This is a genomic window from Mesorhizobium onobrychidis (assembly GCF_024707545.1).
Taxonomy (GTDB): domain Bacteria; phylum Pseudomonadota; class Alphaproteobacteria; order Rhizobiales; family Rhizobiaceae; genus Mesorhizobium; species Mesorhizobium onobrychidis.
On record NZ_CP062229.1, the window covers coordinates 6,095,387 to 6,150,969 of the forward strand.

At 62.3% G+C, this 55,583-nt stretch carries 59 protein-coding genes (1 of these 59 cut by a window edge); 21 read left to right on the plus strand and 38 right to left on the minus strand.

Features of this window, described 5'->3' with window-relative positions:
- The 4 genes from IHQ72_RS30180 to moaB all read left to right on the plus strand — a co-directional run.
- Positions 1-742 carry the 3' portion of a S49 family peptidase gene (locus IHQ72_RS30180; protein WP_258119204.1) on the plus strand. It extends 125 nt beyond the left edge of the window, so 742 of the gene's 867 nt are visible here — the last part of the coding sequence; its start codon lies beyond the left edge, outside the window; the stop codon is at positions 740-742.
- An 82-nt stretch (positions 743-824) separates the two neighbouring features.
- Positions 825-1,010, plus strand: coding sequence for a hypothetical protein (locus tag IHQ72_RS30185; RefSeq protein ID WP_258119205.1), 186 nt, complete (start codon positions 825-827; stop codon positions 1,008-1,010).
- 25 nt (positions 1,011-1,035) lie between these two features.
- Positions 1,036-1,938, plus strand: a complete 903-nt coding sequence (locus IHQ72_RS30190) for a 4-(cytidine 5'-diphospho)-2-C-methyl-D-erythritol kinase (RefSeq protein WP_258119207.1) — start codon at positions 1,036-1,038, stop codon at positions 1,936-1,938.
- Entirely contained in the window at positions 1,925-2,482 is a 558-nt protein-coding gene (moaB, locus tag IHQ72_RS30195; protein ID WP_258119209.1) for a molybdenum cofactor biosynthesis protein B, read from the plus strand. Before IHQ72_RS30190 ends, moaB begins: the two co-directional genes overlap by 14 nt.
- 28 nt (positions 2,483-2,510) lie before the next feature.
- On the opposite strand, the gene IHQ72_RS30200 is transcribed toward moaB, so the two are convergent.
- From IHQ72_RS30200 to IHQ72_RS30210, 3 genes are all read right to left on the minus strand, one after another.
- Positions 2,511-3,485 carry a phytanoyl-CoA dioxygenase family protein gene (locus IHQ72_RS30200; protein ID WP_258119211.1) on the minus strand — a complete coding sequence of 325 codons (975 nt, stop codon included), beginning with the start codon at positions 3,483-3,485 and terminating at the stop codon, positions 2,511-2,513.
- Positions 3,486-3,733: 248 nt separating this feature from the next.
- Complete coding sequence (locus tag IHQ72_RS30205) at positions 3,734-4,561, minus strand: MBL fold metallo-hydrolase (RefSeq protein WP_258119212.1); 828 nt, start codon at positions 4,559-4,561, stop codon at positions 3,734-3,736.
- A gap of 193 nt (positions 4,562-4,754) precedes the next feature.
- On the minus strand, positions 4,755-5,690 hold the full coding sequence (locus IHQ72_RS30210; protein WP_258119213.1) for a cyclase family protein: 936 nt from the start codon (positions 5,688-5,690) through the stop codon (positions 4,755-4,757).
- A 291-nt stretch (positions 5,691-5,981) separates the two neighbouring features.
- Between IHQ72_RS30210 and IHQ72_RS30215 the strand changes: the two genes are divergently transcribed.
- Together IHQ72_RS30215 and IHQ72_RS30220 are read left to right on the plus strand one after the other, a co-directional pair.
- Positions 5,982-6,224, plus strand: coding sequence for a type II toxin-antitoxin system Phd/YefM family antitoxin (locus tag IHQ72_RS30215; RefSeq protein WP_258119214.1), 243 nt, complete (start codon positions 5,982-5,984; stop codon positions 6,222-6,224).
- Positions 6,225-6,326: 102 nt separating this feature from the next.
- Positions 6,327-6,503, plus strand: coding sequence for a PIN domain-containing protein (locus IHQ72_RS30220; protein ID WP_258119215.1), 177 nt, complete (start codon positions 6,327-6,329; stop codon positions 6,501-6,503).
- Between the two features lie 86 nt (positions 6,504-6,589).
- Here the strand turns inward: IHQ72_RS30220 and IHQ72_RS30225 are convergent, their stop codons facing one another.
- Together IHQ72_RS30225 and IHQ72_RS30230 are read right to left on the minus strand one after the other, a co-directional pair.
- Complete coding sequence (locus IHQ72_RS30225; RefSeq protein WP_258116586.1) at positions 6,590-7,669, minus strand: IS630 family transposase; 1,080 nt, start codon at positions 7,667-7,669, stop codon at positions 6,590-6,592.
- 184 nt (positions 7,670-7,853) lie between these two features.
- Entirely contained in the window at positions 7,854-8,360 is a 507-nt protein-coding gene (locus IHQ72_RS30230; protein WP_095491071.1) for a glycosyltransferase, read from the minus strand.
- Positions 8,361-8,511: 151 nt separating this feature from the next.
- On the opposite strand from IHQ72_RS30230, the gene IHQ72_RS30235 reads away from it, so the two are divergent.
- Positions 8,512-9,666: a PA0069 family radical SAM protein gene (locus IHQ72_RS30235; protein WP_258119216.1), complete on the plus strand. Its 1,155-nt coding sequence runs from the start codon at positions 8,512-8,514 to the stop codon at positions 9,664-9,666.
- Between the two features lie 156 nt (positions 9,667-9,822).
- On the plus strand, positions 9,823-10,518 hold the full coding sequence (rnhB, locus tag IHQ72_RS30240) for a ribonuclease HII (protein WP_258119217.1): 696 nt from the start codon (positions 9,823-9,825) through the stop codon (positions 10,516-10,518).
- Between the two features lie 262 nt (positions 10,519-10,780).
- Here the strand turns inward: rnhB and IHQ72_RS30245 are convergent, their stop codons facing one another.
- The 7 genes from IHQ72_RS30245 to IHQ72_RS30275 all read right to left on the minus strand — a co-directional run bounded on the left by IHQ72_RS30245 (position 10,781) and on the right by IHQ72_RS30275 (position 15,491).
- Positions 10,781-11,272 carry a F0F1 ATP synthase subunit B gene (locus tag IHQ72_RS30245; RefSeq protein ID WP_258119218.1) on the minus strand — a complete coding sequence of 164 codons (492 nt, stop codon included), beginning with the start codon at positions 11,270-11,272 and terminating at the stop codon, positions 10,781-10,783.
- Positions 11,273-11,282: 10 nt separating this feature from the next.
- Entirely contained in the window at positions 11,283-11,882 is a 600-nt protein-coding gene (locus IHQ72_RS30250; RefSeq protein ID WP_258119219.1) for a F0F1 ATP synthase subunit B, read from the minus strand.
- A 75-nt stretch (positions 11,883-11,957) separates the two neighbouring features.
- On the minus strand, positions 11,958-12,182 hold the full coding sequence (locus IHQ72_RS30255; protein WP_023799397.1) for a F0F1 ATP synthase subunit C: 225 nt from the start codon (positions 12,180-12,182) through the stop codon (positions 11,958-11,960).
- Between the two features lie 78 nt (positions 12,183-12,260).
- Positions 12,261-13,019, minus strand: coding sequence for a F0F1 ATP synthase subunit A (locus IHQ72_RS30260; protein ID WP_095491923.1), 759 nt, complete (start codon positions 13,017-13,019; stop codon positions 12,261-12,263).
- A 71-nt stretch (positions 13,020-13,090) separates the two neighbouring features.
- Positions 13,091-13,489 (minus strand): AtpZ/AtpI family protein, encoded by a 399-nt coding sequence (locus IHQ72_RS30265; protein ID WP_258119241.1) that lies wholly within the window; start codon positions 13,487-13,489, stop codon positions 13,091-13,093.
- Positions 13,490-13,731: 242 nt separating this feature from the next.
- A complete protein-coding gene (locus tag IHQ72_RS30270; RefSeq protein WP_258119242.1) occupies positions 13,732-14,916 on the minus strand; it encodes a cell wall hydrolase in 1,185 nt (394 codons plus the stop codon).
- A 119-nt stretch (positions 14,917-15,035) separates the two neighbouring features.
- Positions 15,036-15,491, minus strand: coding sequence for an MFS transporter (locus IHQ72_RS30275; RefSeq protein WP_258119246.1), 456 nt, complete (start codon positions 15,489-15,491; stop codon positions 15,036-15,038).
- Positions 15,492-15,752: 261 nt separating this feature from the next.
- Between IHQ72_RS30275 and IHQ72_RS36955 the strand changes: the two genes are divergently transcribed.
- From IHQ72_RS36955 to IHQ72_RS30290, 3 genes are all read left to right on the plus strand, one after another.
- Positions 15,753-17,384 carry a LuxR C-terminal-related transcriptional regulator gene (locus IHQ72_RS36955; RefSeq protein WP_309508711.1) on the plus strand — a complete coding sequence of 544 codons (1,632 nt, stop codon included), beginning with the start codon at positions 15,753-15,755 and terminating at the stop codon, positions 17,382-17,384.
- 137 nt (positions 17,385-17,521) lie between these two features.
- Positions 17,522-18,463 carry an alpha/beta fold hydrolase gene (locus tag IHQ72_RS30285; protein ID WP_258119247.1) on the plus strand — a complete coding sequence of 314 codons (942 nt, stop codon included), beginning with the start codon at positions 17,522-17,524 and terminating at the stop codon, positions 18,461-18,463.
- Entirely contained in the window at positions 18,460-19,911 is a 1,452-nt protein-coding gene (locus tag IHQ72_RS30290; protein ID WP_258119248.1) for an FAD-binding oxidoreductase, read from the plus strand. Before IHQ72_RS30285 ends, IHQ72_RS30290 begins: the two co-directional genes overlap by 4 nt.
- Positions 19,912-20,398: 487 nt before the next feature.
- On the opposite strand, the gene IHQ72_RS30295 is transcribed toward IHQ72_RS30290, so the two are convergent.
- From IHQ72_RS30295 to IHQ72_RS30320, 6 genes are all read right to left on the minus strand, one after another.
- A complete protein-coding gene (locus IHQ72_RS30295; protein ID WP_258119250.1) occupies positions 20,399-21,289 on the minus strand; it encodes an SDR family NAD(P)-dependent oxidoreductase in 891 nt (296 codons plus the stop codon).
- Positions 21,286-22,065, minus strand: a complete 780-nt coding sequence (locus IHQ72_RS30300) for a 2-oxo acid dehydrogenase subunit E2 (protein WP_258119252.1) — start codon at positions 22,063-22,065, stop codon at positions 21,286-21,288. The genes IHQ72_RS30295 and IHQ72_RS30300 overlap by 4 nt, the downstream gene beginning before the upstream one ends.
- 10 nt (positions 22,066-22,075) lie before the next feature.
- Positions 22,076-22,663 carry a protein-S-isoprenylcysteine O-methyltransferase gene (locus tag IHQ72_RS30305; protein WP_258123981.1) on the minus strand — a complete coding sequence of 196 codons (588 nt, stop codon included), beginning with the start codon at positions 22,661-22,663 and terminating at the stop codon, positions 22,076-22,078.
- Between the two features lie 159 nt (positions 22,664-22,822).
- A complete protein-coding gene (locus IHQ72_RS30310; protein ID WP_258119254.1) occupies positions 22,823-23,422 on the minus strand; it encodes a hypothetical protein in 600 nt (199 codons plus the stop codon).
- Positions 23,423-23,566: 144 nt separating this feature from the next.
- Positions 23,567-23,707, minus strand: coding sequence for an ABC transporter (locus IHQ72_RS30315; protein ID WP_082982116.1), 141 nt, complete (start codon positions 23,705-23,707; stop codon positions 23,567-23,569).
- A 199-nt stretch (positions 23,708-23,906) separates the two neighbouring features.
- Entirely contained in the window at positions 23,907-24,503 is a 597-nt protein-coding gene (locus IHQ72_RS30320; protein ID WP_258119257.1) for a L,D-transpeptidase, read from the minus strand.
- Positions 24,504-24,691: 188 nt separating this feature from the next.
- Between IHQ72_RS30320 and IHQ72_RS30325 the strand changes: the two genes are divergently transcribed.
- Positions 24,692-25,447, plus strand: coding sequence for an SDR family NAD(P)-dependent oxidoreductase (locus IHQ72_RS30325; protein ID WP_258119258.1), 756 nt, complete (start codon positions 24,692-24,694; stop codon positions 25,445-25,447).
- A gap of 251 nt (positions 25,448-25,698) precedes the next feature.
- Here IHQ72_RS30325 and der read toward each other — a convergent pair whose 3' ends face one another.
- Complete coding sequence (der, locus tag IHQ72_RS30330) at positions 25,699-27,132, minus strand: ribosome biogenesis GTPase Der (RefSeq protein WP_258119259.1); 1,434 nt, start codon at positions 27,130-27,132, stop codon at positions 25,699-25,701.
- Between the two features lie 65 nt (positions 27,133-27,197).
- Entirely contained in the window at positions 27,198-27,863 is a 666-nt protein-coding gene (locus tag IHQ72_RS30335) for a tetratricopeptide repeat protein (protein WP_258119260.1), read from the minus strand.
- A gap of 300 nt (positions 27,864-28,163) precedes the next feature.
- On the opposite strand from IHQ72_RS30335, the gene IHQ72_RS30340 reads away from it, so the two are divergent.
- A complete protein-coding gene (locus IHQ72_RS30340; protein ID WP_258119261.1) occupies positions 28,164-29,165 on the plus strand; it encodes a polysaccharide deacetylase family protein in 1,002 nt (333 codons plus the stop codon).
- A gap of 27 nt (positions 29,166-29,192) precedes the next feature.
- Here IHQ72_RS30340 and sbmA read toward each other — a convergent pair whose 3' ends face one another.
- The 3 genes from sbmA to IHQ72_RS30355 all read right to left on the minus strand — a co-directional run bounded on the left by sbmA (position 29,193) and on the right by IHQ72_RS30355 (position 32,086).
- A complete protein-coding gene (gene sbmA / locus IHQ72_RS30345; protein ID WP_258119262.1) occupies positions 29,193-30,470 on the minus strand; it encodes a peptide antibiotic transporter SbmA in 1,278 nt (425 codons plus the stop codon).
- Between the two features lie 122 nt (positions 30,471-30,592).
- Entirely contained in the window at positions 30,593-31,753 is a 1,161-nt protein-coding gene (locus IHQ72_RS30350; protein WP_258119263.1) for a YbfB/YjiJ family MFS transporter, read from the minus strand.
- Between the two features lie 120 nt (positions 31,754-31,873).
- Positions 31,874-32,086, minus strand: coding sequence for a hypothetical protein (locus tag IHQ72_RS30355; RefSeq protein ID WP_258119264.1), 213 nt, complete (start codon positions 32,084-32,086; stop codon positions 31,874-31,876).
- 97 nt (positions 32,087-32,183) lie between these two features.
- On the opposite strand from IHQ72_RS30355, the gene IHQ72_RS30360 reads away from it, so the two are divergent.
- The 3 genes from IHQ72_RS30360 (at position 32,184) to IHQ72_RS30370 (ending at position 34,840) form a co-directional block, all read left to right on the plus strand.
- Positions 32,184-33,098 (plus strand): LysR substrate-binding domain-containing protein, encoded by a 915-nt coding sequence (locus IHQ72_RS30360; protein ID WP_258119265.1) that lies wholly within the window; start codon positions 32,184-32,186, stop codon positions 33,096-33,098.
- Positions 33,099-33,182: 84 nt separating this feature from the next.
- Positions 33,183-34,439, plus strand: a complete 1,257-nt coding sequence (locus tag IHQ72_RS30365; protein WP_258119266.1) for an aminopeptidase — start codon at positions 33,183-33,185, stop codon at positions 34,437-34,439.
- Between the two features lie 44 nt (positions 34,440-34,483).
- Positions 34,484-34,840: a DUF488 domain-containing protein gene (locus tag IHQ72_RS30370; RefSeq protein WP_258119267.1), complete on the plus strand. Its 357-nt coding sequence runs from the start codon at positions 34,484-34,486 to the stop codon at positions 34,838-34,840.
- Positions 34,841-34,890: 50 nt separating this feature from the next.
- On the opposite strand, the gene IHQ72_RS30375 is transcribed toward IHQ72_RS30370, so the two are convergent.
- The 12 genes from IHQ72_RS30375 to IHQ72_RS30430 all read right to left on the minus strand — a co-directional run bounded on the left by IHQ72_RS30375 (position 34,891) and on the right by IHQ72_RS30430 (position 48,057).
- On the minus strand, positions 34,891-35,430 hold the full coding sequence (locus IHQ72_RS30375) for an NADH-quinone oxidoreductase subunit B family protein (protein WP_258119268.1): 540 nt from the start codon (positions 35,428-35,430) through the stop codon (positions 34,891-34,893).
- Between the two features lie 11 nt (positions 35,431-35,441).
- The gene (locus IHQ72_RS30380) at positions 35,442-37,010 is read right to left on the minus strand and encodes a hydrogenase large subunit (RefSeq protein ID WP_258123982.1); all 1,569 of its coding nucleotides are present in this window, start codon (positions 37,008-37,010) and stop codon (positions 35,442-35,444) included.
- Positions 37,011-37,030: 20 nt separating this feature from the next.
- Positions 37,031-38,479, minus strand: coding sequence for a hydrogenase 4 subunit F (locus tag IHQ72_RS30385; protein ID WP_258119269.1), 1,449 nt, complete (start codon positions 38,477-38,479; stop codon positions 37,031-37,033).
- Positions 38,476-39,138, minus strand: a complete 663-nt coding sequence (locus IHQ72_RS30390; RefSeq protein WP_258119271.1) for a hydrogenase-4 component E — start codon at positions 39,136-39,138, stop codon at positions 38,476-38,478. Before IHQ72_RS30390 ends, IHQ72_RS30385 begins: the two co-directional genes overlap by 4 nt.
- Positions 39,138-40,094, minus strand: a complete 957-nt coding sequence (locus tag IHQ72_RS30395) for a respiratory chain complex I subunit 1 family protein (RefSeq protein ID WP_258119272.1) — start codon at positions 40,092-40,094, stop codon at positions 39,138-39,140. Before IHQ72_RS30395 ends, IHQ72_RS30390 begins: the two co-directional genes overlap by 1 nt.
- Entirely contained in the window at positions 40,085-42,103 is a 2,019-nt protein-coding gene (hyfB, locus tag IHQ72_RS30400) for a hydrogenase 4 subunit B (protein WP_258119273.1), read from the minus strand. The genes IHQ72_RS30395 and hyfB overlap by 10 nt, the downstream gene beginning before the upstream one ends.
- Positions 42,100-42,411: a helix-turn-helix domain-containing protein gene (locus tag IHQ72_RS30405; RefSeq protein WP_258119274.1), complete on the minus strand. Its 312-nt coding sequence runs from the start codon at positions 42,409-42,411 to the stop codon at positions 42,100-42,102. The genes hyfB and IHQ72_RS30405 overlap by 4 nt, the downstream gene beginning before the upstream one ends.
- A gap of 430 nt (positions 42,412-42,841) precedes the next feature.
- Positions 42,842-43,909 carry an ABC transporter ATP-binding protein gene (locus IHQ72_RS30410; RefSeq protein ID WP_309508712.1) on the minus strand — a complete coding sequence of 356 codons (1,068 nt, stop codon included), beginning with the start codon at positions 43,907-43,909 and terminating at the stop codon, positions 42,842-42,844.
- Between the two features lie 31 nt (positions 43,910-43,940).
- A complete protein-coding gene (locus IHQ72_RS30415; protein WP_258119275.1) occupies positions 43,941-44,666 on the minus strand; it encodes an SDR family oxidoreductase in 726 nt (241 codons plus the stop codon).
- A gap of 64 nt (positions 44,667-44,730) precedes the next feature.
- Positions 44,731-46,236 (minus strand): ABC transporter substrate-binding protein, encoded by a 1,506-nt coding sequence (locus tag IHQ72_RS30420; protein ID WP_029355472.1) that lies wholly within the window; start codon positions 46,234-46,236, stop codon positions 44,731-44,733.
- Between the two features lie 59 nt (positions 46,237-46,295).
- Positions 46,296-47,168 (minus strand): carbohydrate ABC transporter permease, encoded by an 873-nt coding sequence (locus IHQ72_RS30425; RefSeq protein ID WP_258119279.1) that lies wholly within the window; start codon positions 47,166-47,168, stop codon positions 46,296-46,298.
- Position 47,169: 1 nt separating this feature from the next.
- Positions 47,170-48,057, minus strand: a complete 888-nt coding sequence (locus IHQ72_RS30430; protein ID WP_029355468.1) for a carbohydrate ABC transporter permease — start codon at positions 48,055-48,057, stop codon at positions 47,170-47,172.
- A gap of 155 nt (positions 48,058-48,212) precedes the next feature.
- On the opposite strand from IHQ72_RS30430, the gene IHQ72_RS30435 reads away from it, so the two are divergent.
- Positions 48,213-49,133 carry a sugar-binding transcriptional regulator gene (locus IHQ72_RS30435; protein WP_258119280.1) on the plus strand — a complete coding sequence of 307 codons (921 nt, stop codon included), beginning with the start codon at positions 48,213-48,215 and terminating at the stop codon, positions 49,131-49,133.
- 184 nt (positions 49,134-49,317) lie between these two features.
- Here IHQ72_RS30435 and IHQ72_RS30440 read toward each other — a convergent pair whose 3' ends face one another.
- Positions 49,318-50,127 carry an HAD-IIB family hydrolase gene (locus IHQ72_RS30440; protein ID WP_258119282.1) on the minus strand — a complete coding sequence of 270 codons (810 nt, stop codon included), beginning with the start codon at positions 50,125-50,127 and terminating at the stop codon, positions 49,318-49,320.
- Between the two features lie 4 nt (positions 50,128-50,131).
- Positions 50,132-51,460 (minus strand): sn-glycerol-1-phosphate dehydrogenase, encoded by a 1,329-nt coding sequence (locus IHQ72_RS30445; RefSeq protein ID WP_258119284.1) that lies wholly within the window; start codon positions 51,458-51,460, stop codon positions 50,132-50,134.
- A gap of 139 nt (positions 51,461-51,599) precedes the next feature.
- Between IHQ72_RS30445 and IHQ72_RS30450 the strand changes: the two genes are divergently transcribed.
- Both IHQ72_RS30450 and IHQ72_RS30455 read left to right on the plus strand, forming a co-directional pair.
- On the plus strand, positions 51,600-52,583 hold the full coding sequence (locus tag IHQ72_RS30450) for a sugar-binding transcriptional regulator (RefSeq protein ID WP_258119285.1): 984 nt from the start codon (positions 51,600-51,602) through the stop codon (positions 52,581-52,583).
- Between the two features lie 39 nt (positions 52,584-52,622).
- Positions 52,623-54,119 carry a xylulokinase gene (locus IHQ72_RS30455; protein WP_258119286.1) on the plus strand — a complete coding sequence of 499 codons (1,497 nt, stop codon included), beginning with the start codon at positions 52,623-52,625 and terminating at the stop codon, positions 54,117-54,119.
- A gap of 41 nt (positions 54,120-54,160) precedes the next feature.
- Here IHQ72_RS30455 and IHQ72_RS30460 read toward each other — a convergent pair whose 3' ends face one another.
- Complete coding sequence (locus tag IHQ72_RS30460; RefSeq protein ID WP_258119287.1) at positions 54,161-54,517, minus strand: ArsC family reductase; 357 nt, start codon at positions 54,515-54,517, stop codon at positions 54,161-54,163.
- Positions 54,518-54,683: 166 nt separating this feature from the next.
- On the opposite strand from IHQ72_RS30460, the gene IHQ72_RS30465 reads away from it, so the two are divergent.
- Positions 54,684-55,043, plus strand: coding sequence for an ArsR/SmtB family transcription factor (locus IHQ72_RS30465; RefSeq protein WP_258119289.1), 360 nt, complete (start codon positions 54,684-54,686; stop codon positions 55,041-55,043).
- Entirely contained in the window at positions 55,040-55,525 is a 486-nt protein-coding gene (locus tag IHQ72_RS30470) for an SRPBCC family protein (protein WP_258119290.1), read from the plus strand. The genes IHQ72_RS30465 and IHQ72_RS30470 overlap by 4 nt, the downstream gene beginning before the upstream one ends.
- Positions 55,526-55,583 lie beyond the last annotated feature (58 nt).

Consider the following 55,583-nt stretch of genomic DNA (forward strand, 5'->3'; position numbering starts at 1 on the left):
CGCGTCCACCGCCGGCCCTATCGAGAGGGCGTTTTCCTTCGATGCGCCCGTGGTCGCCATTTCGATCAATTCGCCAGGCGGCTCGCCGGTGCAGTCGCGGCTGATCTTCAGACGCATCCGCGACCTGGCGACCGAGAAGAACAAAAAGGTTTTGGTCTTCGTCGAGGACGTGGCGGCTTCGGGCGGCTACATGATCGCGATCGCCGGCGACGAGATATTTGCCGATCCGTCCTCCATCGTCGGTTCGATCGGCGTGGTGTCGGCCTCGTTCGGCTTTCCCGAGCTGTTGAAGAAGATCGGCGTCGAGCGCCGCGTCCATACTGCCGGCCAGAACAAAGCGGTGCTCGATCCGTTTAAGCCCGAGAAGAAGGAAGATATCGAGCGGCTGAAGGCGCTGCAGCTCGATGTCCACGAGACCTTCATCGACCTCGTCAAGGACCGGCGCGGGCCCAAGCTCAAGGACGACCCGGACCTGTTCACCGGCCTGTTCTGGACCGGCAAGAAGGGGATGGAACTCGGCCTTGTCGATGCGCTCGGCGATATGCGCAGCGTGCTGAAGACCCGTTTCGGGCCAAAGACCCAGCTCAAACTGATCACGGGGCCGCGCGGCCTGTTCGGCCGGTTCGGCTGGTTCGGCTCGAGCAGAGGGGGTTTTTCGGCGCCCGATATCGCCGCGGCTGCCGCAAGCGGCGCGATCGATGCGGCGGAAGAGCGCGCGCTATGGGCGCGCTTCGGGCTTTGAAAAACCGGTAAAAGCGTTTAACTTAAAGGCTTGACCGGCCCGACCGGCCGCCGCAGTCGGCCTTGCGAGGGAGGAGTTTGACATGCCACAGATCATTTTCTTCATCGCAGTCGGCCTGCTCGCCTATTTCGGCTATCGCTCCTTCGTCAGGGAAGCCGAGCGCGTGACGGCCAAGATACGGCGCACCGAAAAGCAGACTACCAACGGCACAATGGGCACGCTGGTCAAGGACCCGAAGACCGGCGAATACCGTCTGGCCAAGGACTGACATCATCCCGCTCGAGACTGACCCCGTGGATTCCGGCATCACCGTCCGGGCATTGCATGCGCATGCCAAGATAAATCTCGCGCTGCACGTCACCGGCAGGCGCGCCGACGGCTATCACATGATCGAGAGCCTGGCGGTGTTCACGCGCTTCGGCGACCGGGTCGAGATCGAGCTTGCCGACAGCGACGGGTTTTCCGTGTCGGGCCGATACGCGTCTGCGGTCCCGCTCGACGACAGCAATCTGGTCGTGAAAGCGCGCGACGCGTTGCGAGAGCGGGCCGGTCAGCGGCATACGCCGCCGGTCGCCATCAGGCTCGAAAAGAACCTGCCGGTCGCATCCGGCGTCGGCGGCGGGTCGAGCGACGCCGCAACGGTGCTGCGTGGGTTGGCTGAGACATGGAGACTGGACCTCGACGACGCCGAACTGGCGCGGATCGGCCTCTCTCTGGGCGCCGACGTTCCCATGTGCCTTACGGCAAAGCCGCTGATCGCGCGCGGTGTTGGCGACGAACTGTCGACCGTGCCGGACTTTCCCGCACTCGGGCTGGTTCTCGTCAACCCCGGCACCGCCATCTCCACGGCCGAGGTGTTCAATGCGCTTTCCGGTCGCGACAATGAGGGACTGCCGCCGCTGCCGCGCGACGTCGACTTCCACAGCATCCGCAACTGGCTGGAGATCACGCGCAACGATCTCGAGCCCGCGGCGCGGGCGATCCAACCCGCCATCGGCAAGGCGCTTTCGGTGCTCAACAAGGCCGGAGCGGGGTTCGCGCGAATGTCGGGTTCCGGGGCGACTTGCTTCGGGCTGTTCGAGACCGGCAATGTCGCCAAGCGCGCGGCCGTCGATATCCGCTGCCGCCATCCCGACTGGTTCGTCGCCGCGACGCGAAGCATGACATCGGAGGCTGACACGCATGGCCAGGATTGACGAGAGCCGCTCCTTCATTCCCGTGCGCATCGCGGTGCTGGCCGTTTCCGATACGCGCAGCCTCGCCGACGACAAATCCGGCGAAACGCTGGCCGACCGCATCGTGGAGGCCGGCCATATCCTGGCCGCCCGCGACATCGTCACCGACGACCGCGAAAAAATCCGCGACAAGGTTCTGGGCTGGTCGAGGGACGACGCGATCGATGTCGTCATCACCACCGGCGGCACCGGCTTTACCGGCCGCGATGTGACGCCGGAGGCGCTGGAGCCGATCTTCGAAAAGCGCATGGACGGCTTTTCCGAAGTGTTCCACCGCATTTCCTATGACAAGATCGGCACTTCGACGATCCAGAGCCGGGCGACCGGCGGCGTCGTCAACGCGACCTTCGTTTTCGTGCTGCCGGGTTCGCCCGGCGCCTGCAAGGACGCCTGGGACGGCATTCTGAAGCCGCAGCTCGACTACCGGCACATGCCCTGCAACTTCGTCGAGATCATGCCGCGCCTGGACGAGCATCTGCGACGCGGCGGCACCAAAACAAGTTAGGTTCCCAAGGCTGTTTCGGGGCCAAAAATCAGCGAATAACCGGCTCGCCGTGGAACCGCCGGCGCGAGGGCGGCGAAACGCCGAAGCCGACTTCCATCATCAGCCGCGGTTTGCGCGTCGGCACGGTGCCCATGTGGAAGCCGAAGGGATCCTCGACAAAGCCCAAACCCGCCTCGCCGGTCAGCGTAATCGGGCTCTGCACGCCGTAGACATTCAGAACCTCTTCCGCGGGATGGCCGACGAGAAGCGTCATCTGATGCTTGAGGATGCGGCGATTATGGCTGCCGCGAACATAGACATGCGGACCGGTCTCGGCATCGACCGGATTGAGATAGAAGAAGAATTTCAGCATCCGCCAATCGTCGAGATCGAAGTGGTATTTGCCAAGCGACGCCAGGTTCTTCTCGGCGTCGGAGACGGAGCTTGTCGGAAAGCTCCACCAGACGCGCGTGGTGATCAGCTTCGCCTGGCTGCCGAGATAGTGGGCGGCGATGTCGAGAAGCAGCGGGTCGCGCTGCACGGTAAGCGCAGCGTTGCAGTCGAGAATCCGCTCGAAAAAGTGGCCGCTGAGCAATGGACGGCCGAAGTGCTTCTCGGCCTCCGCATGCTTGGCTGGCAGGAACTCCAGGCGACGATCGAAATTGCCGAAGCAAGGCGTGCGCTGCGCAAAGCTGGCGATTTCCTCGTGGATCGACGACGGCAGGGCAAGCCCGGAAAAGAGGCCGTCCGAGCGGAGCGCGCCGACCACCGCGTCACGATCGACGCCGGTGAGCATCGTCTCCTCGGCTCTTTGTGCGGGTCGAACCGGTTTTGCCCCACGCCAATGCAACCGCCGCGCCGGCATGGTGCGCGCCAGCATGAACATCGGCAACCATGCCGGATTCTCGCGAAGGTCCGACAGATAGGTTGGAATCCGAACGGCAATGCGGCGCAGCAGGCTACCGTTTCGAGCGATCGACTCGAGGCTTGCAGCACCGGATTTGTCAGGACTTGAAAGGGCCATCAGGATTCTCAGCTACGAGGGCAGCATCGACGAAGCGTCGGTCGCTCACCGCTCCGGCGTTAGCCGAACCATTCGCCCGCATCAAAGGAATGGTAATCCCCGGTAAGGTTTTGTGCAATGCACAATGAAAAGATCTGTCGCAAACTTTGTGGCAAGCTTGACGGAGCATTAATATTCTTTGGTTTCGCGACAGCAAGTGTTTTGAGCGAAGTGGAACGCGCACGGCAGAGATAATCGAGATGAAGCGATCAAACCCCTTCGAGGATGATGATCGTCGGCCGGTCGGGCAGGGTCTTCAGCGAAACCGTCAGCGACCGGCCGGACAGGAATTCCACCGCGAAATCGTCGCCCATCCTGCCTGTGAATTCGCTGATCGGAGTCGCATGGCGATGCATCGGCAGGATCATCGAGGAATAGAGCCGCGCGGTGATTTCGGTCATCCGGTCGAGCGACAGCGTCATGCCGCCGTCGATAGGCACCATAAGGATGTCGAGCCGGCCGATGGCGCCGTAATGCGCGTCCTCCAGCCGGTGGTGCAGATGGCCGAGATGGCCGATGCAGAGCCCCGCCACTTCGAAAATGAAGATGGAATTGCCGTCCTTGCCGCGATCGCCGCCATTGCGGATATCCGTCGGCACGTTGCGGATGTAGACATCGTCCACGACAAGCGCGTGCCGCGCCGGACCGCCGTCCGGATTCCAGCCGCGCAGCACATATTCGATGGCGGGATCCGGATGGTCCGAATAATGGGTGCGGTGGGCCTTGTTCATGGTCACCACGCGCGGCAGCGGGTCAGCGCCGTAGACGCCGGAAAAGTCGGTGGCGATCCTGACGCCGGCGGGCGTCTCGATGATGTAGGTCGAATGGCCGGCATAGGTGATCGTAACGTCGCCGTCGACGAAAGCCTCGGCCAGCGGAGGCGTCTGCGCCTTTGGCGCTGTGAAGCTGGCATAGGTGGCCGACGGCAGCGCTTCGGCGATCGCAACGCATCTCGACGGCGGCGGCTCTTCCTGGGCCGACGCGGCGAACGGCCAGAAAGCCAGGGTCAGCAGAACGGTGGCAGATAGGCGGAGCATGACTGCCTCCCGTGGCAGGATCGGCGCTCATGCCACGATAGCGCCAGCAATTGTGATGGCTATCATCGGGACAGTCACGTTTTCGCGAGCGCCGGAGGGGCTGGTCGTCTGGACCTTTTGTCCCGACTTGCGCGACAAATCGCGTGGAATGGGACGCGCCACGGCCCGGTCTCCAGATCGATATCGCCAGCGATCAGGGCGTCGGACGGAAGACGCCGTTCTCGTCGCGCTTGAGCGGCGCCTTCTGCCGGGTAAGCGGCACGCCAGGCGCTTCGATGACCGAAACGCCCTCCGTCCAGTCGGCGGGTGCAATAGCGATGTAACGCGCATATCCGCCTGACCCGCCGAGCGGCTTGGCAAAGCCGATTGTGACCAACGCCCCGGCCTCTGGCACCTTGTCGAGGTTTGCAACGCCTTCTGCCTGCGTGAAATCGTTGTGAAGCAGCCAATGTTCGCCCTCGAGATTGGGCGTGGTGTCGGTGTCGAGCGGCTCATGACCGTGAAACAGGATCTTCCGCTCCAGATGCAGGAACTTCAGCGAGTCCAAACTGACGCCTGGAAACGGCTTCTGGTTGAAGCGGGCGGCATCGGACCATTTCTTGTACCAATCCGAACGCACGAAGACGACCGAACCCTCCGGTATGCGGCCGTGCTCCTTTTCCCATTCTTCGATGTCGGCGACCTGGAGGTGATAGCCTTCGTCAGTCTGCACCTTGCCGCTGATGTCGATCACGACGAGCGGCCGCACGGCATAAGTGGCCGGCAGGTCGCTGATCGTTGCACCGAGTGGATTCCAATGGGAGGGTGGATCGAGCTGCGTGCCATATTGGTCCGTCGTCAACTCGTAGGCGGTCGCAACGAACCCATGCTTGTCGTAGGTGAACTCTTCGCCGGCCTTGACGTAGCCCTCGATATCCCGACTGGCGACAGTCGGTTTGAACTTGGCATTGGCGAAGCCCGGCCATACGGGCTGCACCGGCTCGAAGGGGTGGGTCAGATCGATGTACTTGGCCGATTTGAGCGTGTTCTCATAAACCGACCAAAGGGACGATTCCTGCGCCAAAGCGATCGCCGGCACTGACCAAGCGGCTCCGAGCAAGGCGATACGAACGAATTTGGATACATTCATCTGCGATCTCCCCGAATTGTCGCCGAGTATCGCGAGTTTCCCGCAAGACGACAAGCATATGCATTCTGCCTAGGAGTATCGCGCCCATCATGCCCGGCCATCACCGCATGCAGGAGCTCGTCGGCTGATTCAATTTGCTTCAATCGCTCCGGATAATTGTTGTAAGATCAAGCCTCGACCAACACGGACCAACACGGAAAAATCGCGCTACCGTCGTCTAAAATTCCCGATTGCCGTTCTGTCCACACGCCGCTCGACGACGGCGCTGACGCGCGACCTCAGGAGAGAACCATGACCATCACCATCAAGGTCGGAGAGGCCAAGACACACCTGTCAAATCTGTTGGCCAAGGTCGAAGCCGGCGAGGAAGTCATCATTTCGCGCGGCAACAATCCGATCGCGAAACTGAGCCGAATTCCCAAGACCAACGACCTGGGCGCCCTGATCGAAGAAGTCCGCGCCGCGCGGGCCAGGGCCAAGCCCGTCACGACCGAGGAGATCGTGGCCTGGAAGCATGAAGGCCATCGCTACTGATGATCTTCGTCCTTGATGCATCCGTTGCGGCCGCATGGCTCCTTCGGAGGAGCACAGTGAGGCGGCTGAAGCACTGATTGGCGCATTGACAGCACAAGCCCGGTGCCGTCGCTGTTCTGGCACCAGGCCCGCAGCATCGTTCTGATGGCCGAACGTCGCAACCGCATCGCTCCGGGCGAGGCGATCGCGGCAATGGGCCGGTTGCGGCGCTGCCGCTCGAGGATGCAGGAACGGGCGGTGACGGATCTGTTTTGGCGCTGGCTACAAGCCACGGGCTGAGCGCCTACGATGCCGTGTACCTGTCACTGGCTCTCGAGCGAACGCTTCCGCTCGCCACGTTGGACCGCAAGCTGGTCGCAGCAGCACTAGTGTTGTGACTCTAACACTCGACGCCCTCGTGCGACCTTTTCAAGGATGTCAGCAGCCTTGGCGGCCCAGATGAAGGGTTTGGGGTCGGCATTGTGATGCTCCAGGTAGGCCTCGATCGCGATCGTCAGGTCGGTCACGCTGCGGAAGACGCCGCGGCGGATGGCGTCGTCGGTGATGAGCCCGAAGAAGCGCTCGACCTGGTTCAGCCAGGAGCCAGAGGTCGGCGTGAAGTGGAGGCGGAAGCGCTTATGCCGGGCAAGCCAGGCTTTGACCTTGGGATGCTTGTGGGTGGCGTAGTTGTCGACCACCAAATCCAGGGCGAAGTGCTTGGGCGTGTTGCGATCGATCGTGCGCAGGAAGCGCAGGAACTCCTGGTGGCGGTGTCGCGGCATGCATTCGCCGATGACCTTGCCGGTGGCCACGTCGAGGGCGGCAAACAGTGTCGTGGTGCCGTTGCGCTTGTAGTCATGGGTCATCGTGCCGGCCCGCCCCTTCTTGATGGGCAGCCCCGGCTGCGTGCGGTCGAGCGCCTGGATTTGGCTCTTCTCGTCGACGCAAAGCACCAGGGCTTTGTCCGGCGGGTTGAGATAAAGGCCGACGACGTCCTGGACCTTCTCGACGAACGCCTTGTCATTGGACAGCTTGAATTTTTTGATCAGATGCGGCTTCAGCCCGTGCGCTGCCCAGATGCGCTGCACGCTCGACGGGCTGAGCCCCACCACCTTGGCGAGCTTGCGCACCGACCAATGGGTGCTCGCCGGCGGCTTCTGATGCAGCGTCATATCCACCACACGCTTGATCACCTCGGCCGAAAGCGGCGGCTTGCGGCTCGGCCGGCTGGCATCCCGCTTCAGCCCCTCAATGCCGCACGCAACGTAACGATCACGCCAGCGATAGGCGGTTCGCTTGGTTTTGCCGGTCGCCCGTACAATCGCGGTGACGCCGTCGCCGTCCGCCCACATCAGCACGATCCGCGCCCGCCAAACCCATTTCTGTGGCGAGTTGCGGTCCGCCACCCAACCTTCCAGCGTCGCCCGATCCTCAGGAGACAACCGGATGCCCGATTCAGTTGACATGCCCTCTGACTCGCACATCAGAGAGCTAAAGGGAATCCTTTCGTTAGAGACGGAACACTAGCCGAGGGCATCGAGATCGTTGGGCCCCTCGGCAATGGCTGAATCCCCGGCCCCATGTCGCCTTCCTCTCGGGCTGGCGAAGGACGCGACGTTCCCTCGCCCGCTATGGGGAGAGTGACGACCGTCACTTCGCCGGCGCCACCCAGATCTCGGCGTCGAGCCTCTTGGTCGCAAGGCCGCGCGCGATGGCTTCGGCGCTGCGGGCGTTTTTCGATAAGGCCGCGGCCTGACGCTTGCTGATCACCAGCCCTTCTGCCAGTGCCCGGTTTCCCGAAAACACCCGCGACAGGAACGGCACGCGACTGCCGCGCGCCCGCGAAAACCGCGCCGGCATCGTTTGCCGGGCCGTGTGGGCGACGACCTCGTCGATCCAGCCTTCCGCCAACCGCGCGCCCGGCTCCAGCAGCAGCAGCCAGTCGCCCTTGGCCTGCCTGATGCCGGCAGCAATGCCGCCGCTCGCCACATAAAGGCAGCCGGCATGTTCGGCAACGCGGTGCGTCTGGTCGGTCGAGCCGGTGTCGCAAACGATGACATCGCGCACCACGCCCTCGACCGCGCCGCCGATCAGCGAGGCGAGCGTGCGGGCAAGTCTCTCTTCGTCATTCAGGGTCTGGATGAGAACGCTGAGCATCGTTAGCCGAATAGCGGAAAGCCGGGGGCAGCGCCAGTTTTTGCATTGCGTCATAAAAATGTTCTTGATTTGTTCCAATCGATAAAATAGGATTATTTTCATGAACAGAGCGATTCGACAGCCAACCGACAGTCCTTGGGAGAGGGCGAAAATGGAACAGATCGTACGTGCCGACATTGCCGCCTTCGGGGCTGGAAGAGCCGAGATGGCCAATGCAATGATCGAGCAGAGCGGCGTCCGTATCCGCCCCGAGCGCAATCGCGGCCGATCCGCCGGCATCAACCCGTCCGGCCGGTTCGAACCGGTCAGCCGGCATGTGTTCGACGATGGCTGGAATTCGCTGGAGGAGCTGCCGCCGTTCAAGACCGAGGTGCAGGTCGAGAAGCCGCGCACCATCATCACCCGCAACGAATCGCCCGACATTTCCTTCGACCGCTCGATCAACCCCTATCGCGGCTGCGAACACGGCTGCGTCTATTGCTTCGCCCGTCCGACGCACAGCTTCATGGGCCTGTCGCCGGGGCTGGATTTCGAATCGAAGCTGTTCGCCAAGCCGGATGCGGCGCGGCTGCTCGACAAGGAACTGTCGAAGGACGGCTATCAGCCGCGCACCATCGCCATCGGCACCAACACCGATCCCTACCAGCCGATCGAGAAGCAGTACCGGATCATGCGCGAGATCCTCGAAGTGCTGGAGGCGCGCGGCCACCCGGTCGGCATCGTCACCAAATCGGCGCTGGTGACGCGCGACATCGACATTCTGGCGCGCATGGCCGAACGCGGACTGGCCAAGGTGGCGCTATCGGTGACGACGCTCGACCGCATGCTGGCGCGCACCATGGAACCCCGCGCGTCGACGCCAACCAAGCGGCTGGAGGCGATCAGGCAGCTTTCGGATGCCGGCATTCCGGCCTCTGTCATGGTCGCGCCGATCGTTCCCGGCCTGACCGACCAGGAGATGGAGCGCATCCTCGATTCGGCTTACGCGGCGGGAGCGCGCGAGGCAGGCTATGTCCTGCTGCGTCTGCCGCTGGAGGTGGCGCCGATCTTCAAGGACTGGCTGCTGCGCCACTATCCCGACCGCTATCGCCACGTCATGTCGCTGATCCGCTCAATGCGCGACGGCAAGGATTACGATTCGGAATGGGGCAAGCGGATGAAAGGCTCCGGTCCCTATGCCTGGCAGATCGGCCGGCGCTTCGAGATCGCCGCCAAAAGGCTTGGCCTCAACGCCGAGCGGCGGTCGCTCAGGACCGACCAGTTCGTCGCTGCGGCCAAGGCAACCGAGCAACTGATGTTGCTTTGAAGACATCATGTGCCGCCGTTGCCGGCTGCACATGAAAAAAATCCCGTCCGGCCTGTCCTGTCCCCGGGCTTGCAGACGGTGCCCTCCGGGTCCGGTGCCTCACCCGACCCGGAGGGGCTTGCGGAGAATCGGAGCCGATGCGAACCTCGCCGCAACATGGCTCGCGCGCGCTCTGATTCTCCGCTTCTCTTCGAAATCGTCGAGAGACCCGATTTCTCCTTCGAGACGAAGGCGATGGCCGAAGGCCTATGGCCGGTGGCGGGAATGGACGAGGCGGGCCGTGGCCCGCTCGCCGGGCCGGTCGTGGCGGCAGCGGTGGTGCTCGATCCCGCCAACATTCCCGACGGCCTCGACGATTCCAAGCGCCTTAGCCATTTGCAGCGCGAGGCGCTGTTCCTGAAAATCCTCGGCTCCGCTCTTGGCGTGTCGATGGCTTCGGTCAGCGCGGAAGGCATCGATGGCAGCAATATTCTCAAGGCAAGCCTCGAGGCGATGCGTCGCGCTTTGGTCGGGCTCTCGGTGCAGCCAAAGCTGGCCCTGGCCGACGGGCGCGACGTGCCACCCGGACTGCCATGTGAAGGCAGAGCGCTGATCAAGGGCGACCAGCGCTCGCAGTCGATCGCCGCCGCCTCGATCGTCGCCAAGGTGATGCGCGACCGCATGATGTGCGGCTGCGGCAGCCATCACGCGCATTACGGTTTCGAACTCCATATGGGCTACGCCACAGTCCGCCACCGTGCCGCGATCGAGCTGCATGGACCGGTGGCGCGGCTGCACCGCGCGTCCTTCGCACCGTTCCGGCTTGGCGGAACCGAAGTGCTCGACGAAGAGAGTTTTTCGGGTCTGGATTAAGCGATGGTCCATCGTCGCGCTTTCCCCCCTTGAGGGGGAGATGGCCGGCAGGCCTGAGGGGGTAGCCGCGCGTGAAGCGCCAACCTCCTCTTTCATTCGACGTATTATCCGATACCGCGTCGCGCCAGCCGAAGCGACCCCCTCTGTCGCCTTCGGCGACATCTCCCCCTCAAGGGGGGAGATTACCCGCTCAGCCGCTTTCGCCTAACAAAAAAGCCGCCAGGTTGCCCGGGCGGCTTCGATTACACGACCGTTGTGGCCCTCAATTCAGCTTCGACTTCACGTCCTGAAGCGAGGCCCTGAACAGGTCGGCACCCGCGTTTGCGTCAATCTTGCCGGCGAGCAGCGTGCGTGCGGCTTCGACGGCGATATCGACGGCGCTGGCGCGCACCTCGCTGATCGCCTCCCGCTCGGCCTGACCGATCTTCTGTTCGGCAAGTGCGGTGCGCCGGGCGACATAGTCCTCGGTCTTCTTGTGCGCCTCGGCAGCCAGCATATCGGCCTCGCGCTTGGCGGCGGCGACGATGTCGGCGGCCTCCTGCTCGGCCTCCTTGCGCTTGCGCTGGTATTGGCCGAGCAATTGCTGTGCCTCCTCGCGCAGCCGGCGCGCTTCTTCAAGCTCGTTGCGGATCTTGTCGGCGCGGGCGTCGAGCGCCTTGGCGATCAGCTTAGGCACCTTGATGTAGACGGCAATGGCCAGGAAAATGACCAGGGCAACGGTGGCCCAAAGCGTCGCGAGTGATGTGGCGTCCATGATGCGCTCCTCACCGGGCCACGGATTTGACGGCTGCCGCGATCTCGGCCTTGCTGGCCTTGCCGCCGACAAGCGCCTCGACGATGGCAGAAGCGGTGTCCTCGGCGATCGTGCCGACTTCCTTCATGGCATTGGCCTTGATGGATGAAATGCGAGCCTCGGCTTCGCCAAGCTTCTGGTCAAGCGCTGCCTCGACCTTCTTGCGGGCGGCCTCGGCTTCCGCCTTGGCGGCATCGTTGGCCTGCTGGCCGATCGCATTGGCCTTGGTCTTGGCCTCCGCCAGTTCTTGCTCATAGGCGGCAACGGCGGCATCGGCCTCTCCCTTCAGCCTGGCGGCATGATCGAGATCCTGCGTGATGCGGTCGTTGCGGACATCGATGATGCCGCCGACACGCGGCATCACCACCTTCTTCAGGAACAGGTAGAACAGCCCGAAGGTGATCGCCAGCCACAGAAGCTGCGACGGGAATGTCGCCGGATCGAATGGCGGGAACACGCCGTGCGCCTCGGCAGGCACGCCGGTGCCGGAATGCGTATCGCCTTCCGTGCCGGTGTGGCCGTCTTCGACGGTGGGCGCGGACTCTTGCGCAAAGGCAGATGTCACGAACATGGACTATCCCCTGATATCAGGCCCGCCGCTGATTGCGGCCGGCCCGTCCAATTCCCAATGTTAGCCGAACAGGGCTCAGCCGAACAGGGCCAGAAGCGCGATGAGAAGGGAGAAGATGCCCAGCGCTTCGGTCACGGCGAAGCCGAAGATCAGGCGGCCGAACTGGCCATCCGCGGCCGACGGGTTGCGCAGCGCGCCCGCCAGATAGCTGCCGAAGATGTTGCCGAGGCCAATACCGGCGCCACCCATGCCGAGGCATGCGATGCCGGCGCCGATGAACTTTGCTGCTTCTGCTTCCATTTGTTCAACTCCTTTGGATCTAAAATTCCGTTGCAATTCCATCCGGCAGAAATGCCGGAAACTCTTGGCCAGCCTGGGTCAGTGCCCGGGATGCAGGGCGTCGTTCAGATACATGCAGGTCAGCACGGCAAAGACGTAGGCTTGCAGGAAGGCGACCAGCAATTCCAGCGCCGTCAGCGCCACGGCCATCGCCAGCGGCAGGACCGATCCGGCAATGCCGAGCGTGCCAAGCGCGCTCAAGCTCACCACGAAGCCGGAGAACACCTTCAGCGTGATGTGGCCGGCCAGCATATTGGCAAACAGACGAACCGAGAGGCTGACCGGGCGCGAAACGAAGGAAATCACCTCGATCAGCACGACCAGCGGCAGCAGGTAAATCGGCACGCCATGCGGGACGAACAGTTTCAGGAAACCGAGGCCGTGCTTCATGAACCCGTAGACGACGACGGTTCCGATCACCAGCGCGGCAAGGCCGAAAGTGACGATGATATGGCTGGTGACGGTGAAAAAATACGGGAAAAGACCGAGCAGATTGGCGACGAGCACGAACATGAACAGCGAAAATACCAAGGGGAAGAACTTCATGCCTTGCGTTCCGGCTGCGTCCCTCAGCATGTTGCCGACGAATTCGTAGGCCATTTCCGAGACCGACTGAAGACGGGTGGGGACGAGGCTGCGGCTTGAGGTGGTGAGATAGAGGAACGCCGATGCGACGACCACGGTCGCGACCATGAAGAGGGCCGAATTGGTGAAGGACAGGTCGTAGCCGCCGATCTCGATCGGAATCAGCTTGTTGATATGGAACTGGTGAATCGGATCGACCTTGTCAGCAGCCACTTTAAATCCCCATCAAAGCCGCACGCGGCTTTAGCGTCCTGTTCACTGCGCCGGCAAACGGCGCCTCAAGTTCATTCTTTCGGATCGCGGGTTTTGTCGCCCTGTCCGAATTCCGCCATAAGCCCTGCGGAGCGCAGGACGTTGAGCACGCCGGCGCCAAAACCCAGCAGCAAAAAAACGATCAGACCCCATGGCGATGTCCCCGCCACACGGTCGATGATCCAGCCGAGACCAGCACCAACCACTATCCCGGCGATGAACTCGCTGGATAGCTTGAGCGCCTGGCCATATCCGGCCGCACTGCCCGCTTTCGCGTCGTCTTTCCCCTCGAGCCGGTCCGGCCGCCTTGTCGCAAGCGATGCTTCAAGGTCGCGCCGGCGGCGCTCAAGATCGTCGTCGCGGATGTCGGCTTGACGCTGTTTGCCGCGGCCGGTTTCTCCGGTTCCGTCTGGCCCATTCTTGTCGGCCATCGTAACCCCCTTGCCCGGTCAGATCGTCGCCGTCCGTCCGCTCTTAAGTCGCCGGCAACATAGTTAGAGGGTCCGCGCCCGTCAAGCCACGGGCGGGACTTCAGCCTTAAGTATTTTCTCTATCGAAATCAATGGCTTGCCGGGGTGCGACATCGTGCCCGCTACCGTCGTTGGCGTGCCGCGGCCGAATCCCTGCGCCGAGGGGTCTTCGATCGAGCGTGCCCGGGGCCTTGCCGGAGCGCTCAGCTCCAGCCGCCGCCATAGGTGCGGTAGAAGATGTGCAGGCCGATCTTGGTCATTTTTTTCATCGTCCGCGCCCAACCCGGGTTGACGTAGTTGGCGTAGTAATGGGTCGACGATCCGACTTCCGGGATGAAGATCTTGCCGGCAGTGACTGCCATGGCGATATCCTGCGCGGTCTTGTAGTGGGCCGGGCTCTGGATGCGTTTCTTCCTGCCGTCACAAGCGAAGGAAAACTGGCAACGGTTGAACCACTTGTCGTTCTGGTAGACGACGCCGCAGATCGAGTTCGGATAGGCCGGATTGCGAACGCGATTGAGGATGACCTGGGCGACGGCGGCCTGGCCGCGCACGGATTCACCGCGCGCCTCGAAATAGATGCCGTTGGCGAGGCAAGTCTGTTCCGGCTTGGAGAAGACGCTCGCCGGCAGCGGAGTTTGCATCCACGAATGATCGCCCTTGGCCACCGGCGGAATGAAACGGCCATCGTTCGGCTTCTCGTCCTGAAGCAAGGCCTCGAAGGGCGAAGCCTGCGCATAGTCGGGCGCGGCCGCTGCGTAGGCGGTCGCCAGGACGTCAGGGCGGTCGTTGTTGACCAGCGCGGCCAGCATGGCCGGCACGCCAGGATCCGGCTTCTTGTCGACGCGCCTATGAAACGCGGCGGCAATCTGGATCTCCTTGCCTTTGATCTCGGGCTTGGCGAAAGCCATTTTCAGGCCGCTGTCCATGCTCGGGCGAAGCAGCGAGGAGGTGCGCTCGAAAACCGAGCCGGCATTGAAGTTCTTCGGCGGCGCGACCGGCGAGACGATGATAATGCGGCCCTTCTTGTCGGCGCGCATGATGCGGTCCTCGTCGGGCGTCGTGCTGGCCACGCTGCCCTTTCTGCGAAACGACACGGCGCCGATGCCGGGCAACCGGACGCCGGAACCCGAGATCGAGCCGGTGGTGTCGGAATCGAGGAAAGGCATCTCGGCGGCATGGACCGAGCCGGCGACGGATTTCTCGACATAGGCGTTCCAGCGGGCGTTCGGCGCCTTGAGGCCCGAAATCAGGCTCGTCATGTCCTGGTAGGCGATGACATTGGGAAAGCCGACCCAGATGCCAAGTCCGATGACCAGAGGAGACAGAAAGGAACGTCTTTTCTCACCGGCGAAAGCGACAAGCCGCTTCAAAACACGTCGATGCACGGAACTCTCCAGAAACGCAACGGACCCCACTGGAGAGGCACAATGATGCATTAACCTTGATGGGGCGTTAACAGGTTGGATCGTGTTTGCCCTGTCGATCCTTCCCTGTCGATCTGAAGTCAGGCGCTTTTGCGGCCATGTTCGGGCCGAAGAAAGATCGGCCAGGCGATCAGTGCGCAAAAAGCCGCAGCCAGCCAGACGCCCGTCCACGACCAGAAGACGAGAAGCCCTGGAATGGCAATCGGCACCAGGAAGAACACGATAAAGACGAAGCTGTTGGCGAGGCCGAGCGCCGTTCCAGCGTGGTTTGCGCCGGCAAGCGTGGCAAGTTCGGTGTAGGCGACACCGTGCCATGAGGAAACACAGACGCCGGCAACAACCAGCAGTCCAAGGATCGCCGGCGAGAGGATCGGCTGCCACTCAGACATGGCGGCGGATGCCAGGACCAGCAGTCCAAGCGCTGCGAAGGCGATCACGCTCAGGGCGCTGCAAAGACGCAGGAACGATCGGCGGTTGCCGCGGCGATCCGTGAAGCGGCCGCTCCAGACGCGCATGACCATGGCGCCGATCTGCACGGCAGCCAGGCCTGCGCATCTGTGAACGCCCGGTGCCGATGATGAAAAGCGGTCGTTCGTTCTCCGCCAGGCGTACTACCAGGCGAACCGACTCTTACCCGACTTTCAATTGTGCATCGATTTGGCTGCTCCAGTACCGAACTCGTCGTCGTTTCGAAGCGCGGTTGGTCGCCGGCGCCGATCTGCTAAACTCCCCGCAGAAATGGAGCGAAGCAGATTGGCGGTTTTGATATGCGCCAAAAGAGGTGGTCTGTCGCGGACGTGGCGAGGGAACTCGAACGAGGCCGCAAGTCCTACAAACGGCATGCCTGGGCCGATGCCTACCAAGCACTCTCGCTCGCCGATAAAGTGGTTCCGCTGGCCGTCGAGGATCTCGAGTTGCTGGCGATGTCGGCGTATATGATCGCTCGGGATGACGACTATCTGAGAGCGCTTGACCGTGCCTACCACGCCTATCTGGATGCGGGCGAAAGTGTGCGCGCGGTTCGCTGCGCCTTCTGGCTGGGTTTGCGCCTGCTCTTTAGAGGAGAGACGGGCCGCGCGACCGGATGGCTCGCCCGTGCCAAGCGGCTTATCGAATGCGAGGAGCGCGATTGCGTTGAAGCGGGCTACCTGCTGTTGCCGGTGGTGCAGCAGCATATCGACGCCGGGGAATGGGAGGCCGCGTATGCCGCCGCGGGCAATGCCGCCGAGATCGGCGATCGCTTCGGAGAGGCAGACCTGATCGCCTGCGCCCGCCACCTGCAGGGCTTGGTTCTGATGCAACAGGGGCAGGTCGAGCAGGGGCTCAGGCTGCTAGACGAGGCCATGCTCGCGGTCACAGCTGGGGAGCTGTCGCCGCTGGTCACGGGTTTGATCTATTGCAGCGTGATCGACGGCTGTCAGCAAGTATACGCGGTGGACCGTGCCCGCGAATGGACGACCGCCCTTGCGCGGTGGTGCGAGGCACAACCCGAGATGGTCAGCTTTACCGGCAAGTGCCTGGTGCATCGCGCGGAAATCATGCAGCTGCACGGCGCCTGGCCGGAAGCGCTCGTGGAGGCGCGCCGCGGCTGCGAGCGTTTCGAAAAGGGCATCGATCCTCAGCGCCCCGCCTCGGCCTTCTATCAATTAGCGGAGATACACCGACTCCAGGGCGACTTTACAGCGGCTGAGGAGGCATACCGGAGCGCGAGCCGTTGGGGCTGGGAACCGCAGCCTGGCTTGGCCTTGTTACGGATGGCGCAAGGACGCGTTGAGATTGCGGCGGGAGCGATCCGACGCGTCGTCAGTGCTACTACCGACCCATTGCAGCTGGCAAGGCTCTTGCCCGCCTGTGTCGACATCATGTTGGATGCGGGCGAAATCGAGGATGCTCACGCTGCCTGCCAGACACTAAAGGAAATAACTGATCGCTTCGACACGGGCCTTCTTGGTGCGATTGCTGCCCACGCCCAAGGCGCTGTGGAACTGGCCGAAGGCGACGCTCAGGCTGCGCTGGGCTCGCTGCGCCGAGCTTTGCAGGGGTGGGAACAGGTCAAGGCGCCGTACATGACCGCACGCACGCGTTTGCTGGTGGGGCTGGCCTGCCGCGCTCTGGCGGACGAGGAAGGAGCAAGTTTGGAACTGGATGCGGCCTGCGCCGTGTTCGAACAGTTGGGAGCCGTGCCGGATCTCGCCCGGCTTGAATCGCTTACAAAGGGTCCACTGTCCGCTCATCCCCACGGACTGACGCCGCGTGAGTTGCAGGTCCTTCGGCTGATTGCCACCGGCAGGACCAACAAGGTCATCGCCGCCGAGCTGTTCTTGAGCCAGCGGACAGTCGACAGGCACGTAAGCAACATCTTCACCAAGCTCACCCTTCCTTCGCGGGCGGCCGCGACGGCCTACGCATACGAGCACAAGCTGATCTGAATCGATCGGCCATAGTGGGCGAAACTACCCATGCGGCGGTTGGCGCAAATTGGGTGATTTTGCCGAAGCGGCGCTGTGGCGATCCGTCCTAACGTCGATTTGCGGATCAACACCGTAGATACGAGCAGGAGGATGCCATGTCCGAGATACAAGCGCGGATGGCCGCTCAGGAGCCAGCAGAAGGGCTTCGCGGTCGCCGGTTTGTCGGCAAGCAGGCTCGTGAACGGCTGCTGGCGGAGATGCCTGTCACCGAGCGACGGCTGGAACTGGCTGGCATTCCGACCGCCGTGCTGGAAGGCGGAGACGGCCAGCCAATCGTCCTGCTGCATGGACCGGGAGAGCACGCGGCCAAGTGGATGCGGGTCATCCCGGACCTGGTGACGACACATCGCGTGGTCGCCCCCGACTTGCCGGGTCACGGAACGACTGATGTACCTGACGGCCCGCTGAGCACCGATCGCGTACTCGCGTGGCTCGGCGAACTGATCGAGCGAACCTGCCCGATGCCGCCGACGCTGGTGGGGCAAATCCTTGGCGGCGCCATAGCAGCGCGCTTCGCCAGCCACCGGAGCGACCGACTCAGCCGGCTCGTTCTTGTCGATACGCTCGGCCTGGGGTCATTCCAGCCGACGCCGGAGTTCGGGCTCGCCTTGACCGACTTCATGGCGGGGCCGACCGAGGAGACGCACGACAGGCTCTGGCGCCAATGCGCCTTCGATCTGGACCGCATGCGTGATCAGATGGGTGAGAGCTGGGAGTGGTTGAAGGCGTACAACCTCGATCGTGCCCGCGCGACGAACTTGCACGCGGCGCAGCACAGCCTCATGACGCAGTTCGGGATGCCCGCGATCCCGCCAGCGGACCTCATGCGGATCACGGTTCCCACGACTCTGATCTGGGGCAGGCACGACCTCGCGACGCAACTGGCGATCGCCGAGTCAGCGAGCACCCGCTACGGATGGCCGCTACATGTGATCGAGAACGCCGCCGACGATCCTCCCATCGAGCAGCCCGAAGCTTTTCTGCGGGCGTTGCGCGAGGCGCTCGAAACTTCGACCGGACGGGGGAACGTCACATGAACATGAGCGCCATCGACATCGCTGGTCTCGAGGGTGGGCGCGTCAACCTGACCTCAAAGCAGCTCGACGAATTGGAGGCGCGCCTTGAGGGGCCGCTGCTGCGCCCCGGCGATGAGGGCTGGGATGATGCTGTACTGATCTGGAACGGCATGGTGGCCAAGGTCCCGGCGCTCGTGCTCCAACCGACTTCGGCCCACGACGTCGCCGCGGCCGTGGGATTCGCACGTGACCACCGGCTGCTCCTTAGCGTGAAGGGCGGAGGCCATAACATCGGCGGAACTTCTATCACCGAGCGCGGCTTGGCGCTCGATATGACCCGCATGCGCGACGTCACAGTCATACCCAATGCCAAGCTCGCGCACGTCGGGCCCGGGTGTCTGCTCAAGGACGTCGACCGCGCGACACAGAAGCACGGGATGGCAACTGTGCTCGGCTTCATATCCGAGGTTGGCGTCAGCGGCTTGACCCTCGGCGGCGGCTTGGGATACCTGACGCGTCGGTTCGGTTGGACGGTCGACAACCTCGAGGAGGTCGAGATCGTCACTGCGGACGGCGAGATCCGCACCGCCAACCGCCATGAGAATGCCGACCTGTTCTGGGCGATCCGTGGCGCCGGTGCCAACCTCGGCGTTGTCACCCGGTTCACCTTCCACCTGCACGAAGTCGGCCCGACCGTCTACGGCGGACTCGTCGCCTGGCCCTTCGACCGGGCCGAAGTGATTCTCCGAGCCTACAGAAGGATCACCACCGAGGCGCCCCGGGAACTGGCCGTGTGGCTGAACCTCCTCCGTGCCCCGGCAGCGCCCTTTGTGCCAGAGCAGTGGCACGGGGAGCGGATCTGCGCGCTGGTCGTCTGTTACAGCGGCGACCTGGGCAACGTCGACGAGGTGTTCGCACCCATGCGGGCGTTGTCCGACCCCGTCGTGGATCTGCTTCAGGAGCAGCCCTATGCGCAAGTGCAGTCCTACCTCGACGCGGCAGAGCCGAAGGGCAACCACTACTACTGGAAGACCGAGTATGCCGCCGAGCTGAGCGACCGCCTCCTGTCGACCTGGCGGGACTTGGCCGCCGCGTGTCCCATCCCGGAAGCGCAGCTCGGAATCCTCCACCTCGGTGGAGCCCTCAACGAGCACGACGGGGACGACGGGGCCGTCGGGAACCGGGACGCCCGCTATGCCTGCGGCGTGATCGGCATCTGGAAGCCGGACGAACCCGAGGCGGACACGTTCCCGCAATGGGTCCGCGACGCATGGAAACGGATCCGACCCTTCTCAACCGGTGGCAACTACATCAATTTCCAGACCGCCGACGAGGACGAGGAGCGCATCTGGGCGACGTACGGCGCCAACTTCGACCGTCTCGTCGAGGTCAAGAAGAAGTACGACCCGGACAACGTGTTCCGCTCAAACCGGAACATCGCGCCTCGAACCCGAGCCGGGAATGCGTGAGCGAACCACGGCGTCGAACAAAGATCGAGGTCTATTTCATTGAGGCGGGCACGGACCCGCTGGTCGCTCGCGTTCATTCGAGCATGTCCGGCGGTTGGCTAAAGCGCGTCGCGTTTGAACGGATTCATGCGACGCGCTTTAAGTTCTTGTTTTTATGCATGTCGTTGTCGCAAAACCGCCCCGCACTTTTGCGCGACGGGCATTAAGTCGACGATCACTGGCGTATGAGCTGGAGCCGCCGCCGCGGCGCAGATCGCAGTGGATGGGTGGCCGAGTGGCGAATTATTTCAATCACTTGGAGGGCGGCGGGGTCTGGAAGGTTTGGCGTTTGTCTCGCTGGCCGAGAGCGACTCCATGCGCGCCGTGCACCAATCCCATGACCCAACGAGAGCGCAGCAACGGTTCAGGTGGAAAGCGTTTGTTCGTTGAGCCGCAACCAAAACCATCAGCGACTCCTGAAATGGCGAGCGGTGGCGTGCTGGTCCGGTCAGGGGATAATTCCCCGAGGGCCCCGGCGTAGCTGGATGTGGCGGGTACCGCAGCATTTCTTGAACTTCATACCAGAACCGCAAGGACATTGATCATTGCCGCCGCGTTGCAGCCGGCCGACCAGGGGCAGCAGCGCTGCGGAAGGCAGGAGCGATGCCGCAAGGGCAGCCAACTTGGCCGAGATACCCGGTACGACGAGGCGACGACCGGATTTGAACCCTCGCCACGCCCGTTCGGCCACATACTCCGGATCCACCTTGGGCAATATGTTGAAGAGCGCCGCCTGATTGGCGCCTGACCTTGCGAGAAACTCCGTCGACACCGGGCCTGGTGCCACGCATGTGACCGTCACACCGGTTCGGCGCAACTCCTGATGAAGCGCCTCTGAGAAGAAGCGCACGAAACCTTTGCTGGCGAAATACAGAGCCATGTAAGGCCCGGGAACGAACCCGGCCACGGAGCTGAGATTGAGCACCCCGCCCCGTCGGCGCGCCACCATTCCCGGCAGAAAATGGAGGGTCAGTTCTGTGAGGGAATGTATGTTGAGATCGATGATGCCGAGTTGACCATCAATAGGCAGCGCCGTCGCCGCGCCCCGCAGGCCATAGCCGGCGCTGTTGACCAGGACATCACAGACCAGGCCGTGTGCGGACAGAAAGCCCTCCAGGCGCGTTGGCGCATCGCCTGCCACGAGATCCAACTCGAGCGTGAATGCCTCGCCACCTCCCTTCCGAACTTCGGACGCCGCGGCGGCCAAACCCTCGGGCGAGCGGGCAACCAGCACAACCGCACCGCGCTCCCGTGCAGCGACGCTCGCAATTGCCCGGCCAATTCCACCCGAGCCGCCAATCACGACGACGGCTGGCCGGAATTCACGGTGCGAAATCATGTCGCGTTCCTCCGTCTTGCAGGAGCGGCAACACTTTGACCGAGCAGCATCACTTCATTGGCGACAGTGCCGTTCAGAATCTTTTCGAATCTCTCCAGTGCTCGTGCGACGTTCGCTCCATCCATTACCCGGTGATCGTAGTGGATGCGGACATTCACCGATCCGTCATTGCCGATCGGACCGTAGTTTAGAAGCGTGGTCAATGGTGTCAGCGGATTGAGTGATTCCGCACCGAGACCAGAATAGACGGACAGTTGGAAGGTACCGAAGTAATTTGCCCTTTGCCGGCCGATGTTCAACCCCAGCCACATAAGCAGCCACCTGACTGGCGCGGGCGCACCTGCCATCCGCAAGGCACGCCGGAACTCCGGGACCTCCAGGATCGGCCGTGATCGAGACGCGTGGATGGATTCCTCAAGTTCCGTGATGGAGTAGCGCTCCGGGCACTTGATGCAGCTCAGCAGAACGGCCGGCTCGCCATCATATTCGCGCTCGTGGGCAATCGAGGCTACGCTTGCCGGATACTCGTAAAGCTGCGGCCAGGGCAACTTGACATAGGCGCGCCGCAGCTCCGGCATCTCCAGGGCGAGAAGCGCATATCCTTTCAGGAAGATCGCAGTCCACGAGGGCCTGGTCTGCTGCGCCATTCTAGCCCTTACGAGTGGGCCGAGGTTCATCTGACGCTGCACCGCGACGCGTGGCACGCCGATCGAAAACCTCATCAGATCGCCAACAAGGCGCCGGGGCGCCGAAAGCTTGAGGGCTCGGCCTCGCATCAAACGACCTCTAATAAAGATAAGGGAATATTCGCTTGGTCCTTTCCATATAGGCGCGGTATTGCGGGCCTAAATTCTCCAGCATCATACGCTCTTCCTTATCCACTCTCAGCAGGAAAAGCACTGCGAAACCGATCAAACCAGATATGCCCGCAACCCAGTTCGGCAGCAGAAAGAGCTGGCCGAGCCCCATAAGCAGAAACGAGGTGTACATCGGGTGACGGACCAAGGCGTATGGCCCGGCGGTGACCAGTTCATGCCGCTCGCGAATCTCGAGCGTGATCGACCAGTTACGGCCAAGTTCCTTGTGGGACATGCGAAAAATCCACAGCGCGGAGCAGAAGATGATGGTTCCGAGCGCCACCGACCACACGCTGGCCGGATGGTCAGCCGCTGCGGGGATGCCGGTGGCGACATAGAAGCCAGGCAGGATCGCCAGGCCAAGGAGAGCCGATGCAAGCCCGACGGTGTCGGAACTTGAGCGGCCGCCAGCTACAATTCGCACGCGCCTTGCCCGGCGCTCGAACGGATACCGGATCACGTACCAAGCAACGATGCCGATCACCCAGATGATCTCGCCAACTGAAGCTACAGCAATGGTCACTTCAGGTCACCGGAGCCTTTCTCGATCTGGGATCACGATAAGCCGTCGCAACGATGTCAGCGTCCGAGTTGTCGACCGATAGACATTCAGTGCGCGTTCCTTTCGGACTTAACCGGGCAATGAGACGCGAAAGCGGGTTTTGCCAATCGCATTTCAACCCCCGTTCATCTCCCGAAGCTTGGTTATGAATTGTTGCGGCCGGAGCCAGGTACCGGGGGTCTTATACCCCATGGATCTGGCGATGTCCGCTACGAATGCGTTGCAATTGTAGAGCGACGCGTGCCAAAGTGGAGAACTGGCCTGCAGCCTTCGTATGCTCGCGACGGCTTTCCTATATTCGGCTTCGGTAAGCAAAACTCGCCAGCTTGCCGACCGGTAGGCATCTTCCAGGTCGCCGTCCGTCCACCCGGTCGAGGCTGGCACGGGCGCCAAATGGCCGAGAACATAGACATTGGGATCATTGGACTTCGGAGCGAGCCCCGCGACTTCGGGGTTGACCATCCGTCCCGCCTGGTTCAATCGTCCAAAAATCACGAAGGAATGGCCGTAGGTAAGGGCGTACCGGGAGCGGAACTCGATGAAATGCCGTTGGGCTTGAGTTGATGCCGCCGCGCTCGCCGGCATCGCCGCGGTTCTTAGTGCCCGATCATTGGACACGAAACTCGGCTGGGGCTTGTTGTCCTGCGACTGACATGACGCTGCGACAAGCGCGAGCAGGGCCACGATTGTTGAACGGCCACTTACAAGCGTCATCTCATCCAGAACTCCGAGGACCGCAGACCTAGTGCCAGCCTATGCCCGCCAACCTCAGGTAGGCTGCGAATCCGGCCTTGGCCCCTGCATATCGATATGGGGAAGGGCCTGGCGGCCCTTCCCCAAATCTCCGAAAGCCGGTGCTTATTTAATCACGGGCTCTTCTACGGCAGCGGGTTCCGGCGGAGGAGCCTTCCCCTTTCCTTTACCGATCCAGCCGTTCGCGCAGCCGCTCAGGCTGGCAACGGCGAGGGTAGCAACCATTACAATCAACATCCTGCTCATCAAGCAATCCTTTCCCCAGGGGCGGAACAGCCTATAGAATCGCCACAAATAAAACGATATGCAGCCCCACCAAGTTAGCTGCGATCTACACCAACGCCTAGTGCAGAAATGACACAGTTGGCACCCGGTTGCAGGCGGCAGCTTTGCGGTGACGTGCCGGCAGGGCTCACCATCCAACGGAGATCAGGCCTGCCCACCATCAAACAACCACCACCGTCGTGCCCAAAGGAGTACGGTCGTAGAGGTCAATGATGTCGTCATTTATCAAACGGATGCACCCGTTCGATACCGCTGTGCCTATCGTCCATGGCTCGTTTGTACCATGTATCCGGAAGTGGGTGTCGCGCCCGTCGCGATAGAGATAAAGGGCACGCGCACCAAGCGGGTTGTTTGGTCCGCCAGGGACCCCCCCTGCATACTGCACCAGGCGCGGCTTGCGCTTCATCATGCTGGCGGTGGGTGTCCACGACGGCCAGTCCGCCTTGCGGCCGACGGTCGCTGTACCCTTGAACGAAAGTCCCTGCTCGCCGACGCCGACGCCGTAGCGCGTCGCCCACCCGTCGGTCTCGACGGCATAGAGAAAACGTTGCGAAGTATCGACGACGATCGTTCCAGGCGGCTCGTTTCCGTCGTACCGCACATGCCGCCGTCGGAAACGAGGATTGAGGCCATTCCTTGGTCCGAACGCGGATGAAATCGGCTCCGTCGCCTGTCGTAGCGTCGACGTACATCCGGAAAGCATCAGAGCCAGACTACCCAGCACGAGCCCCCGGCGCGCAATGTGGTGTTCTTCCATTTCTACCTGCTAGGAAACTGGTCAATCTACCCCGCCCTCGTCTCTACCATTCCCGGGCCTGCGGGCCAAGTCTCGCTGTGTGGTGGCAAAATGAATTCACAGGATTGACAAGCGAATTGGAGCGAAACTTCTTGCGATAACCGTCTGCCTCTGTTCGGTTATGTCAAAATGGGCATAGGACAGAGACGATGAAGCCTGACTTCCATGGTAAAGTCGCGATTGTGACCGGCGCAGGCTCCGGAATAGGAGCGGCTGTTTCACGGCAACTCGCGCAAGAAGGAGCCGAGGTTGTTGTCGCCGACCTTGATGCCGAGGCCGCGCGCTGCAAAGCCGCCGAAATAAGCGCGCAAGGGGGCAGGGCCTACGACTTTGCGGTCGATGTCACGGATGCGGCAGCCGTCGAAAAGCTGATCGAGTTCACTGTCCAGAAATGCGGCGGACTGGATATGGCGGTAAACAATGCAGGTATCGACGGCGTTCGAAAAGCGACGGCAGACTATCCGCTCGACAACTGGCACAAGCTGATAAACGTCAATCTAAATGGCGTTTTCTACAGCATGAAGTACGAAATCGCCGCCATGCTGGATCGAGGCGGAGGCGCCATCGTGAACATGTCCTCGATTCTCGGTTCCGTCGGCTTGCCGACTGCGTCCGCATACACGGCAGCGAAACACGGGGTCGTTGGATTGACCAAGGTTGCGGCGATTGAATATGCGAGGATGGGCATCCGGATCAATGTCGTCGGCCCCGGCTGGATCGAAACGCCTCTTCTATCGGAGCAAATGGAGACATTAACCACCCGGCGCATGGCAGCCCTTCAGCCGATGGGCAGACGCGGCAAACCGGAAGAGGTAGCGGCTCTTGTGTGCTTCCTGTTGTCCGATCAGGCCAGCTTTATCACTGGGAGCTACCATCTGGTGGACGGAGCTTACACCGCCCATTAGGTGCAGTGGCTGTCCCCACTCGTGCTGGCTACTGCCACGGCGATGACGCCCAGATCGCCGGGCTGCCCGCACTGCCTGAGATGGCGCTGTTCCCGCATCGCAAGGAAGGCCGGGCCAGACCCGGTGGCGGCGCGACTTGCCGACATCCTGCTGCAGGTGGCGGTGGAATCGCCTACCCGAAAATGTGCAGGCGCTGCCCGCGAGCGGCCTGCGGAGCGTAGCCTGATGCTGGCGCCCAGAAGACGCGCAGCTCAGCGGCGTTTTTTCGCCTTGCTGGCGAACGGATTTTCCGAGGCGCGCAGGGCGATGCGGATCGGCACGCCGGGCATGTCGAAGGCTTCGCGCAGGCTGTTCGAGAGATAGCGGACATAGGATTGCGGCATCGCGTCCGGCCGTGAGCAGGACACGACGAAGCCCGGCGGGCGCGTCTTGGCCTGGGTGACATATTTGATCTTCAACCGGCGCCCTGCCACGGCGGGCGGCGGATGATGCGCCAGGATGCCTTCCAGCCAGCGGTTGAGCTTGCCGGTCGAGACGCGGCTGTTCCACACTCTGTGCGTCCTGATGACGGCATCCATCAGCTTGTCGAGGCCACGCCCGGTCTCGGCCGAGACCGGCACCGCCTGCATGCCGCGCGCCTGCGGCAACAGCCGCTCGGTCTTCTCGCGCAGTTCCGCCAGGAGTTCCTGGGGGTGGTCGATCATATCCCATTTGTTGAAGGCGATCACCGGCGCGCGGCCCTCGCGGATGATCAGGTCGGCGATCTGCAGATCCTGCTTCTCGAAGGGAATGGTGGCGTCGAGCACGATGATGACGATTTCGGCAAAGCGGATGGCGCGCAAGCCGTCCTGCACTGACATGACTTCCAGCTTTTCGTGGATCCTGGCCTTGCGGCGCATGCCGGCGGTGTCGAACAGCTTCAGGCGGCGGCCATGCCAGTCCCAGTCGACGGAGATGGAATCGCGGGTGATGCCGGCTTCCGGCCCGGTCAAGAGCCGCTCCTCACCGATCAGCGCGTTGATCAGCGTCGATTTGCCGGCATTTGGGCGACCGACGACGGCGATGCGCATCGGCTTGGTATCGTCGTATCTCGGCTCGGCATCCGGATCGGTGATGTCCTCGCCGATCAGCACCTCGCTGGCGGCGGTCTCCTCGTCGGCATGTTCTTCGTCTTCGCCGAAGGCGCGCGCCTCGCCCAGTGCGGCGATCACCGCATCGCGCAAATCGGGCAGGCCCTGGCCGTGTTCGGCCGAGACCGGGATCGGCTCGCCAAGGCCGAGTTCCCAGGCCTCCAGCATGCCGCCCTGGGCGCCGCGCGCCTCGGCCTTGTTGGCGACGACGACAACCGGCTTGCCGGACTTGCGCACGATCTCGGCGAAGGTCTTGTCGTCAGGCATCAGCCCGGACTTGGCATCGATGGTGAAAAAGATCAGGTCGGCTTCACGGATGGCAATCTCGGTCTGGGCGCGCATGCGGCCCGGCAGCGTCGAAGCAGCAGCATCCTCGAAGCCGGCGGTGTCGATGACGTCGAAATGCAGATCATAGAGCTTGGCGGGATGGACGCGACGGTCGCGGGTGACGCCCGGCGTGTCGTCGACAAGCGCCAGCTTCCTTCCCACCAGCCTGTTAAAAAGGGTCGATTTGCCGACGTTAGGCCGGCCGATGATGGCGACTTTGAACGTCATGCGGCCCTACATCTGCCATGCATGTCGTTGTCCCAAAACCGCTACACACTTTTGGGCGACATGCATTACGACACGCTGCCCGACCCACGGATCAGCTCGGACATCAACGTCGCCCGCTCGCGCGCGTTGCGCGGGGCGCCGTCATCCGAGGCGATCTGGTCGAACAGTTTCAGTGCGTCCGTTGCCTTGCCTTCCTTCCAGGCGGCAAGGCCGAGCGCCTCGCGCGCCGTATGGCGCAGCGGATTGGTGTCGGCGGTGAGCGTCTCGACGCGGCTGGAGACATCGGCGAACGAACCGTGGTCGACGAGCAGCAGCGCTGCCCTGAGGCGCGCCATGTCGCGAAGGCCTGATGGAATGTCCGTATCGGCGGCGACCTCGTCGAAGTCCTTGACGGCAGCGGCGAAATCGCCCTTGTCCGCCTTGACGGTTGCCGCCCGCATGCGGGCGAGCAGCGGATAGGCGCCATAGCCATCCTTTTCCAACTCAGCGAGGGCCGTCAGCGCTTCGTCGCTCTTGCCGTCATTGGCAAGCTTCAGCGCCTGCGAAAAGGCATCGCCAGAGCGATTGGCGCGGGTCTCGTCCCAATAGCGATAGCCGACGAAGGCTGCGGTGCCGACCACCACCAGCACCGCGAGCGCAAGCAAAGCCGGACCGAAACGGTCCCATAGCGCATGCGCCTGGTCGCGACGCATCTCTTCGTTGACTTCGCGGATAAAACTATCGTCCGACATCTCAAAACCATCCTGCCCGCCCCAGGGCGGTTTAGAGCGATGTGCGTCCATGGACGCACAAAGTACGCTCTAACACTTTGAATTTGCGCATCGTGCTTCCTGAAAATCAATTCTGCTTTTCAGGCCGTTGCGGTAGCCCGCGTTTTAGCGAAATTTTGCCGGCATGGAAGGGGTTCGACCGGAAAATCGGCTAATCGCCGGACAGGCGACGTAAAGGGTGACTAAAAGGGCGACCGCACCCACGCCACATTTCGCCGATAGCCGGTGCTCGAACCTCCTCAAATCCCAGATCAGATGCTGATGCCCCGTTTGTCCCGCGTTGTCGCGTTTTCCATCGCGTCGCTTGCTGCAGCGGACACTGCTGTCGCCGATCCGCCCGCGGCGCCAGCGCCGGCAAAGGCGAAGCAGGCCGTCATCATCTCGTTCGACAGCGCCCGCGATATTTCGCAGTGGAAGCGCAGCCGAGCGCTGGCCCAGCGCACCGGCGCCCATTTCACCTATTTCGTGTCCTGCGTCTTCCTGCTCTCGCCGGAAACGCGCAAGGAATACACGGCGCCCGGCAAGACATCAGGCAAATCCAATATCGGCTTTGCCGCCTCGAAACAGGAAGTCGCTGACCGGCTCGCGCAGATAAACCTCGCCGCCTTGGAGGGCCACGATATCGGCAGCCACGCTTGCGGCCATTTTGACGGCAATGACTGGAGCAAGGCCGACTGGCTGAGCGAGTTCGGATCTTTCTCACACATTTTGGAAAACGCCTATTCGATCAACGGCATTGCGCCCGAACCCTCGGGATGGCGCGATATCGCGCGCAAGGCGGTCGGCTTTCGCGCGCCCTATCTGTCGGCAAACAAGGCGCTCTACGAGGCGCTGCCAAAGGCGGGCTACCTGTTTGACGCGAGCGGTGTGTCGCGCGGCCCTGCCCGGCCACCGACCCGCGACGGCATCACACGCTTTTCGCTACCGCAGATCCCGGAAGGTCCTGACACAAGGCGGGTGATCGCCATGGACTACAATCTCTATATCAGGCATTCCGGCGGCTTCGAGCGGCCGAGCATGGCGGACGAATTCGCCAACCGGACCTATGACGCCTTTCGCGCAGCCTTCGACGCTCAATACCAGGGCAAACGCATTCCGCTGGAACTCGGCTTCCACTTCACACTGATGAATGACGGCGCCTACTGGAAGGCGCTGGAGCGCTTTGCCGGTGAGGTCTGCACCAGGCCCGATGTCGAGTGCATCAGCTATCGCGACTATGTTTCGCGCCAACGCGGCCAAAAGCAGGCGTCGGTGGGCGGCTGACTAGAAGCGCTCGCCGCCCCGCCACTCTTAGCTTACCGGCTGATCCTCAGGGCGCAAGCCGGCTTGCTCACGCTCCAAATAATGCTGGTCGATGTCCGGAAGCGGCGCCCCTTCAAGCGTCGCCTCGAAGGCGCGCAGACGCTTGTAGATGGATATCAGCTCGACGATGGTCGGCCAGGAATTCACGAGATATTGGAACGAAGTGGCGACTTGTGAAAAGGCGGTGACAATCTGCTGGAAAACGCCAAATGTTATCTTACCGATTGCCAAGGTTGGAACGAGAATAAGCGTGGCGAAGACGTTGTCGACTTGAAGGTATAGATAGCGGACCATGTCGAAATAGACATAGTGTGCATAGAGCGTGAAATAGTTCTTGCGAACATTTCTGAAAAGCTCGACCAGCGTTGGTGGCTGCGCTCGTGCCGTATCGTCCTCACCGAGGACAAGTTCCTTGCGCAGAGCGGCCTCAACACGCTGATTACGAAATTCCAGCCCGGGCAACTTGACGCCGACGACCGCCAACAAGCCGGTGCCAAACAACGACCACGCGATCGCTGCAATAACCAACGGATACGGGATTGCCCCGATTATGGGGAGAGTTGGAACATGGAGAGAAAGGGATGCCAGCAAAGGTAGAAATGCAATCAGGGTCATGATGGAGTCGATGAAATTCACTCCGAGCCCCTGCATCGTGCCCGAGAAGCGCATCGTGTCGTCCTGAACGCGCTGCGACGCCCCTTCGATATGGCGCAGCCTTGGCCAATAAGCCGTAAAATAATCGTTCATCGCGGTGCGCCAGCGAAACACATAGTGCCTGACGAAAAAGACGTTCAGAACGGCAATGGTCATATAGACCAGCGCCAATGACAGGAACTGCCATACTCCGTAGTAAAGCTCGGCAGGCGCAACGGACCCGGGCGTGGTGAGCGCCTTCTGCACCATGTCGTAAAACATGCCGCGCCAGTCATTGAGCGCCACACTGATCTGCACGATGAAATTAGTGACGAAAATAATCAAAGCAGAGCCAAGGATCGACCAGTTCTGCCAACGGTGTGGGGCATACAGCGACCAAAAAAGGTAGAATACGCCCATACCCGCGAAGAAATATGCGTAGAACCAGAGGAATGCCGGCGTCAGGAATCTTATTGGGCTGATGACGGGTGCGGCCCGCGGATCGACCGGCGGCATCCCAAGCATCGTGCCAAGGTGTTCGCCGCCGAAAAACCACAGGAGGACGAGCAGAAGGCTCCAGACGGCGGCCGAGATGAAAAAAAGCTTCGGCTGCGGGAAGAAGGATACGAACACTGTGGGGAAATCCTCGGTCGATGCGCAAATCAGCGGCGTTGCTGTTCAGCGGGCATAAGGTCACACATCGATCGGAATGAAAATGGCCGGTGCGCGATGCCCGGCACCGAGCAAGACCACAATCATGGCGATTTTGGCGCAGCCGACCAGATGACCGCGCCGGAGACAAGCAGGACGGCGGCGGCCAGGATCGATGCAATGAAGAAGTCGCCCGAGGCTTCGGCAAGCAGCCCGGCGACGATCGGACCGATGATCTGACCGAGGCCGAACGAGGCCGTCATCAACGCCAAGATCCGGCGTGGCGCTTGCGGGGCAAGCTGCCTTCCGGTCTGCAGGCCGAGCGCGGTGATGGCGATGAAGGTCCCGCCAAGCAGAAATCCGCCGAGCAGCGGCCCAATGTGTCCGCCCATGGCGACGCTCGCGGTGACGCCGACCACCTCGACGAGGCACCCGAAGGCATAAGCCTGGTAGAGCCCGATCTTTCCTGCGATCTTCTGCCAAAGCCAGACCGAGGGAATCCCGGCAAGGCCGGTGACCATCCAGACCACGGCTTCGAAGACGCGGCCGCCGCCGCCTTGCCGGACGATGGCGACCAGAAACGTCGCCGTCACGATGTAGCCGAAGCCGAACAGGCCGTAAGCGACGATGATCTTCATCAGCGAGCGGTCCTTCGGCAGCGCTGGATCGCGACCATCGGCGCCGTTGGCGGTCACAGTGCCGCCGGCCAGCAAGGCCACGGCGGCAAAGCCGCAGGCCGAGAATACGGCGGACCAGAACCAGCCCGCCGGCCAACCGGCTTGTTCGGTGACGAGGATTGCCATCAGCGCCGAGGACGCCGCTATGCCGAGGCCGACGCCGCCGAAATGCAGCGCCTGCAGGTCGTTTCGGCCGGTCGCGGCCAGATGGCCGAAAACGATGCTGGACATGAAGACCAAGACAAAGGCGCTGGCCAGACCGGCAAGAAAGCGGATGACGAGAAAGGCCGCCATAGTACCGGCCAGGCCCATCAGCCCGGTGAGGACTGCGGTGGCGGCAAGACCGGCCAGCATCAGCAGGCGCTCGCGACCGTGCGCCCAGCCGCCGACGGCCGCAAGCGCACCAATGAGATAGCCGAGATAGTTGGCGGATGCGATCCAGCCGGCATCCGCCGGCGACAGGCCAAGTTCCTCCATCATGCCGGGCAGGATCGGCGTGTAGACGAAGCGGCCGATGCCCATCGCAATGGCCAGGGCAATCATGCCGGCGACGGCGAGACGCAAAGGGGACGGCGAAGCGATGTTCATTGCAGTGCACAATAGGTGCACGAGCCTGTCAAACAATCCGCTTCTTGTTGGGCCAGAACGGTGCGCAATGGCCGTTGGCAGGTATCCGCCGCAAAGGGCCGACCCGCTAAATCTGTTTCATCAGCCGCAGCCGATCTGCCCGGTGCCCGTCTCGTAGGCAGTGCGGCGGGCCGTCAGCCTGAACGGTACGTCGCCGAGTTCACGTTCCGACATGGTGTCGAGCACAGGATGCGACAGCGGATCGGTCGCCCATCGGGTGGTCTCGCTTTGAGGCGACCGGCTTTGCCGCGAGCCGGGAACAGAAAAGACCCTGAGCAGTGATAAAATCTTCATCGGATTTTCCTCTACAGGTCTGCTTACTTCCTTTAAATCTGCCATTCCGCCTTATGTTTCAATTGAGATTTCAACCGTGCCGGTTTAGAAAAACTGTATGGTTATGCTGAACCGCGTCCACCTCAACGGCCTGCGCGCCGTGGAAACCGTCGCCCGCCTGGGATCGCTTTCGGCTGCGGCGGCCGAACTCAACGTGTCCGCCAGCGCCGTCAGCCAGCAGGTCAAGCGAACGGAAGAGCAACTCGGCCAAGCCTTGTTCGAACGAACGGCGAGTGGTCTCTTGCTGACCGAATTCGGCACCGCCTTCACCGCGCGTCTCGGGGCAGGTTTCCGCGAACTCGCGCAAGCCGTGGCGCTCGCCGACGAGGCCTCCGAATGCACGCTGGTGGTTTCGGTGGCGCCGGCTTTCGCGTCGAAGTGGCTGCTGCCTCGACTGTCACGTCACTTCGCCCGGCACCCGAATGTGCTTTTGCGCATCGACGCCTCGGTGCGGCTTGCCGATCTCGACCGCTCGGACATCGACATCGCCATCCGGCTTGGCGACGGGACGTGGCCGGGTGCGCGGGCGGAATTGCTGCTGGCGCAGGAGGTCTTCCCGGTCTGCGCCCCGGTGATCGCCGACAAACTGAAATCGATCGAAGATCTTGCCCTGACCTGCGCGATCACCGACGAACGGGCGATGATCAGTTGGGAAAGCTGGTTCGAGGCCGCCGGCGTTAAGCCGATCACCTTCCTCAAAGGCGCGCGATTCACCGACCCGATGCTGTGCCTGGAATCGGCGATCGCCGGCCACGGCGTCATGCTCGGCTGGCAATTGCTGGCTGCCGACGCGCTGGCCGACGGCCGCCTTGTCGCCCCCTTCGGCGTCCGCGCCCAGAGCGGGCTCGGCTATTGGCTGGTGACCTCCGCCAACAAGACCGACAGCCGCAAGGTCAGGGATTTCAAGATCTGGATCCGCGAAGAGATAGCGGCGACCATGGCGCAATTCGGGTCGCTCAGCAGCGCGAACTGAACCTGCCGCCTGCAATCGCGGTGGAAAGGAGAGCAGTGCGGGTCTATGTAAGAACCAGACTCCCACATCGCGACAGGCAGGATCATGACCACACATTCGCGCGGCGTTTCCGCAACGATCGACCCGGTGAAGCTCGACAGGCTGGCGGAAGTCGCCATCAAGGTCGGGCTGCAATTGCAGCCAGGGCAGGATCTGGTGCTGACATCGTCGATCGCAGCACTGCCTTTGACGCGACGGATCGTCGAGCATGCCTACAAGGCCGGCGCCGGCCTGGTGACGCCGATCTTCAACGACGACGAGATGACGCTGGCACGCTTCCGCTATGGCGCTGACGCCGGCTTCGACCACGCCGCCGGCTGGCTCTATGAGGGCATGGCGAAGGCCTTCGCCAACAATGCGGCGCGGCTTGCCGTGCGCGGCGAGGATCCGTCGCTGCTGTCGGCGCAGGATCCGGCGAAAGTGGCGCGCGCCAACAAGGCGAACTCGGTCGCCTACCAGCCGGCGCTGGAAAAGATCACCGGCTTCGACATCAACTGGAACATCGTCGCCTACCCCGACCTGGCCTGGGCCAGGCAGGTATTTCCCGGCAATACCGACGATGTTGCGGTCGCAAAACTCGCCGACGCCATCTTTGCCGCCTCACGGGTTGACGTGGACGACCCGATCGGCAACTGGACAGCACATAACGCCGCACTTCGCAGCCGCACCGAATGGCTGAACGGCCATAATTTCCATGCGCTGCATTTCACCGGACCCGGCACCGACCTGACCGTCGGGCTGGCCGATGGGCATGAGTGGATGGGCGGCGCCTCGACCGCCAGGAACGGCATCACCTGCAATCCGAACATCCCGACCGAGGAGGTTTTCACCACACCGCATGCAAGGCGCGTCGAGGGCCATGTGTCGAGCACCAAGCCGCTGTCCTATCAAGGCACGCTGATCGACGGAATTGCGGTGCGTTTCGAGGCAGGCCGCATCGTCGAGGCGAAGGCTAGCCGCGGCGAGGATGTGCTGAAAAAAGTGCTCGATACCGATGAAGGCTCACGCCGGCTCGGTGAGGTCGCGCTGGTGCCGCATTCCTCACCGATCTCGAAGAGCGGTCTGCTGTTCTTCAACACGTTGTTCGACGAGAATGCCGCCTGCCATATCGCGCTCGGCCAGTGCTATTCGAAGTGCTTCGTCGACGGTGCCTCGCTCAGCCAGGACGAGATCGCGGCGCGTGGCGGCAACAAGAGCTTTATCCATATCGATTGGATGATCGGTTCGGACAAGATCGACATCGACGGCGTCGGCAAGGACGGCAGCCACGTACCGGTCATGCGTAACGGCGAGTGGGCGTAAGGAGCCGCCAACAACCGTCATGGCGGCCAACCCCGGAGTTGGCAATGAAACTCGATATCAAGGTCAAGCGCATCTACGAGCCGCCCTCGCCTGGCGATGGGCAGCGGGTGCTCATAGACCGCGTATGGCCGCGCGGCATCCGCAAAGAAGACGCCGCGCTGACGCTATGGCTGAAGAACCTCGCGCCAAGCGATGAATTGCGCAAATGGTTCGGCCACGAGCCGACACGCTGGATGGAATTCCAGCAGCGCTATCGCGGCGAGCTCGATAGGAACAGCGATGCGGTCGGCCAGTTGCGCGCCCTGCTCGACAACGGCCGGGTGACGCTGCTCTACGGCGCCCAGGACGAGCTGCACAACAACGCAGTGGCTTTAGCTGACTATCTCAGCCTAAAGGGCTGAGGCGGCGCGCTCTGCCGGCCGTTCGCCGGTATAGCGGTGCTTTTTCGATATCAACCTCGCGGGGCAGCAGTCTTTGCGTTCACCCTCTCAAGCAACGCTAGTAATCCCTTTAGAATTTCGATTGGCGATGGCGGGCAGCCCGGAATGTGCAGATCGACAGGCAGCACCTCCGACACGCCGCCCACGACTGCATAACTCCCGGCGAAACAGCCACCGTTCCTGCCGCAGTCGCCAAGCGCGACCACCCATTTGGGATTGGGAGTTGCGTCATAAGTCCATTTCAGTGCCTCGCGCATGTTTTTGGTGACCGGCCCTGTGACAAGCAGCACATCGGCATGGCGCGGCGACGCGACGAACCGGATTCCGAAGCGTTCGACGTCATAGAAGGCGTTGTTGAGCGCATGCATTTCGAGTTCGCAGCCGTTACAGGAACCAGCGTCGACCGCCCGGATCGACAGGCTGCGGCCCAGTCGCTTGCGGGCAGCGCCGTCTAGCCCGCGCGCGAGTTCGTCAATCGCCGTCTGGCTCGCCTTGGGCGGACGCTCTGTGAGAGGGAGCCGTGTCAGGCCTTCGAAGAGGTGCTTGCGCATGGCGGAATGCCTTAGAGATCGTGACCGGAGTAGGAGCAGTTGAACGATTTGTTGCAGAGCGGAAAGTCGGCGACGATGTTGCCCTCAATGGCCGCTTCAAGCAGCGGCCATTGAAACCATGACGGGTCACGCAGGTGACAGCACTCGATCATACCGCCTTCGCCAATGCGCAGCCAGGCCAGAATGTCGCCCCGGAACCCCTCGACCAGCGCCATGCCTTCACACGGCCCGCCTGTCTTGGTGACGCCTGTCTGGGCAACGCTCGCCCCGGCGACATCGACGCGGATCGGGCCGCCAGGCAGCCTTTGAAGGATCTGCTCGGTCAGCGATAAGCTCTGCTCGACCTCGCGGATGCGGATCCAGACGCGCGCATTCACGTCGCCCTCCTGGAGGAGAGGGACGTCGAAGGCGAGTTCGTCATAAGGCGGGTAGCCTGGGCTGCGCCGCGCATCGAACTCTCGGCCGGAGGCGCGGCCGACATAACCGCCCGCTGCGTATTGCCGGACAAGGGCCGGCTTGAGCCGACCGGTCGCGACGGTCCGGTCCTGCAGCGACGCCGTGTTGTCGTAGAGTTCGACCAAATGAGGAAACCGCTGCCTGATCTCCGTGACCACAGACCGGACCGCGGCCGTCCCCTCTTCGCTCAGGTCGCTTGCCACCCCGCCAGGCACGATGCGGTCGCGCATCAGGCGATGGCCGAAGGCCGCATCGCTGGCACGCAAGACGCGTTCGCGCAGCACGCCGCAATGGGCATGCATGAGCACGAAGGCGGCGTCATTGCAGATGGCGCCGATATCGCCGAGATGGTTGGCAAGACGCTCGAGTTCCGCCATCAGCGCCCGCAGCCAGACGGCACGCAAGGGCACTTCGACGCCGAGCGCCGCTTCGACCGCGCGAGCAAAGGCCAGCGAATACGCCACGGTGCTGTCGCCGGACGTCCTCCCCGCCAGTTTGGCCGCGCGCTCGACAGGCGAACCTGCCATCAGGCCTTCTATGCCCTTGTGCACGTAGCCGAGACGCTCTTCCAGCCGGACAACTATTTCGCCGCTTGCCGTGAAGCGAAAATGCCCCGGCTCGATGATGCCGGCATGCACGGGCCCGACCGGGATCTGGTGCAGGCTTTCGCCTTCCGCGGGAAGGAAGCGGTAAGAGGCCATGGCTGGCGCATGAGCCGGCGCTGCTGATGCTTCCGCCGCCAATGCCCCCGCTGCCAGGGGATGACTGACGCCCCATTGGCCGTGATCGAGCCAGCGTCGTGTATCCGGAAGTCCTTGCGGCAGAAGCCCGAACAGGTCCGCGGCGGCGCGCTCGAGGCGCAGTGCCGGCGGATGCCGCTGGCCGACCGATGGGTAGCGGCCGCCGGCGCATTTCAGGCTGATGACACCGATGTCTCGAACCGCGTCGAGAAGCGCCATGTGGACGGTGTCCGGTTCGGCCCAAAGACCGAGCAGGCTCCAGTGGCCCGCGGCAAGCTGCTCGACGGCAAGGTTCCAGATTTTCGGAGCAACCACGGCGCGTCGCCAGGGAGCGTGCTGTTCGACAGGACGGCCCGCCTCGATGAGGTCGGTCAGCGCGGGCATCTTTCTTTTGCTCATCCGCTTCATCCCAGGATGGTCGCGACATGCTGGAACCACGTGACCAGAGGTGCCGGCAGGTAGATGCCGGCGCCAAACACCAGGGCCAGGTGGGAATACATCGGCACGTAGGATGCCTCGACGGGCGCGGTGCCGCCGCGCGGCTCGCCGAAGGCGACGCCAGTCAGCCGCAGCAGCAGGGCGCCGAAGGCGATGAGAAGCCCGAACACCAGTGGGATCGCCAGAAGCGGCTGCCTCGCAAAGGTCGAGCTGACGACCAGGAATTCGCTCATGAAGATGCCGAGCGGAGGCAGGCCGGCAATGGCAACGACGCCGATGACGAGCCCCCAACCGAGTCCGGGATGCGTTTCCGTCAGCCCTCTGATGTCGGCGATTTTTTGTGTTCCCTTGACCTGCGCGATGTGCCCGACCGCGAAGAAGATCGCCGACTTGGTCAGGCTGTGCATGACCATGTGCAGCAGGCCGGCGAAGTTCGCGAGCGGGCCGCCCATGCCGAACGCGAAGACGATGATGCCCATGTGCTCGATCGAGGAGTATGCGAACAGGCGTTTGATGTCGCGGCGGCGGTAAAGCATGAAGGCCGCGAAGATGAGCGAGGTGAGCCCCATCGCCACCATCAATGGTCCCGGGGCTATCGCCTCCGGGCTTGCGGCGAGCAACAGCTTGAAGCGCAGCACGGCATAGAGCGCGACGTTCAGCAACAGGCCCGACAGCACCGCCGAGATCGGCGTCGGGCCTTCGGCATGCGCATCGGGCAGCCAGGCATGCAAGGGCGCGAGGCCGACCTTGGTGCCGTAGCCGAGCAGCAGAAAGACGAAGGCGACGTTAAGCAAAGCCGGGTCGAAATGCGCCGCCTGTTCGATGAGCACCGTCCAGACCATGGCGTCGGTGCCCTCGCCGACGACCGGTTGTGCAGCCATGTAGACGAGGATGGTGCCGAACAGCGCAAGCGCGATGCCGACGCTTCCCAGGATGAAATATTTCCAGGCGGCCTCCAGCGCTTCATGCGTGCGATAGATGCCGACCATCAGCACGGTGGTCAGCGTCGCAAGCTCCACCGCCACCCACATCAAACCGATATTGTTCGACACGAAGGCGAGGTTCATGCCGAACATCATGATCTGGTACATCGCGTGATAGAATCGCAGGTTCGGCGCGGTCAGCCGGCCGGTCTCCAGTTCGTGCGCAATATAGGAGGCGCTGAACACGCTGGTGGTGAAGCCGACGAATGTGTTGAGCACGATGAAAACGATGTTGAGATCGTCGACGAGCAGGTATTGGCCTGGCTGCGGCCGATCGGTGACGAACAGCGACAGCGCGGCGAGCAAGGTCAGGAAGCTCGCGGCGACATTCAGGCCTGCCGACATCCGATAATTCGGCAGCGCCGCCAGAAGTGCGGCCGCGCCGACGGGTATCAGCAGGATGGCGGCCACCGCGTCGAAGGGAGCGGTCAACGGCGTTCTCCCCTGTAGTCGTCGAGCGCGCCGACATCCACCGAGTCGAACCGCTCGCGGATGCGGAACAGGAAGACACCGATGACGATGAAGGCGATCAGGATCGAGAAGGCGACGCTGATCTCGACGACCAGCGGCATGCCCTTGGCGCCGGTGGCGGCCAGCACCAGGCCGTTCTCGAGCGACATGAAGCCGACAACCTGGCTGACGGCGTTGCGGCGGGTGACCATCACCAGCAGCCCCAGCAATATTATCGACAGCGCGAAGGCCAGGTCTTCGCGGGCGAGCGGGTCGGCTTCGGGCGTGACCCGCAGCATCAGCACCATCGACAGAGCCACCAGACCGATGCCGGCAAGCATGGTCGGACCGATGCCGACGGCGGTCTCGATGTCGCGATGGATGCCGAGCCGCAGAATGATGCGATGAAGCCCGACGGGAATGACGATCGCCTTGAAGATGAGGGCGATCGCCGCGGTGACATAAAGGTGATGAGCGTCCTGGATATAGGCCTGCCAAGCCACGGACAGAGCGAGGACGACCGCATGAAGCGCAAATACGTTGATCAGCGCAAATAGGCGATCCTGGTACAGCATCATGAAACTGACCAGCACCAGGCCGCCGGCGAGCAGATGAGCGATGTCAAAGGTGAGACCGTTCATCAAAGGCTCCGTGAGACGAACAGCAAGAGCGTGCCAAGCAGTGCCAGCATGAGGGCAGCGCCGAGAAAATCCGGGACGCGGAAAACGCGCATCTTGGCGATGGCAGTCTCGAACGCGGCAAGCAGAATGCCGCAGGCGGCAAGTTTGCCGATATAGACAACGACGCCCAGAGCATAAGACGCTGGTCCGGCTCGAGCCGTCACCAGTCCCCAGGGAATGAAGACGCAGGAGATCAGCGACACATAGAGCAGAAGCTTGAGGAAGGCGGCGAGCTCGATCATCGCCAAATGGCGGCCGGAATATTCCAGCACCATCGCCTCGTGAACCATGGTGAGCTCAAGATGCGTCGCCGGATTGTCGACCGGTATGCGGGCGTTTTCGGCGAGCGCCACAATGACGAGGGCGATCATCGACATGCCGAGCGATACCCGCAGGCCGACCTCCGGCGAGCCCATGACGGCGGCGACGGTGGACAGTTGCGTCGCGCCGGCGACGAGCGCCAGGCTGAACACGATCAAAAGCATGGCGGGCTCGGCCAACGAGGCGATCATCACCTCGCGGCTTGCGCCGATGCCGCCAAAGCTCGTGCCGACGTCCATCCCCGCCAGCGCCAAGAAGAACCGCGCACTGCCAAGCAGAGCGACGATGGCTATCAGGTCGGCGGTCCAACTGAAGGTGAGGCCGGTTGCGAATGTCGGGATGAGCGCGGCGGCAACCCAGGTGGCGGCAAAGATCAGGTAGGGTATGACCCGAAACAGCCAGGATGCGTTGTCCGCCAGGACGACCTCCTTGCGCATCAGCCGCAGGAGATCGCGGTAGGGCTGGATCAGCGAAGGTCCCTGGCGGCGCTGCAGTCTCGCCTTCACCTTGCGCACGAAGCCAGTCAGAAGCGGTGCCAGCAAAAGCACCAGCATCATCTGCGCGCCCTGGACGGCCAGTTCAAGGATCAGGGCCATAGCGCGAGCACCAGAAGCAAGGTGACGAGGTAGAGAAAGACCAGGGTCAGATAGCGCCGGATGGTCAGGAACTGCAGATGGTTCAGCTTCTCGGTCGCAAACCTGACAGCGCCAGCGATCGGCTGGTAAAAAGTCTCCCAGACCACATCGTGGATTTCCACGGTGAGGCGTGCCGGAGCGGTGGCGCCCGGTGGCGGCATCTCCACCTTTTCACGGGCACGGAACGCGAATGTGCCGAAGACGCGGCGAATGGGCTGCGCGAAACTGACGGCCGTGTATTGCGCGGCCGGCGTGACGTCCGGGAAGCCGCAGCCCCATGCGGGACCACGACGCAGGGCATGCGAGGCGAAGCGGTGAATGACGAACGCCGCAAGCGATGCGGAGATTGCAATGAACACAAACACCAACAGGCCGTTGTAGGAGCTTCGGCTCTCGGCGATCGGCACGATCGACAGCCAGGGCTGGGCCATCTGCACCGGCATGCGGTTGCCGATGAGCGAAAGCGTCACCGGTGAAAGACCGTCTATGACCAGGCCCGGCAGGATGCCGGCAAGCAGGCAAAGGGCCGCGAGAATGAACATCGCCGCCAGCGAGTAGCGATCGACCTCCTGCGCCTGCCCCACCGCCGTGGAGCGTGGCCGGCCGAGAAATGTGATACCGAACGCCTTCACGAAACAGGCCGCGGCCAGCGCCGCCGACAGCGCAAGCAGGCCACCGACAGCGGGCACCATCACCTTCAGGCCCCATTGCGGCAGATCGGGGCTCTGCAATATGGCTTGGAAGGCCAGCCATTCGGAGACGAAGCCGTTGAAGGGCGGAAGTGCGGAGATCGAAACGCAGCCGACGAGAAAGACAAAACTGGTCAGCGGCATGCGATGGATAAGACCGCCCAGCTTCTCCATGTTGCGCTCGCCGGTCGCCGTCAGCACCGCGCCCGCGCCGAAAAACAGCAGGCTCTTGAAAAAGGAATGGTTGAGAACGTGAAACAGCGCAGCGGTGAGCGCCAGTGCTGCGGCCGACGGCATCGCGTTGGCCTTGAAGGCGAGCGCGAGGCCAAGGCTAACGAAGATGACGCCGATGTTTTCGATGGTGCTGTAGGCAAGGAGCCGCTTGAGGTCCTTCTCCATTAAGGCATAGAGAATCCCGAGCACCGCCGTGAGGCCGCCAAGGAAAAGCACAACGACGCCAGACCACCATGCCGGCTCACCGAGCAGGTCGAAAATGACGCGTATGAAGCCATAGACGGCGACTTTCGTCATGACGCCGCTCATCAGGGCCGAGACATGGCTTGGCGCAGCCGGATGAGCAAGCGGCAGCCAGACGTGGAGCGGGACAAGGCCGGCCTTAGAGCCGGCGCCGAGCAGCATGAGAACCAGGGTGGCGGCAGCGACGAACCGGCTTGGCTCGGCGGCACGCATCGCATCGAATGTGTAGGTTCCGTCCGGTCCGGCCAGCAGGCCGAAAGCGAGCAGCAGCGCCAAGGTGCCGAAGCTCGCCATCACCAGATAGATGTAGCCTGCCCGCGTATTGTCCTGTTCGCGATGGTGCGCCATGACGAGCGCCCACGAGGCGAGCGACATGAACTCCCAGGACAGCAGGAAGGTGAAGGCGTCGTCGGCCAGCACGACAAGATTCATGCCGGCAAGAAAGGCCGGGAAAAACGGCAGTACCCGGTGCGGCGCAGGTTCGTGATGGCCGTAGCCAAGCCCATAGAGGCTGGCCACAGTGCCTCCCAGATTGACGACGACCAGAAAGAATGCCGACAGCGCGTCGAGACGGAAATGAGCGCCGATCCACGGCAGCCCGAGTGGTAGCGTAACAGTGGATACGCCGGCAGGATCGCCTGTCAGCCCCGCTGCGGCTATCGCGAACATGACTGCCGAGATAGCAAGGGTTACGCCATAGACCAGATACGTTGCCGAGCCGCGCCGACTGATAGCGACGGCCACTATGGCGGTTCCCAAAAACGCGGCGACACCCCACAAAAGAAGGGCAACGATCGACGTCACGGCAGACTCCCGCCGATCTCGGCTTCCGCTTCGTCGACGCCGGAAATCCTGGCCGGATTGAGGCCCGCCTTCAGCCGCACGCCCCGTCCGCCAGCCTGGCTGGTCGCGCCTTCCCCGATCAACTCGATGCCAGCAGCCTCAAGTGCTGCAATCAATTTCATCAACGAATCGACATTGCCCCGGATCATCGCCTCGCTGGCTTCCATGCGCTGAATTGTCGGGACCGAAAGGCCGGACAACTCGGCAAGCCTGCGCTGGTCGATACCGAGCAGCGCCCTGGCGGCGCGCAATTGTGGTGCAGTTATCACCGGCGACCCTTCGGCTCAGCTTTGAGACATGATGTCTCAGCGTTGCAGCATACATTGAAATGTGCTACCGTCAATTACTGATGTGTGAGGCATCTATTTGCCGACGACCCAGCGACCCCCTTGGATGAGATGACGGGCGAACATCCGGGCGTTCCCCGCAATCAAACCAAGATGGCGGGGCGGCTGACATAGGAACTTGGCCATAGGTCGTGGCAGCGCGGCCCGCGCTGAAGATATCGCAACCAGCGGCGAATACTCTCCTCTGGACCATCGCCGGACTCCGGAAGCAGTCCAAGATGCTCTCGACATGGAAGACGCAGCGGCTGCACCATCTCCTTAGGCAAAGAGTGTAGCCACCCTGCAACGGCTGCTCACGCGTGCCGTTACTCAGTCGCCAGCGCGATGGCCGGGCGCGGCACCGCGAATCTGCTCAGGCGATACGCAATTCCGTGGCCGCATCGAAGAGGTGCACCTTGCCCGGCAGCACCGAAAGATTGATCGCCGTGCCGGCGTTGCGGCGCTCGTCACGCGGCACCACGGCGACGGCGTCGTATCCCGCCACGCGTAAATGAATCTGGACATCCGCGCCGGTCGTTTCGGACAGCACGACCTCGCCCTTGATCTCACCCGCATCTGAAATGCCGAGATCATTTGGCCGGACGCCCATGATGACCTTTTGGCCTGGCTTCGCCTTGATCTGCGGTGAGAGGCCGATCGACACGCCTTCGGCGACGAAGCGAGGACTGCCGCCCGCGGTCTCGACAGCGCCAGCGATGAAATTCATTGAAGGCGAGCCGATGAAATCAGCGACATATTTCGAGTTCGGGCGCTCGTAGACCTCGTCGGGCGTGCCGATCTGCATGATCCTGCCGGCGTGCATCAGCACGATCTTGTCAGCCATCGTCATCGCCTCGATCTGGTCATGGGTGACGTAGATCGTGGTCGTGCCGAGACGATTGTGGAGTTGGCGGATTTCCACGCGCATATGAGTGCGCAGCTTCGCGTCGAGATTGGAGAGCGGCTCGTCGAAAAGGAAGACGGCGGCATTCCGCACCATGGCGCGGCCCATGGCGACGCGCTGGCGCTGGCCGCCCGACAGTTCCTTGGGATAGCGGCCGAGGTAGGGCGTGAGATTCAGGATTTCCGCCGCCCATTCGACCTTCTTCCTGATCTCGGCCTTTGGCACTTTCGCCACTTCGAGACTGAAGCCGATATTGTCGAACACCTTCATTGTCGGATAGAGCGCGTAGTTCTGGAACACCATCGCGATGTCGCGATCGCGCGGGTGAACGTCATTGACCCGCCTGTCGCCAATCAACAGATCGCCGTTGGTCACACTTTCGAGCCCTGCTGTCATGCGCAGGAGCGTGGTCTTTCCGCAGCCCGACGGCCCAAGAAGGACGACGAATTCGCGGTCGGCAATGCCGAAGGAGATATCCTTCATCACCTCGACATGCCCGAAATTCTTGGCGATGTTCCTATATTCTACGGTAGCCATTCGCTCTCTCCAGAAGCCCGGATTCGGGTCGTCAGTATTTCTGCCTTGTCGGCGTGATGACGATTTCCTGCACGAGGGCGTTCTGCGGCATCTGGTAGGTGTGCAGCATGAGGTCAGCGACGTGCTCGGGCCCAATCCCGCCGCCGATCTTGAGCTTGTTAGCCTTGTAGTTGGCGAGCGTCTGCGGATCGAGGACGCCGCTCAGAACTTCGGTTTCGATCACCCCGGGCGAAAGCACAACCACGCGGACGTCATAGTCGGAAAGATAGTCGCGCAGCGATTCCGACACGGCGTGAACGAAGAATTTTGTCCCGCAGTAAACCGTATGATCCGGATAGACCTTCCGGCCAGCGATCGAACTCATCATGAACAGCGTCCCATGACGGCGCTCCATCATGCCCGCCATCACGGCGTGGACCGAGTTCAGCACGCCTTTCGTGTTGATGTCGATCATCTCGTCCCATTCCTCGGGCGGCTGGCGGCCTATGTCGGCAAGGCGCGCGATGCCGGCATTGGCAAAGAGCATGTCGACCGGTCCGTATTCGGCTTCCGCCCCCTTCACGGCGGCTGCGATTGCGGCGCGGTCCCGGACATCGACCTGCCGAGCCATGCTGTCGGGCAGATTCAGCGCCTCCATGCGCTCCAGACGGCGGGCCATCATAAGAACAGGATGGCCGGCGCGCGAAAACACCTTGGCGACCGCCTCGCCGATACCAGAACTGGCTCCTGTCACTGCTACGAGCTGTTTTCCAGCCATTGCTTTTCCTCTTGGGAATTGTCGATACCCGGGGTGGCGGCCTTAGGCCGCCACCCCGGAACATTCAGCCCTTGGCGACGAGATCGTCGACCTGGGTTTTCAGGGCGTCGAGCGACTCCTTGGCCGAGCCCGACTGGCCGGCGAAGTATTTGCCCAGTGCAACCGGGATCATATCGCTCGAGAGTTCTGCCCATGCCGGCAGGTCGGGCTCGGATCCCATGTAGTTGGCGATGGTGTCGCGCACGACCGGCAAATGGCGGGTCGTGCCGGCGCCGACACGCGCATTGGCCAGCACGCGCGGATCGTCATAGACGCTGGTGCGCGTTGGCCCCGTACCGCCGCCCAGAACGGTTATCAGCGCCTGGGTATCGGCTGAGGTCGCCCACTGCATGAAAATCCAGGCGGCGTCCGGGCTCTTCGAGTATTTCGACACCGCGAGCGAAGAACCGCCCTGGTGACCAACGCCCGGAATTTCGCCGAATCCGGTCTGCTCGACGGTGCGCAGCGTGGCGGCAGGTTTCGGCGGAACCATCGCTTCCATCAGACCGGAGACCTTGGAAGCCTTGGGATCGTCGAAGAACGGGAAGAATTCGCCCCAAGACAGCATCGAGGCCGCGACGCCCTGGCCGACCGACTGGCCCTCGCCATCCCATGTCCAGCCGTCGACGCCGGGCGGCATCGTCGCCTTGAGCTTGTCCCAGTAGGCCATGGCGGCCAAGCCAGCTTCGTCATTGCCGGTGAATTTGCCGTCGGGGCCGAAAATCGAACCGCCATGGCCCCAAAGCCACGCCGTCCAATCGCATTCGAGGCTGTAATGGCCCGATTTCATCTGGCCGCTGGTGCCGTACATGTTCGGGCCCTTGGCGTCGGTGATCGCCGCAGACGCCTTCAGCAAATCGTCCAGCGTGGCCGGAGGCGGCAGCTTGAGCTCGTCCCAGACGTCCTTGCGGTACTGCATGATGAAGATCGGGATGTCATAGGGCACGCCGACCATGCGGTCCTCGTACATGGCGATACCGTCGACGAGCGGCTTCAGGAAGTCGTCGATGTTGTAATTCGGCATTGCCAGATCGGCGTTCTTGAGCTGCTCACGCGGGTCGAAGACGTCCTGGCTGAAGCTCGCCGCCCAGCTCTGGTCGATATAGTAGAGGTCGTAAGTGCCGAGGCTCGACGCCACGTCGAGCGTCAGCTTCTGCAGCACTTGCTCGAGCGGCAGCACTTCGATCTCGACCTTGATGCCGGTAGCCTCCTCGAAATACTGCTTGAGCTGCGTGGCGATGGCATTCGACGGCGGCGTCGATTCGGTGGCGAGACGAAGGGTCGTTCCGGCAAAGGGCTTGCCGACATCCGAGAGCCACTTGGTGATTTCGGCGCTGGGCTTTAGTTCCTGTTCCTGAGCCGATGCCTGGCTGATGCCGTAGAACGGACGTCGTCCCAGGCCCATGCCGAGCGCGCCGGCACCGAGGCCGAGAATGCTTGCTGCGCGAAGAAACGAGCGCCGGTCCATCTGTCCGCGAACGAAGCGATCGGTGACAGAGGCAAGATGCGCCTTTCTGATGCTGTCTTTCATTGTCTACTCCTCCGGTTTAATTCGCGATTTTCACAAGGCTGCGAATTCGAGCCTCCCATCTATTGTTTCAACGATCCCATCGTGAGACCGCGCACGAGGTGCTTTTGAACCAACAGAATGACGATGAAAGCGGGAATGATGGATGCGGCGCCAAGCGCGGCCATGTTGCCCCAGGCGGTGCCGATCGAGGTGACGAAGGTCGACGAGACGACAGGCACGGTCTTGACAGACGTGGTGGTCAGGGTCAGCGCAAACAGGAATTCGGTCCAGCTGAAGATGAAGCAGAGGACCGCCGTGGCGGCGATGCCGCCCTTGGCCATCGGCAGCACGATCCGCCGGAAGATCATGAAGCGGCTGGCGCCATCGACAATGGCGCTCTCGTCGATCTCCGACGGAATGTCGTCGAAGAAGCTCTTCATCAGTAGGACGGCGAGCGGCAGGTTCATCAGCGCGTGGATCAGCACCATGCCGGTATAGGTGTCGATGAGACCGAAATTCTTGTAGATGAAGAACATCGGAACCGCGACCGCGACGGGCGGCATCATGCGCGTCGACAACACCCATCCGACAAAACTGTGCCGGCCGCGGAAGTTCATTCGCGATAGGGCATAGGCGGCAAGCGTGGCGATGGCGACGGCGAGCACGGTCGACAGCGTAGCGATCACGATCGAATCCCAGACGCGGGGCGCCATGTAGAAATTGCCGCCGCCCGGCGTCACGGTGATGCCGCCGCTGCCCAGCGAAATCCCGAACACCTTCTGGAAATTGTCGAAGGTCGGCGTGAAAGCGAACAGTTTCGGCGGCCGGTTGAAGATGTCATTGCCGTGTTTGAACGCCACCGACGTCCAGTAGTAGATCGGAAAGAAGAAGACTGCGACCACAACCCAGGCGGCGATGGTGCGAAGCATGCGCGTTGAGAAGGAGCCGTTCATTTTACCATCTCACCTTCGCGATACGGATGAAGAGATTGGCAATGACGAGGATGATCACCAGGGTGACGAGACTGAGCGTGGCTCCATAGCCCCATTTTACGAAGCTGAACGTCTGCTGCCATGCATAGAGGGAAAGCGAGTAGGTCGACGCTCCCGGCCCGCCGGAGGTCATGACGAAGACGTAGTCGAAGACGCGGAACAGATCGATGCCGCGGACCAGCACGGCGATGGCGATCACCTTCGACATCATCGGCAGGGTGATACGCCGGAAAATCTGGAACGACGACGCGCCGTCGATCATCGCGGCCTCGTAAGGCTCGGGCGGCAGCGCCCTGAGACCGGCAAGGAAGATGAGGACCATGAACGGCGTCCACTGCCAGATTTCCGCGACGAGAACGCCGGCAAGCGCGGTCGACGCCGTGGCGAGGATGGGGTTGTTTGGATTGAGCAGACCAATCGACTGCAGGAGGTAGCTGATCACCCCGAACTGCGGATCCTCCATCAGCAGATACATCATGCCGACGATGGCCGGCGGGATGACGAGCGTCATCGTCAGGACGCCGCGCAGGAATCCGAAACCGAAGCCGTCGCTGTCGAGGAGCAGCGCGATCGCCATGCCGAGCACCAGTTCAAAGACCAGCGCGATGGCGAAATAGGTGAAGGTGATGACGAGCGACTGCCAGAACCGCGTGTCGTTCCAGAGCTGCACCCAGTTTTCCGTTCCGACGAATTCGAGCGCCCGTCGGCGCGGGACGAACTCATGGAAGCTCAGCCAGATGTTGTAGATCAGGGGATAGACCGTGAAGACAAGCAGGATCGCCACCAGCGGCAGCAGCCAGGGCAGCGGGTGATCCGAAACGACGAAACGTCTGGCTTGGGCAACCCGCACGCGTTCCTCCCGAACCGCTTCGTTTTGCGATGCACAAATGTTCATATCTTGTGCATTTGTTCAAATGCTATATCGTCACCATGTCTGTGGCAAGCACTTGTTGGCCCGCTACAGCGGCATTCGGATGGGTGCGCCACCAGCATCGGAGGACCCTCATGACGTCGATCGGTCTCCTGGCACGGGTAGCCCATCAGTATTTCGTGTTGGGCGAAACGCAGCAGGCCATCGCCGAGCGGCTGCAGATCAACCGCACCAAGATCCACAGGTTGCTGGCCGAGGCGAAGGAGCGCGGCATCGTCTCGATCCGCATCAACGCCGGGACGTCCCAGGCGCTCGAAATGGAAGAACAGCTCAGGCGGAAGTACCGGCTCGACATATGCAGCGTCACACCGAACGATACCGGGTCGGAGCTCGGGCTCTCCGAAGTGATCGGCATCTATGCCGCGCAGACCGTCGAGACGCTGCTCAGGGACGACATGACGGTCGCCATGGCGTGGGGCCGAACCATGAGATGGCTCGCCTCCAACATCGAACCGGTGGCCCTCAGGAACGTTACCGTCGTGCCGCTTCTCGGCTCTCTGTCGCGCCGGTCGTCGATCGACAAATACGACGCCGCCGCCGTCTTTGCCCAGCGCACCCAGGCCGAATCCTACTATCTCCCCGGACCCATCATCTGCGACAGCCGCGAAAGCCGCGAGACGATCCTGCAGCAACCGAGCGCGCGCGAGGTTATCCAGAAGGCACTGAACGCCGACCTTGCGCTGATGAGCGTCGGCGGCACAACCAGCTCGACGCTTCGGAGCGTCGGTTATATGACCGACGAGGAATTCGACGATATCCTCAGCATGAAACCGATCGGGAACTTTCTCGGCTATTTCTTCGACCGGAACGCCGAACTCATCGACCATCCCGTCAATGAACGCATTGTCGGGGTTTACCCTCTCGACACAATGAACATTCCCAAACGCATCCTTGTTTCCGGCGGAAAGAATAAGGTCGGCATCATGGCCAAGCTCCTGGAAAAGGGATTCTTCACCGGGCTCATCACCGACCAGGAGACGGGGAGTTCGCTCTGACATCCACCGGCCGGGATTGCGGTAGCAACCGAAGGTGCTGTGCGATGTTGCCTGGAGCATCGCGCTCGCTTTCCTCTGAAAGCAGACTGGCATCGAATCCTCCCTAAGCCGTCCCTGGTTCGCTTCCATCGCCTGCAGAACATCCTTTGCGTCTTTTGCAGCCGGCACATTTCGCGCCGGCCGATCAGACCACCCCCGACCTCCGGTTTGCCAGGATCATATCGGCAACCTCGACGAAGCCGCGTCCACCCCGCGACCTGGCGACGAAAACGGGTTCGGCGTCGATCTGTCCCTGGAAGTCCATGACATTCGCGACCCCGAACGAGTTCGGAAAGAACCCGAACATCGGGGCGTCGTTCGGGCTGTCTCCGACGAATGCATAGGCCAGCTTTTCAGCATCGAGATCGGTTCCCAGCCTCTCGCTTGCAAAGCGGCGCGTCATCGACAGCTTGTCGTATCGGCCGAACCAGCCATTCACATGGATCGACGAAATCTTGGCGACAGCGCCGGCCTGCTCGAAAATCTGCTTGATGCGCCTGGCATCGGACATCGGCAGCGCCGGAACATCTTCGCAAAAGTCGATGGCCAGATCGGCTTCGCGGTATTGCTGGTCGGCGGATACGGCCGAACCCGGCACTTCCTGGACAATGCGCCTTTCCAGTTCGGTGAGCCTGCGCCTGTTTTCCCGGCGTTCCTCAGCGCTCGCCGCGAAAACCCGGATCATCTTTCGCGTTGCCTGATCATAGGCGAAATAAAAAGCGCCATTTTCGCCGACCACACCGGTCACCGGCCAGAACCGGGCAATCATGTCGCACCAGCCTGCCGGTCTCCCGGTAATGGGAGCAACGACAAGGCCCGCCTCGTGCAGGCGTTCGAGCGCACCGTAGGCATCGGCCGGAAGACGGCCCTCGGTAGTCAGCGTGTCGTCGATATCGCAGAAGACGCCGCGAATGCGCGACGCAGATTCGGGTCCGAATTCGGCGAGATCGCGCATCCGGTCAGGTTTCCCCGCGAGCAAAATCCTCCAGCATTCCTGCATCCGCAGCAATGTCGAGGAACGAGAAGCGATTGCGCATCTCCCGGCAATGAACGACGGCCTCGCGATAGAAATCGGCCGGCGTGCCCAATTCGGCCGCTGAAATCGGCCCGCCGGTGGATTTCAGCAGCCGCTGCATTTCGTCGACGGGCACCATGAATTGCTTAAGCTCCTGCCTGAGCGTCGGCCAGAGCTCCTGCAGCCGCTCGTTGAATGCGGCGGCAGCAGTCTCGTCGAAGGCCTTCTTCTTCAGTTCGTCGAGACATTGTGCGGCGACAGCCGGCCCCATGCGGCGGACCATGTCGTCGGGATCGATCTTCGTCGCCTTCACCACCGGCGGCTTGTCGCTGGCAAGCATTGCTTGCTGCAATCGCGCCATGGTGAGTGAAGCGACGCCGACCTGGGTGCCGTGGAGCGTACCGGGGTGACGCTCGCCCGCGAAGCAGTCGATGTAGTGCGATACCTGATGCTCGCCCATGGAACCGTGATTGGAGACGCCGGTGAAGGAAATGCCGAGGCCGCAGAGCGTCAGCACGCGGTAGAGATAGCCATTGGCCTCGATGTTGTGTTCGGCAAGCTTTGCCGCACGCTCGTTGAGCGCCGCCTCATCCTTTTCCTGGATGAGAAACGGGACCTGATGATAGGCCGTGCCAAGCAGGCGGTGCGACATCCACCAGTCGATCTGGGCGACCGAGCGGCAAAGGCAGTCACCGAACCCCGCCGCCGACAGATAGGTCGGGGCGGCAGCGGAGACGCCAAGATCGACGAAAAAGCCTGATGGCGCATGGGAAGGAAGCGATACCTTCAGGCCGCTTTCAAGTGTGATGGACGCGGTCGTCGATGTGTAGCCGTTCATCGAACCGGCCGTCCCGAACACGCAATAGCGCCGTTCATTCCTTCCGGTGACGAACTTGCACAGATCGTTGATCGTGCCGGAACCGACCGCGATCACGGCATCCGCATCCGCGAGTTTGACGGCCAGGCTTTCGACGTTGGCCATGTCGGCATGCGGATGATCCAATATCACGACATCGACGGGGCCGAGCGTCTTCAGTTCGCGCGCAACGCGTTCGCCAAGCGCATCATAGGTCGCGGCATCCGCGACGACCGTGAACCGCTCACCCAGGTCGAGCTCAGAAACGAGATCGCCCGCCCGCCCTTCGAGGCTTTCTTCGATGACAATCCGGTCATACGGCACAACGGCCTTGTTACCGGTCTCCGGGTTGGTCCAGCGCCCGTCCAAAATGTCGTCGATTAATGCCGTCCAGGATCCGGCTGCCGGATTCGTCATGACGTACTCATTCTGGCAACCCTGTAACCGAGGCGCAGGAGCGTTGGCGTTATAAAACAATAGTCACCTATCACTGTCTTTTGTCAAGCATTCGCGCGCGACGCTTGACTTCGTTCTGCAAACCTGCGGAAAAAGGGACATGAATGCCAATGCCGACATCGACGTGGTCCGACCATCTGGGCTCTCGGCACTGCCGCCGGAATTCGACAGCGCGGTGGCGTGGGCTGCCTGGCTCTACTATGTCGACCAGCTCAACCAGAGCGACGTGGCCAAGGTCATGAACGTCTCCAGGGCGAGCGTGGTGCACTATCTGCAGGAGGCGCGCGAAAGCGGACTTGTCGCGGTGCAGGTCGACCACGACGCTTTTGCCCGCACCTTGACGTCGCGGCGTCTCATGGAAAAATACGGGCTTCGCGGCGCGGCGGTCATCCCTGACCTCGATCCCAACGATGCCGACCGCCGCATCGGCGAAGCGGCAGGACGGCTGCTCGCATCCATGGTCGATCCGGGTGACACGATCGGCGTTGCTTGGGGAAAAACGGTGCTCGCTGCCGCCCGCTCGATCCCACGACTACGGCATGATCGGAACCTCACCGTCGTCCAGCTCTCGGGAAGCTCGATCGGGACCAGCGATTTCTCGCCGGAATTCTGCACCTCGCTAATGGCCAATCGGCTCGGCGCCCGCTGCATCAACCTGCTTGCCCCGGCGATCGTCTCCACCGACGAACTGCACGACGAACTCATGCAGGAGCCGATGCTCGTCAACCAGTTCCGTATGATCCGTGCCGCCGGCAAAGTCATCTTCGGGATCGGCGATATCGGGCCGGAGAGCACCTATGCCCGAGCCGGGATATCGGATGCGGCCGCACTTGCTGGCATGATCGAGCAGGGAGCGCTCGGCGTTATCATCGGGCGGTTCATCGACGCTCAAGGAGCCCCTTTCGCAACACCGCTCGACGGACGCACCGTCGGCATCACGCTCGATGAATTGAAAGCGGTGCCCGTCCGCATCTGCGCCGCCGGTGGCGCCCGCAAGATGGGGGCGATCAGGGCTGGGCTCGGCGGCGGATATGCGACACATTTTGTCACCGACATGGCCACCGCGAACATTCTCTTGGAGTAACCGGCACTCGGTGGAACTCATCGTCTCGGGAGGACAATCATGGGCAGCAGCGACGGACCTCTTGTCGTCGGCCTCGACAGTTCCACGCAATCGTGCAAGGCGATTGCCTGGAGCCGGGACGGACGAGCCGTGGCGGAAGGCCGCGCGCCGATCGATCTGATGAAGCCGAGGCCGGACTATGTCGAGCAGGAGGTCACCGACTGGTGGCAGGCCGCAACAGTAGCGCTGCGACAGCTTTTCGGAGCGGTCGATGCGAAACGCATCGCCGGTATCGCGATCTCCAACCAGCGCGAGACCGTAGCCCTCATCGACGGCGCCGGCGAGCCGATCGGACCCGCGAGCCTGTGGCTCGACGAACGTGCCGCCGGGCTGGTCGACCGTTTCGCGGCGGAGATCGGCCGTGAGCGGCTGCACGCAATCACAGGCAAGCCGATCGATGTGACGCCGGTCGTCTACCGCCTGAAATGGCTGCGCGAGAACGAGCCGGAACGGTTGGACCATGCGAAGAAAATCCTCGACGTGCACGGCTATCTGACGCTGAAACTGACGGGAACGCCAAGTGCGAGTTGGACGAGCGCCGATCCGTTCGGTCTCTTCGATATCTCGCGCAAGGCATGGTCGCAGCCGCTCCTCGATCATCTCGGCATCAAGCCGTCGCAACTTCCCAATGCGGTGCGGTCCGGCACGCGGGTCGGGACCGTTCATGCCGCGGCCGCCGCCGCAACAGGGCTAGCCGAAGGAACGCCGGTGATTGCCGCCGGCGGCGATGGGCAATGCGCCGGGCTCGGCGTCAATGCCATGCGCGAGGGCGTCGTCTATCTCAATCTCGGAACTGCGATCATCGCGGGAATCTGGTCGCGGGAACCGGTGGTCGGCGCCTTCTGGCGTACCATGACCTCGCCGACAGGCGATGGCTATTTCCTCGAGGCAGTGCAGCGGGCGGGTGTCTATTTCGTCAACTGGTTCGTCGACACTTTTGCCGGCGGGCGCTCCGATCCGGCGATCTTCGACCGCCTTGAAAGGGAAGCGGCGGCCGTCCCGATCGGCTCGGACGGACTTCTCGCTGGAACCACCCTGGTCGGTTGCATGGATCCGCATTGGGATCCGAGCGCACGCGCAAGCTTCATCGGCATGCATCCCTCGCACACGCTCGGTCATTTTTATCGTGCGGGGCTCGAGGCGATGACGCTGCAAACCGCCCGGGCTCTCGAAGAGATGCGCAGCCATGGCCTTTCGCCGGCGCAAATGGTGGCGATCGGCGGCGGCGCCAACAGCAAGCTTTGGACAAAGATGATCGCGGACGCAACCGGGATCGCGATCCATAAGGGTCACAATGCTGAAGCCTCCTCCCTGGGCGCAGCCATTAGCGCTGCGGTCGGCATCGGATGGTTCGAGAGTTTTGCTGAGGCCGCTGACGCGATGACGAGCATCGCCGAGACGATCGAACCGGACCCACGCGACCGCGAAACTTGGAACGCGCTGTCGGCCAGGCAGGCCAAGGTCTTCCCCGCGACCCAATTCGCCTGGCGCAATTGACACCGGCGCAGGACGTGCGATCGAAATGCCTCGCCGTCCCGCTACTTCAACCCACCCACAGCCTGCTGATAGACATCAGGCTTGAAGCCGACGAGGATACGATCACCAAGATCGAGGACCGGCCGCTTGATCATCGTCGGCATGGCCAGCATCAGCGCCTTGGCTTTCCTCTCATCGAGGCTCAGCTTGTCCTCGTCCGACAGTTCGCGAAATGTCGTGCTCGCCTTGTTGAGCAGGATTTCCCAGCCGACCATGCCGGACCAACCGTCCAGCCGATCCGCCTCCAGTCCTTCGACCCTGTAGTCGTGAAAGCGATAAGCGACATCATGGCTCTCCAGCCAGACACGCGCCTTCTTGATCGTGTCGCAATTGGTGATGCCGTACATCGTGATCGTCAAATTTTTGGCCCTTGGACTGATCGCTCATCGAATCTGGCGCACCGTAAACCACCCTTCAGACATTGCCAGCGGCGACCCCGCAGGCATCCTCAGAATTTTTTGCTCTTGCCAATACTAAGGTTTTTACCTAAGTAACATAAATTATGTCCAGTAACGCGAGGACGACATGACCGTGGCAACAAGCCTGCACTCCGCCAGCCAGCCGCCGATCGACGGCATCTTCCGGGCGCTTGCCGATCCAACGCGCCGCCGAGTTGTCGAGCGGCTGAACAGAAGCCCGGCCTCGGTCAGCGAGCTAGCCCAGCCATTCGACATGGCCCTGCCCTCCTTCGTCGAGCATCTCAGGGTTTTGGAAGGCTGCGGGCTGGTGCGGTCCGAAAAAGCCGGCCGTGTCAGGACCTACCGGCTTGCACCTGAGCCACTGAAGCTTGCGGAAAACTGGCTGGTCGAGCAGCGCGCGCTGTGGGAACGCCGCCTCGACCAGTTCGACGACTACGTCCTAAAACTCAAGGAGAAAGACAAATGAGTTCGACCCTGCTGCTCAAACCCGACCCAAAACTCGACCTCGTTCTCGAACGCGTCATCGACGCGCCGTGCGAGCTATTGTGGACAGCCTGGACGACGCCCGAGCATGTTCGGCGATGGTTCACACCGAAGCCGTGGATTGTCACCGATTGCGAGATCGACCTCAGGCCCGGCGGCCTGTTCAGGACTCGCATGCAGTCGCCTGATGGTAAGGAGGTCAATGACCGGCATTGCTGCTACCTCGACATCGTGCTCAACGAGCGGCTGGTGTGGACGGATGCGCTGCTGCCCGGCTATCGGCCGTCAGGGGACCCATTCATCACAGCGGTCGTATCGTTGCAGCCGGAAGGCAAGGCGACGCGCTACACCGCGACCGCCATCCACCGGGACGAAGCGACACGAAAGAACCACGAAGAGATGGGCTTTTTCGACGGCTGGGGCACAGTGGCGGACCAGCTTGCGGCGTATGTGAAGGGGATTTGAGGTGCTCACACGGCGGCCAGGGCATCGTCCTGGCCGCCATGCCTGATTCCCAACGATG

Excerpts from the sequence above, each read along its gene's own strand:
- IHQ72_RS30355 (WP_258119264.1), bottom strand. The coding sequence starts at position 32,086 with ATGAAGATTTTATCACTGCTCAGGGTCTTTTCTGTTCCCGGCTCGCGG.
- IHQ72_RS30315 (WP_082982116.1), bottom strand. The coding sequence starts at position 23,707 with ATGAGCAGGATGTTGATTGTAATGGTTGCTACCCTCGCCGTTGCCAGC.
- IHQ72_RS30185 (WP_258119205.1), top strand. The coding sequence starts at position 825 with ATGCCACAGATCATTTTCTTCATCGCAGTCGGCCTGCTCGCCTATTTC.
- IHQ72_RS30395 (WP_258119272.1), bottom strand. The coding sequence starts at position 40,094 with ATGGCCCTGATCCTTGAACTGGCCGTCCAGGGCGCGCAGATGATGCTG.
- IHQ72_RS30230 (WP_095491071.1), bottom strand. The coding sequence starts at position 8,360 with ATGCTCAGCGTTCTCATCCAGACCCTGAATGACGAAGAGAGACTTGCC.
- IHQ72_RS30265 (WP_258119241.1), bottom strand. The coding sequence starts at position 13,489 with ATGGCCGACAAGAATGGGCCAGACGGAACCGGAGAAACCGGCCGCGGC.
- IHQ72_RS30210 (WP_258119213.1), bottom strand. The coding sequence starts at position 5,690 with ATGAATGTATCCAAATTCGTTCGTATCGCCTTGCTCGGAGCCGCTTGG.
- IHQ72_RS30375 (WP_258119268.1), bottom strand. The coding sequence starts at position 35,430 with ATGCGCAAGCACCTCTTCGAAGGCCTGACACGGCTCCCTCTCACAGAG.
- IHQ72_RS30225 (WP_258116586.1), bottom strand. The coding sequence starts at position 7,669 with ATGTCAACTGAATCGGGCATCCGGTTGTCTCCTGAGGATCGGGCGACG.
- der (WP_258119259.1), bottom strand. The coding sequence starts at position 27,132 with ATGACGTTCAAAGTCGCCATCATCGGCCGGCCTAACGTCGGCAAATCG.
- IHQ72_RS30435 (WP_258119280.1), top strand. The coding sequence starts at position 48,213 with ATGACGTCGATCGGTCTCCTGGCACGGGTAGCCCATCAGTATTTCGTG.
- IHQ72_RS30360 (WP_258119265.1), top strand. The coding sequence starts at position 32,184 with ATGGTTATGCTGAACCGCGTCCACCTCAACGGCCTGCGCGCCGTGGAA.
- IHQ72_RS30285 (WP_258119247.1), top strand. The coding sequence starts at position 17,522 with ATGTCCGAGATACAAGCGCGGATGGCCGCTCAGGAGCCAGCAGAAGGG.
- IHQ72_RS30455 (WP_258119286.1), top strand. The coding sequence starts at position 52,623 with ATGGGCAGCAGCGACGGACCTCTTGTCGTCGGCCTCGACAGTTCCACG.
- IHQ72_RS30325 (WP_258119258.1), top strand. The coding sequence starts at position 24,692 with ATGAAGCCTGACTTCCATGGTAAAGTCGCGATTGTGACCGGCGCAGGC.
- IHQ72_RS30390 (WP_258119271.1), bottom strand. The coding sequence starts at position 39,138 with ATGAACGGTCTCACCTTTGACATCGCTCATCTGCTCGCCGGCGGCCTG.
- IHQ72_RS30370 (WP_258119267.1), top strand. The coding sequence starts at position 34,484 with ATGAAACTCGATATCAAGGTCAAGCGCATCTACGAGCCGCCCTCGCCT.
- rnhB (WP_258119217.1), top strand. The coding sequence starts at position 9,823 with ATGGCTCGCGCGCGCTCTGATTCTCCGCTTCTCTTCGAAATCGTCGAG.
- moaB (WP_258119209.1), top strand. The coding sequence starts at position 1,925 with ATGGCCAGGATTGACGAGAGCCGCTCCTTCATTCCCGTGCGCATCGCG.
- IHQ72_RS30235 (WP_258119216.1), top strand. The coding sequence starts at position 8,512 with ATGGAACAGATCGTACGTGCCGACATTGCCGCCTTCGGGGCTGGAAGA.
- IHQ72_RS30410 (WP_309508712.1), bottom strand. The coding sequence starts at position 43,909 with ATGGCTACCGTAGAATATAGGAACATCGCCAAGAATTTCGGGCATGTC.
- IHQ72_RS30450 (WP_258119285.1), top strand. The coding sequence starts at position 51,600 with ATGAATGCCAATGCCGACATCGACGTGGTCCGACCATCTGGGCTCTCG.
- IHQ72_RS30445 (WP_258119284.1), bottom strand. The coding sequence starts at position 51,460 with ATGACGAATCCGGCAGCCGGATCCTGGACGGCATTAATCGACGACATT.
- IHQ72_RS30205 (WP_258119212.1), bottom strand. The coding sequence starts at position 4,561 with ATGCTCCGCCTATCTGCCACCGTTCTGCTGACCCTGGCTTTCTGGCCG.
- IHQ72_RS30340 (WP_258119261.1), top strand. The coding sequence starts at position 28,164 with ATGCCCCGTTTGTCCCGCGTTGTCGCGTTTTCCATCGCGTCGCTTGCT.
- IHQ72_RS30365 (WP_258119266.1), top strand. The coding sequence starts at position 33,183 with ATGACCACACATTCGCGCGGCGTTTCCGCAACGATCGACCCGGTGAAG.
- IHQ72_RS30295 (WP_258119250.1), bottom strand. The coding sequence starts at position 21,289 with ATGATTTCGCACCGTGAATTCCGGCCAGCCGTCGTCGTGATTGGCGGC.
- IHQ72_RS30420 (WP_029355472.1), bottom strand. The coding sequence starts at position 46,236 with ATGAAAGACAGCATCAGAAAGGCGCATCTTGCCTCTGTCACCGATCGC.
- IHQ72_RS30425 (WP_258119279.1), bottom strand. The coding sequence starts at position 47,168 with ATGAACGGCTCCTTCTCAACGCGCATGCTTCGCACCATCGCCGCCTGG.
- IHQ72_RS30465 (WP_258119289.1), top strand. The coding sequence starts at position 54,684 with ATGACCGTGGCAACAAGCCTGCACTCCGCCAGCCAGCCGCCGATCGAC.
- IHQ72_RS30380 (WP_258123982.1), bottom strand. The coding sequence starts at position 37,010 with ATGCCCGCGCTGACCGACCTCATCGAGGCGGGCCGTCCTGTCGAACAG.
- IHQ72_RS30415 (WP_258119275.1), bottom strand. The coding sequence starts at position 44,666 with ATGGCTGGAAAACAGCTCGTAGCAGTGACAGGAGCCAGTTCTGGTATC.
- IHQ72_RS30310 (WP_258119254.1), bottom strand. The coding sequence starts at position 23,422 with ATGACGCTTGTAAGTGGCCGTTCAACAATCGTGGCCCTGCTCGCGCTT.
- IHQ72_RS30335 (WP_258119260.1), bottom strand. The coding sequence starts at position 27,863 with ATGTCGGACGATAGTTTTATCCGCGAAGTCAACGAAGAGATGCGTCGC.
- IHQ72_RS30290 (WP_258119248.1), top strand. The coding sequence starts at position 18,460 with ATGAACATGAGCGCCATCGACATCGCTGGTCTCGAGGGTGGGCGCGTC.
- IHQ72_RS30250 (WP_258119219.1), bottom strand. The coding sequence starts at position 11,882 with ATGTTCGTGACATCTGCCTTTGCGCAAGAGTCCGCGCCCACCGTCGAA.
- IHQ72_RS30300 (WP_258119252.1), bottom strand. The coding sequence starts at position 22,065 with ATGCGAGGCCGAGCCCTCAAGCTTTCGGCGCCCCGGCGCCTTGTTGGC.
- IHQ72_RS30320 (WP_258119257.1), bottom strand. The coding sequence starts at position 24,503 with ATGGAAGAACACCACATTGCGCGCCGGGGGCTCGTGCTGGGTAGTCTG.
- IHQ72_RS30470 (WP_258119290.1), top strand. The coding sequence starts at position 55,040 with ATGAGTTCGACCCTGCTGCTCAAACCCGACCCAAAACTCGACCTCGTT.
- IHQ72_RS30255 (WP_023799397.1), bottom strand. The coding sequence starts at position 12,182 with ATGGAAGCAGAAGCAGCAAAGTTCATCGGCGCCGGCATCGCATGCCTC.
- IHQ72_RS30350 (WP_258119263.1), bottom strand. The coding sequence starts at position 31,753 with ATGAACATCGCTTCGCCGTCCCCTTTGCGTCTCGCCGTCGCCGGCATG.
- IHQ72_RS30440 (WP_258119282.1), bottom strand. The coding sequence starts at position 50,127 with ATGCGCGATCTCGCCGAATTCGGACCCGAATCTGCGTCGCGCATTCGC.
- IHQ72_RS30215 (WP_258119214.1), top strand. The coding sequence starts at position 5,982 with ATGACCATCACCATCAAGGTCGGAGAGGCCAAGACACACCTGTCAAAT.
- IHQ72_RS30200 (WP_258119211.1), bottom strand. The coding sequence starts at position 3,485 with ATGGCCCTTTCAAGTCCTGACAAATCCGGTGCTGCAAGCCTCGAGTCG.
- IHQ72_RS30245 (WP_258119218.1), bottom strand. The coding sequence starts at position 11,272 with ATGGACGCCACATCACTCGCGACGCTTTGGGCCACCGTTGCCCTGGTC.